The sequence below is a fragment of the Erwinia sp. L03-1 genome (assembly GCF_058686115.1).
The window spans coordinates 2,643,283-2,700,953 of the sequence record NZ_CM178762.1 but is presented as its reverse complement, the minus strand read 5'-3'; the positions used below and the strand labels follow the sequence as shown (position 1 = coordinate 2,700,953).

46 protein-coding genes and 2 pseudogenes (2 of these 48 only partly in view) are annotated in these 57,671 nt (G+C 49.7%); 34 read left to right on the top strand and 14 right to left on the bottom strand.

The window, feature by feature from the left end:
* On the bottom strand, nucleotides 1-694 hold the 5' portion of the coding sequence (ldcA, locus tag AC4PCC_RS12420) for a muramoyltetrapeptide carboxypeptidase (protein ID WP_492124725.1). 227 nt of this gene lie to the left of the window's left edge; 694 of the gene's 921 nt are visible here — the first part of the coding sequence; its start codon is at nucleotides 692-694; its stop codon lies beyond the left edge, outside the window.
* Nucleotides 695-975: 281 nt separating this feature from the next.
* Between ldcA and emtA the strand changes: the two genes are divergently transcribed.
* Nucleotides 976-1,608 carry a membrane-bound lytic murein transglycosylase EmtA gene (gene emtA, locus AC4PCC_RS12415; RefSeq protein ID WP_492124724.1) on the top strand — a complete coding sequence of 211 codons (633 nt, stop codon included), beginning with the start codon at nucleotides 976-978 and terminating at the stop codon, nucleotides 1,606-1,608.
* Nucleotides 1,609-1,670: 62 nt separating this feature from the next.
* Here emtA and AC4PCC_RS12410 read toward each other — a convergent pair whose 3' ends face one another.
* A complete protein-coding gene (locus tag AC4PCC_RS12410; RefSeq protein WP_492124723.1) occupies nucleotides 1,671-2,408 on the bottom strand; it encodes a flagellar brake protein in 738 nt (245 codons plus the stop codon).
* Between the two features lie 183 nt (nucleotides 2,409-2,591).
* On the opposite strand from AC4PCC_RS12410, the gene AC4PCC_RS12405 reads away from it, so the two are divergent.
* Nucleotides 2,592-2,843: a GlsB/YeaQ/YmgE family stress response membrane protein gene (locus tag AC4PCC_RS12405; RefSeq protein WP_067703340.1), complete on the top strand. Its 252-nt coding sequence runs from the start codon at nucleotides 2,592-2,594 to the stop codon at nucleotides 2,841-2,843.
* Nucleotides 2,844-2,909: 66 nt separating this feature from the next.
* Here AC4PCC_RS12405 and AC4PCC_RS12400 read toward each other — a convergent pair whose 3' ends face one another.
* Nucleotides 2,910-4,187, bottom strand: a complete 1,278-nt coding sequence (locus AC4PCC_RS12400) for an MFS transporter (RefSeq protein ID WP_492124722.1) — start codon at nucleotides 4,185-4,187, stop codon at nucleotides 2,910-2,912.
* Between the two features lie 110 nt (nucleotides 4,188-4,297).
* Nucleotides 4,298-5,959 (bottom strand): alpha,alpha-trehalase TreA, encoded by a 1,662-nt coding sequence (treA, locus tag AC4PCC_RS12395; RefSeq protein ID WP_492124721.1) that lies wholly within the window; start codon nucleotides 5,957-5,959, stop codon nucleotides 4,298-4,300.
* A gap of 243 nt (nucleotides 5,960-6,202) precedes the next feature.
* Here treA and AC4PCC_RS12390 point away from each other — a divergent pair, with 243 nt between their 5' ends.
* The 6 genes and pseudogenes from AC4PCC_RS12390 (at nucleotide 6,203) to AC4PCC_RS12365 (ending at nucleotide 15,773) form a co-directional block, all read left to right on the top strand.
* A complete protein-coding gene (locus tag AC4PCC_RS12390) occupies nucleotides 6,203-7,393 on the top strand; it encodes a serine hydrolase domain-containing protein (RefSeq protein ID WP_492124720.1) in 1,191 nt (396 codons plus the stop codon).
* A 541-nt stretch (nucleotides 7,394-7,934) separates the two neighbouring features.
* Nucleotides 7,935-8,212 (top strand): annotated as a pseudogene (locus tag AC4PCC_RS12385) (Arm DNA-binding domain-containing protein); the annotation flags it as partial.
* Nucleotides 8,213-8,763: 551 nt separating this feature from the next.
* Complete coding sequence (locus tag AC4PCC_RS12380; protein ID WP_492124719.1) at nucleotides 8,764-11,073, top strand: TerB N-terminal domain-containing protein; 2,310 nt, start codon at nucleotides 8,764-8,766, stop codon at nucleotides 11,071-11,073.
* A gap of 3 nt (nucleotides 11,074-11,076) precedes the next feature.
* Nucleotides 11,077-12,393, top strand: a complete 1,317-nt coding sequence (locus AC4PCC_RS12375; protein ID WP_492124718.1) for an ATP-binding protein — start codon at nucleotides 11,077-11,079, stop codon at nucleotides 12,391-12,393.
* Nucleotides 12,390-14,588, top strand: coding sequence for a DEAD/DEAH box helicase (locus AC4PCC_RS12370; protein ID WP_492124717.1), 2,199 nt, complete (start codon nucleotides 12,390-12,392; stop codon nucleotides 14,586-14,588). The genes AC4PCC_RS12375 and AC4PCC_RS12370 overlap by 4 nt, the downstream gene beginning before the upstream one ends.
* 273 nt (nucleotides 14,589-14,861) lie before the next feature.
* Entirely contained in the window at nucleotides 14,862-15,773 is a 912-nt protein-coding gene (locus AC4PCC_RS12365; protein ID WP_492124716.1) for a restriction endonuclease, read from the top strand.
* A gap of 198 nt (nucleotides 15,774-15,971) precedes the next feature.
* Here the strand turns inward: AC4PCC_RS12365 and AC4PCC_RS12360 are convergent, their stop codons facing one another.
* Both AC4PCC_RS12360 and AC4PCC_RS12355 read right to left on the bottom strand, forming a co-directional pair.
* Entirely contained in the window at nucleotides 15,972-17,039 is a 1,068-nt protein-coding gene (locus AC4PCC_RS12360; protein WP_492124715.1) for a topoisomerase, read from the bottom strand.
* A 305-nt stretch (nucleotides 17,040-17,344) separates the two neighbouring features.
* Entirely contained in the window at nucleotides 17,345-20,974 is a 3,630-nt protein-coding gene (locus tag AC4PCC_RS12355) for a DEAD/DEAH box helicase (protein WP_492124714.1), read from the bottom strand.
* 432 nt (nucleotides 20,975-21,406) lie between these two features.
* On the opposite strand from AC4PCC_RS12355, the gene AC4PCC_RS12350 reads away from it, so the two are divergent.
* The 3 genes and pseudogenes from AC4PCC_RS12350 to AC4PCC_RS12340 all read left to right on the top strand — a co-directional run bounded on the left by AC4PCC_RS12350 (nucleotide 21,407) and on the right by AC4PCC_RS12340 (nucleotide 23,986).
* Nucleotides 21,407-22,036 carry a hypothetical protein gene (locus tag AC4PCC_RS12350; RefSeq protein WP_492124713.1) on the top strand — a complete coding sequence of 210 codons (630 nt, stop codon included), beginning with the start codon at nucleotides 21,407-21,409 and terminating at the stop codon, nucleotides 22,034-22,036.
* Nucleotides 22,037-22,602: 566 nt separating this feature from the next.
* Nucleotides 22,603-23,013: pseudogene (locus AC4PCC_RS12345) on the top strand (tyrosine-type recombinase/integrase); the annotation flags it as partial.
* Nucleotides 22,991-23,986 (top strand): DUF4238 domain-containing protein, encoded by a 996-nt coding sequence (locus AC4PCC_RS12340; protein ID WP_492124712.1) that lies wholly within the window; start codon nucleotides 22,991-22,993, stop codon nucleotides 23,984-23,986. The pseudogene AC4PCC_RS12345 and the gene AC4PCC_RS12340, both read left to right, overlap by 23 nt.
* A gap of 219 nt (nucleotides 23,987-24,205) precedes the next feature.
* On the opposite strand, the gene AC4PCC_RS12335 is transcribed toward AC4PCC_RS12340, so the two are convergent.
* From AC4PCC_RS12335 to AC4PCC_RS12325, 3 genes are read right to left on the bottom strand one after another with little or no spacing between them, the layout of a single operon-like run.
* The gene (locus AC4PCC_RS12335) at nucleotides 24,206-24,541 is read right to left on the bottom strand and encodes a hypothetical protein (RefSeq protein WP_492124711.1); all 336 of its coding nucleotides are present in this window, start codon (nucleotides 24,539-24,541) and stop codon (nucleotides 24,206-24,208) included.
* A 30-nt stretch (nucleotides 24,542-24,571) separates the two neighbouring features.
* The gene (locus tag AC4PCC_RS12330; RefSeq protein ID WP_492124710.1) at nucleotides 24,572-24,931 is read right to left on the bottom strand and encodes an acyl-CoA dehydrogenase; all 360 of its coding nucleotides are present in this window, start codon (nucleotides 24,929-24,931) and stop codon (nucleotides 24,572-24,574) included.
* A 14-nt stretch (nucleotides 24,932-24,945) separates the two neighbouring features.
* Nucleotides 24,946-25,473: a hypothetical protein gene (locus AC4PCC_RS12325; protein ID WP_492124709.1), complete on the bottom strand. Its 528-nt coding sequence runs from the start codon at nucleotides 25,471-25,473 to the stop codon at nucleotides 24,946-24,948.
* Between the two features lie 190 nt (nucleotides 25,474-25,663).
* Between AC4PCC_RS12325 and AC4PCC_RS12320 the strand changes: the two genes are divergently transcribed.
* The 5 genes from AC4PCC_RS12320 (at nucleotide 25,664) to AC4PCC_RS12300 (ending at nucleotide 28,712) form a co-directional block, all read left to right on the top strand.
* Complete coding sequence (locus AC4PCC_RS12320; RefSeq protein WP_022645563.1) at nucleotides 25,664-26,038, top strand: helix-turn-helix domain-containing protein; 375 nt, start codon at nucleotides 25,664-25,666, stop codon at nucleotides 26,036-26,038.
* Between the two features lie 269 nt (nucleotides 26,039-26,307).
* Nucleotides 26,308-26,700, top strand: coding sequence for a DUF2787 family protein (locus AC4PCC_RS12315; RefSeq protein WP_492127509.1), 393 nt, complete (start codon nucleotides 26,308-26,310; stop codon nucleotides 26,698-26,700).
* A gap of 120 nt (nucleotides 26,701-26,820) precedes the next feature.
* Nucleotides 26,821-27,282: a hypothetical protein gene (locus AC4PCC_RS12310; protein ID WP_492127508.1), complete on the top strand. Its 462-nt coding sequence runs from the start codon at nucleotides 26,821-26,823 to the stop codon at nucleotides 27,280-27,282.
* A 1-nt stretch (nucleotide 27,283) separates the two neighbouring features.
* Nucleotides 27,284-27,736 (top strand): RadC family protein, encoded by a 453-nt coding sequence (gene radC, locus AC4PCC_RS12305; RefSeq protein ID WP_492124708.1) that lies wholly within the window; start codon nucleotides 27,284-27,286, stop codon nucleotides 27,734-27,736.
* A 46-nt stretch (nucleotides 27,737-27,782) separates the two neighbouring features.
* Entirely contained in the window at nucleotides 27,783-28,712 is a 930-nt protein-coding gene (locus tag AC4PCC_RS12300) for a tyrosine-type recombinase/integrase (RefSeq protein WP_492124707.1), read from the top strand.
* A gap of 16 nt (nucleotides 28,713-28,728) precedes the next feature.
* On the opposite strand, the gene AC4PCC_RS12295 is transcribed toward AC4PCC_RS12300, so the two are convergent.
* On the bottom strand, nucleotides 28,729-29,304 hold the full coding sequence (locus AC4PCC_RS12295; protein WP_492124706.1) for a hypothetical protein: 576 nt from the start codon (nucleotides 29,302-29,304) through the stop codon (nucleotides 28,729-28,731).
* Nucleotides 29,305-29,527: 223 nt separating this feature from the next.
* Here AC4PCC_RS12295 and AC4PCC_RS12290 point away from each other — a divergent pair, with 223 nt between their 5' ends.
* From AC4PCC_RS12290 to AC4PCC_RS12280, 3 genes are all read left to right on the top strand, one after another.
* Complete coding sequence (locus AC4PCC_RS12290) at nucleotides 29,528-29,719, top strand: helix-turn-helix transcriptional regulator (protein ID WP_492124705.1); 192 nt, start codon at nucleotides 29,528-29,530, stop codon at nucleotides 29,717-29,719.
* Between the two features lie 8 nt (nucleotides 29,720-29,727).
* Nucleotides 29,728-30,555, top strand: coding sequence for a hypothetical protein (locus tag AC4PCC_RS12285; RefSeq protein WP_492124704.1), 828 nt, complete (start codon nucleotides 29,728-29,730; stop codon nucleotides 30,553-30,555).
* A gap of 165 nt (nucleotides 30,556-30,720) precedes the next feature.
* A complete protein-coding gene (locus AC4PCC_RS12280) occupies nucleotides 30,721-32,409 on the top strand; it encodes a DUF927 domain-containing protein (RefSeq protein WP_492124703.1) in 1,689 nt (562 codons plus the stop codon).
* Between the two features lie 55 nt (nucleotides 32,410-32,464).
* Here AC4PCC_RS12280 and AC4PCC_RS12275 read toward each other — a convergent pair whose 3' ends face one another.
* The 3 genes from AC4PCC_RS12275 to AC4PCC_RS12265 all read right to left on the bottom strand — a co-directional run bounded on the left by AC4PCC_RS12275 (nucleotide 32,465) and on the right by AC4PCC_RS12265 (nucleotide 35,277).
* Complete coding sequence (locus tag AC4PCC_RS12275; protein WP_492124702.1) at nucleotides 32,465-33,187, bottom strand: hypothetical protein; 723 nt, start codon at nucleotides 33,185-33,187, stop codon at nucleotides 32,465-32,467.
* Between the two features lie 45 nt (nucleotides 33,188-33,232).
* A complete protein-coding gene (locus AC4PCC_RS12270) occupies nucleotides 33,233-33,685 on the bottom strand; it encodes a hypothetical protein (protein ID WP_492124701.1) in 453 nt (150 codons plus the stop codon).
* Between the two features lie 623 nt (nucleotides 33,686-34,308).
* Entirely contained in the window at nucleotides 34,309-35,277 is a 969-nt protein-coding gene (locus AC4PCC_RS12265) for an IS5 family transposase (RefSeq protein ID WP_492124700.1), read from the bottom strand.
* Nucleotides 35,278-35,477: 200 nt separating this feature from the next.
* Here AC4PCC_RS12265 and tssL point away from each other — a divergent pair, with 200 nt between their 5' ends.
* From tssL to AC4PCC_RS12205, 12 genes are all read left to right on the top strand, one after another.
* Complete coding sequence (gene tssL, locus AC4PCC_RS12260; RefSeq protein ID WP_492124699.1) at nucleotides 35,478-36,245, top strand: type VI secretion system protein TssL, short form; 768 nt, start codon at nucleotides 35,478-35,480, stop codon at nucleotides 36,243-36,245.
* 27 nt (nucleotides 36,246-36,272) lie between these two features.
* Nucleotides 36,273-38,657: a type VI secretion system Vgr family protein gene (locus tag AC4PCC_RS12255; protein ID WP_492124698.1), complete on the top strand. Its 2,385-nt coding sequence runs from the start codon at nucleotides 36,273-36,275 to the stop codon at nucleotides 38,655-38,657.
* A gap of 9 nt (nucleotides 38,658-38,666) precedes the next feature.
* On the top strand, nucleotides 38,667-39,425 hold the full coding sequence (gene tla1, locus AC4PCC_RS12250) for a toxin Tle1 chaperone Tla1 (protein ID WP_492124697.1): 759 nt from the start codon (nucleotides 38,667-38,669) through the stop codon (nucleotides 39,423-39,425).
* 4 nt (nucleotides 39,426-39,429) lie between these two features.
* Nucleotides 39,430-39,957 (top strand): Tli1a family immunity protein, encoded by a 528-nt coding sequence (gene tli1a / locus AC4PCC_RS12245; RefSeq protein WP_492124696.1) that lies wholly within the window; start codon nucleotides 39,430-39,432, stop codon nucleotides 39,955-39,957.
* Nucleotides 39,942-42,236 (top strand): T6SS phospholipase effector Tle1-like catalytic domain-containing protein, encoded by a 2,295-nt coding sequence (locus AC4PCC_RS12240; protein WP_492124695.1) that lies wholly within the window; start codon nucleotides 39,942-39,944, stop codon nucleotides 42,234-42,236. The genes tli1a and AC4PCC_RS12240 overlap by 16 nt, the downstream gene beginning before the upstream one ends.
* Nucleotides 42,237-42,238: 2 nt before the next feature.
* Entirely contained in the window at nucleotides 42,239-42,496 is a 258-nt protein-coding gene (locus tag AC4PCC_RS12235) for a PAAR domain-containing protein (protein ID WP_492127507.1), read from the top strand.
* Complete coding sequence (locus AC4PCC_RS12230) at nucleotides 42,493-43,638, top strand: hypothetical protein (RefSeq protein ID WP_492124694.1); 1,146 nt, start codon at nucleotides 42,493-42,495, stop codon at nucleotides 43,636-43,638. Before AC4PCC_RS12235 ends, AC4PCC_RS12230 begins: the two co-directional genes overlap by 4 nt.
* Entirely contained in the window at nucleotides 43,619-46,972 is a 3,354-nt protein-coding gene (locus AC4PCC_RS12225; protein ID WP_492124693.1) for an ImcF-related family protein, read from the top strand. Before AC4PCC_RS12230 ends, AC4PCC_RS12225 begins: the two co-directional genes overlap by 20 nt.
* A complete protein-coding gene (gene tssJ / locus AC4PCC_RS12220) occupies nucleotides 46,969-47,493 on the top strand; it encodes a type VI secretion system lipoprotein TssJ (protein ID WP_492124692.1) in 525 nt (174 codons plus the stop codon). The genes AC4PCC_RS12225 and tssJ overlap by 4 nt, the downstream gene beginning before the upstream one ends.
* Entirely contained in the window at nucleotides 47,490-49,274 is a 1,785-nt protein-coding gene (tssF, locus tag AC4PCC_RS12215) for a type VI secretion system baseplate subunit TssF (RefSeq protein WP_492124691.1), read from the top strand. Before tssJ ends, tssF begins: the two co-directional genes overlap by 4 nt.
* Nucleotides 49,271-50,302 carry a type VI secretion system baseplate subunit TssG gene (gene tssG / locus AC4PCC_RS12210; RefSeq protein WP_492124690.1) on the top strand — a complete coding sequence of 344 codons (1,032 nt, stop codon included), beginning with the start codon at nucleotides 49,271-49,273 and terminating at the stop codon, nucleotides 50,300-50,302. Before tssF ends, tssG begins: the two co-directional genes overlap by 4 nt.
* A gap of 1,033 nt (nucleotides 50,303-51,335) precedes the next feature.
* The gene (locus tag AC4PCC_RS12205; protein WP_492124689.1) at nucleotides 51,336-52,274 is read left to right on the top strand and encodes a MucR family transcriptional regulator; all 939 of its coding nucleotides are present in this window, start codon (nucleotides 51,336-51,338) and stop codon (nucleotides 52,272-52,274) included.
* A 42-nt stretch (nucleotides 52,275-52,316) separates the two neighbouring features.
* Here AC4PCC_RS12205 and AC4PCC_RS12200 read toward each other — a convergent pair whose 3' ends face one another.
* Nucleotides 52,317-53,624, bottom strand: a complete 1,308-nt coding sequence (locus tag AC4PCC_RS12200) for a tyrosine-type recombinase/integrase (protein WP_492124688.1) — start codon at nucleotides 53,622-53,624, stop codon at nucleotides 52,317-52,319.
* 33 nt (nucleotides 53,625-53,657) lie between these two features.
* Here AC4PCC_RS12200 and AC4PCC_RS12195 point away from each other — a divergent pair, with 33 nt between their 5' ends.
* The 3 genes from AC4PCC_RS12195 to AC4PCC_RS12185 form a co-directional block, all read left to right on the top strand.
* Nucleotides 53,658-54,581: a hypothetical protein gene (locus tag AC4PCC_RS12195; RefSeq protein ID WP_492124687.1), complete on the top strand. Its 924-nt coding sequence runs from the start codon at nucleotides 53,658-53,660 to the stop codon at nucleotides 54,579-54,581.
* Nucleotides 54,582-55,227: 646 nt separating this feature from the next.
* Nucleotides 55,228-56,700: a hypothetical protein gene (locus AC4PCC_RS12190; RefSeq protein WP_492124686.1), complete on the top strand. Its 1,473-nt coding sequence runs from the start codon at nucleotides 55,228-55,230 to the stop codon at nucleotides 56,698-56,700.
* A 417-nt stretch (nucleotides 56,701-57,117) separates the two neighbouring features.
* On the top strand, nucleotides 57,118-57,671 hold the 5' portion of the coding sequence (locus tag AC4PCC_RS12185) for a hypothetical protein (protein WP_261423217.1). The gene runs 154 nt beyond the window's last position; the window shows 554 of its 708 coding nt (coding positions 1-554); it begins with the start codon at nucleotides 57,118-57,120; the stop codon falls past the right edge of the window.

Below are 57,671 nucleotides of genomic sequence, written 5' to 3'. Positions count from 1 at the left end.
CTATGGCTTTCTGTCGGGCCAGAATGCCGCTCTGGGCCAGCTGTAGCAGCATGCGCTCAATCTTGTAGGGATGCTCATTCACATCTTCAATGACCAGGATGCCGTCAGAGAGGGCAGGTAGCCAGGGGGTACCCACGAGGGAGGTCATCATCGCCAGATTTCCTCCCCATACCGTCCCGCTAACGTCAACATCCTGCGGTGGCGTTTGCCAGCTGAGGGTGAATTCCGGCGAGGTCAGCGCCCGCCAGAAGTGGTCGACGGTGAAATCAGAGAGCACCTCCGCACCAAAATTACCCGCCAGCAGCGGGCCGCTAAAACTCTTTACGCCGTGGGTCAGCAGGGCCAGCTGGATCGCGGTGAAATCGCTGTGGCCGCAGAGCGCTACGGGCTGCTCCCGAAGACGTGCGGCCAGACCCTGATAATCAAGGTGGGGCAGAAGCCGTGACGCGCCATAGCCACCGCGTACCGCCAGCACAATATCCGGCAGCGTCGCCAGCGCGGCCAGAGCGTTCACATCCTGCAGGCGCTCTTCGTCAGTCCCGGCAAAACGGCGATCGCGTCGGGGAATAATCGCCGTCTGGCTCACCTGATGCCCCTGGGCACGCAGCCGATCGACGGCCAGATGGGCGGCAGCCTGATTAAGGCAATAGCCGGAAGGGGCAATCAGATGAAAAGAACGCGGAGTAACGGACATAATCTTCACTTTAATCCTCTAACGGGTGGAATAAATGGCGCATTTCAGTGTGCTACGCTTACCGCTGGCGGTCGGGTTGAGCCTTGCGCGGCATAATGTTTGCTTTTTATACCGACTCCAGTGAATTTTTTTGGCAGACCGGGGGTCCAATAACCCGATAATGACTAAAAGCCTGTCCTAAGTCACCCTCTGACCCGGCAAATTCAGAGTTACGGTAATTTTCCACAGGTCAGTGGCGGGTATGATAGGGCGCAGGCTAAGGCGCAAAGGATAATGAAAACGTGAGAAGCGTTAACTACGTTGCAATCGCAGGGGTGCTCCTGCTGGCAGGCTGTGCCAGCAAACCCCATAAACAGACCGTCACCGTACAGCAAACACCATTAACCAAGGCCCCACCGCAAAAGGTGGCGCAGGCGTGGTCGATCTTTACGGAGAATGCGGCCCACAGCTACGGAATCGATCAGAAGCTGGTGGATGCCATTATTTCAGTGGAATCGGGCGGCAATCCAACGGTAGTCAGTAAGTCGAATGCCATTGGATTGATGCAGATTAAAGCCTCTACGGCCGGCCGTGAAGTCTATCGCGTACAGGGGCGTCGCGGTCAGCCAAGCAGTTCGGAGCTGCGCGATCCGGTGAAAAATATTGATATCGGTACCGCCTATCTGAAAATTTTGCAGGATCAGTCGCTGGCGGGCATTCGCGACCCTGAAACGCTGCGTTACGCGACGATCGTTTCCTATGCCAACGGGGCCGGCGCGCTGCTGCGTACCTTCTCTCCCGATCGCGGCCGGGCAATAGCCATGATCAACGCGATGACGCCGGAAGCGTTCTATCATCACGTTCAGAGCAAGCATCCCGCTGCGCAGGCACCGCGCTATTTGTGGAAAGTCACCACCGCCTACCGGACTATTTGAACCCTGAGTTGACCGGCGAGAAGGGGAATCTCGCCGGTTTAACCCTCACAGATTGATAACAGCTACTGAAAGCGGGTCGCTTTATCGCGCGCCAGGCGCTCAAGTGAGAAAATGACCTGCTGGAGCTGACGCTCCTGGTCGGCGCTAAGTTTCTGGAAGCGAAAGCTTAAACGTGGCGTGATAACGGTTTGATTTTTGCTGCCGACCACGCTGCGCTGTCCGATGTTCACTAATCTGGCATTCACCTCGAAACGACCATATTCCCCCATCTCCAGCCGCATGTTCTTAAACAGCTCACCTTCTGCCAGACCTGGCGGCAGCGGGCATTCTGCCAGTACGCTAATGCCCCCCAGCGAGATGTCCTGCAGGCGCAGGCGTCCCAGTCCGCTACCGTCGGGCCAGCCCACGTAACAGGTGAACAGCGGCGAGAGCGGCGCGGTTACGCGAAAAAACTCTCTGCGCTGAATCATCATCAGGTCATCAGGCAGGCCGGAGGTAAAGGCGGGCAGGCCGGTATGGCTGGTGATACTCAGTTGAGAAACGGCAAATTCAACTTTCGCCCCGGCGGTTTCCGCCGTCATATTCAGCAGCCGGGCCTCAGCGGCGAGCTGATTGTCATAATCATTACTGCCATAATCGACAATAAACCTTTCGCGATCCGCACACAGCAGCCGGGTAATAAACTGGCCGCGTTGATGAGTCACCATTACCGGGGTCTGATTTTTGACCAGATCTTTCAGAACGCCCAGCACGGCCAGCGGGCCGCGTTTGAGGTACTGCTCGTTATCTTCCTCTTTCACATCCCTCTCCTGATGAATGTTGAAACCAGATTTGAATAGTGCTGCGGCAATTTATCGGCAGATTCTGATGACTTCTTAGCACCTGTTATAAAAAAGTTGGAAAAAACTTTAGATTTAAATCACAAGGTTAGAATCTTAGCCTATACTTACGCGGTCTAAATGTCGCAAGGGAAGGAGTAGGAAATGGGTATTATATCGTGGATCATTTTTGGTCTGATCGCAGGTATCATTGCTAAATGGATTATGCCGGGTAAAGACGGCGGTGGTTTCATCATGACCGTTATCCTGGGCATCGTGGGTGCAGTGGTCGGCGGCTGGATCAGCACCACGCTGTTCCATATGGGCAAGGTTGACGGTTTCAACTTTGGTAGCTTTGCCGTGGCGGTGGTAGGCGCAATTGTCGTGCTGTGGATCTACCGCAAAGTCAAAAGCTGACGCATACGCAATTGAATGAAAAAGGGAGACGGAAACGTCTCCCTTTTTTTGTCTGTCTGCGAAGGATCAGGTTTCCAGTGGCTTCAAATGATCGTCTGCGCGCAGGGTCATAATGGCGATGGCGCTGATAATACAGGTCAGCGTCACGTACCAGGCGGGGATAAACACATTGCCCGTCCGGGCTATCAGACCGGTAATAATCAGCCCGGCACAGCCGGAAAACACCGCGTTAGAGAGCGAATAAGCCAGCCCCAGTCCGGTATAGCGTACCCGGCCAGGAAACATCTCTGCGAGCATGGCAGGGCCAGGCCCGGCGATGATACCGACCACCCCGCCCGCCATCATCACTGCCAGGGCTTTCAGCCAGACTGACGTGGTGGGCTGCTGGAGCAGCGCCAGCAGCGGAAAGCTGAATATAATCACCGTTACCATCGCCAGCAGCATTATGCGGCGCCGACCAAAGCGATCGCTCAGCCGTCCGGCGGGCAGGATAGTGAGGGCAAAGCCCACATTACCCAGCACGGTCGCAGCCAGCGCCTGCTGAAAGCTGGCGTGTAATGACGTCTGCAGCCACGAGGGCATAATCACCAGGAAGGTATAGCCCGCCGCCGACCAGCCCATCATTCTGCCAATGCCCAGCACGATGGCTTTCACCACCACCGGTAAGGGCGCAGGCACCGTATGCTGCGCGGCAGCAAAGGCCGGCGGTTCCTCCAGCTGAGTGCGCAGCCAGAGCGCCACCACGCCAAGCGGCAGGGCAAGCAGAAACGGCACCCGCCAGCCCCAGCGCGTGAGCTGATCGCCGGTAAGCACGGCGGCCAGAACCGCCACCGTCGCCGCGCCCGCCAGCAGACCCAGCGCCACGGTAAAGGACTGCCATGCGCCGTAGCGCCCACGCTTGCCCGGTGGGGCGAGCTCGGTCATCAGCGCCACCGCGCCGCCAAATTCACCTCCGGCGAACAGGCCCTGAAGCATTCTCAACAGGGTAAGCAGCAGCGGGGCGGCAACGCCTGCAACGGCGTAGGTGGGCATCAGGCCAATCAGGAAGGTGGCAGAGGTCATCAACAGCAGCACGGCAATCAGCGTGGGCTTTCGACCAATGCGATCGCCAATACGACCAAAAATCATGGCGCCGATGGGCCGACAGAAAAAGGCCAGCGCAAAGGCGGCATAGGTCAGGATCAGGCCGGTCAGTTCACTTTCTCCCTCAAGCTGGAAAAAGTTTTTGGCAATAATGGTCGCCAGAAAGCCATAAACAGCAAATTCATACCACTCAATAAAGTTGCCCGTTGAGGCGGCAATCAACATTTTCTTATCTGGAACGGGCGCAGTTGCGTTATGCATGATTAATGCCTGGGAAGGTGAAAAGAGAAAGAGTGACAGAAAAAAACGCTGTTGGGTAACAGGAAGCCGTTATGACGGCAGCGCCTGAGGTCCGCGCTGCCGAAGCCGGCTTATTGGATATCACCCACGTTATTGCAGGTGATGCCTTTTGGACAGTAGAGATCCATCAGTTTCAGCGTGACGCCGTTGGTCCAGCCGAAGCCGTCCTGCAGCGGATATTCACCGCCGCCCCCGCCGCCGAGGCCTTTTCCTTCCACCACGTATTTCTCAACCAGCTTGTGCTCTTTGTCATAGGTGGTCTGAACATTTTTCAGGAAGCGAATGCCGATATCCTTCGCCAGCGCCTGCTGACCATAGTTGTTCAACCCCTCTACGGCCGCCCACTGAAGCGGTGCCCAGCCGTTCGGCGCATCCCACTGCTGGCCGTTGTTAATGGTGGTCGTGACCAGTCCACCCTCTTTCAGCAGCCGACTCTTCACCACGGCTGCCGTGCGGCTGGCCTGCTTATCGGTCGCGACCTGAAGGTAGAGAGGGAAGAGCGTCGCGGCGGTTAACTGCGGACGTACGGCGCTTTTCTGCCAGTCGTAGTCCGCGTAAAAGCCCTGTTTCTCATCCCACAGATAGCGATTGATCGCCTGCTGACGTTTTTTCGCCAGCGCGTCGTAATGCCTGCTGGCGCCAGGCAGTTTCGCGACCTGATTTGCTTTCGCCAGGGTCTTTTCGAGATGGAACATCAGGGCATTCAGGTCGACTGGCACAATGCGCGTGGTCTGAATGGTGGAGATATCGTTCTGGGTGCCGAACCAGCGGGAGCTGAAATCCCAGCCGGAGGCCGCGCCCGCGCGCAAATCGCGATAAAGGCCTGCTTTCTCACGATGGTTAGCTTTCTCCGCCGTGTTGACGTCATCCAGCCAGGATTCGGTGCGCGGTACGTCGCGGGCATCCCAGTAGCGGTTAAGCAGCGTGCCGTCCTTCAGCTTCACCACGTTTTTACTCGCGTCTCCTGCCTTAAGGTTGTCCGCGCCCGCCATCCAGTAGTCGTACTCTTTCTGTAGCTGCGGCAGGTATTGAGTGTAAACGCCGTCGCCCTGATGCTGCGCCAGCAGATCGACCATCAGGCTGAAGAAGGGCGGCTGTGAGCGGCTGAGATAGTAGCTGCGGTTACCATTAGGGATATGACCATATTTATCCAGCAGGGAGGCGAAGTTATTCACCATATCCTCGACCCGATCCCAGTGTCCGCTCTCTGCCAGGCCCAGCATGGTGAAATAGCTGTCCCAGTAATAGATCTCGCGGAAGCGGCCGCCGGGCACCACGTAGGGTTTTGGCAGCGGCAGCAGGGAATCCCAGCGCGCGGGCTGGCTGGCGGAGCGGGTCAGTACCGGCCACAGGCCATTAATATGTTCGCGCAGGCTCTGCCCGGCGGGCGGGACATATTTATCGCCGTCGACGGGAAGGGTGAAGTTGGTGTCAACAAAATGGCGTAAATCGAAATTACGCTGCTTTTTCTGCATCTGCCAGTCGGCAAGAATGGTCGAGGGATCGCTCTTCGGGATCGCATCCGCAAAAGTTTTCTGATCGGAAAAAAGCTTCGCCGACTGCACGGCCTGAAACAGCGGGCCCAGGCGGATATCCGGCGGCTGGGGGGACTGACTCAGCATAGATTGCTGCGCGTCGCTTTGCTTTGCAAAAGCGGTATCGGCCAGCGTGGAAGAGAGAAGCAGTGGCAGTACCAGCATGGCCCGCCATTGACGTTTTTCGACTCGTTGCATTGGTTGTTCTCCATGTCCAGACCAAATCCAGTCTGTAAGTAGTTGACCCTGAAAAGAACTTTAGTCGATATTTCGCATTCCTTCCGCCACGAAGCCGGGAAGTGTGAAGCCGTACGGCTTTTCGTCAGGTGCAGTACCAGCAGGTCATACGGTCAGCGGGCAGATGGACTATCCCGGGCGCTATTTTTTCTTTAATCTGAAACCATTCATCAGCATATTACCGAAAATAATGAGGGTTCTGTCATGACGAATTCCGCCTTTCCCCTGACGACGGGTGTTCCCCCGGCAAACCTGGTTGACCGCGTTCGCGGCGTCGTGCAGCAGGCGCTGGACGAGCGACGGCTGGTTGGCGCGGTGGTGCTGGTCGCCCACAATGGCGAGCTGATCCACCAACAGGCCGCGGGCCTTGCCGATCGCGAAAGCGCGCGACCCATGACCCTGGAGACGGTATTTCGGCTGGCGTCAGTCAGTAAGCCGATTGTCTCTACCGCGGCAATGGTGCTGGTGGCGCAGGCGCGTCTGGATCTGGACGCCGGCATTGAACGCTGGCTCCCTGAATTCCAGCCACGTCTGGCCGATGGCGCACCGGCCTCCATCACTCTGCGACAGCTGCTGTGCCATATGGCCGGGCTAAGCTACCGCTTTTCCGAGCCTGATAACCAGGGCCCCTGCGCGCGCGCAGGGGTGTCCGACGGCCTGGATGCCTCCGGCATTAGCCTTGATGAGAACCTCCGCCGGCTGGCCAGCGTACCGCTGCTGTTCAGGCCGGGTACGGACTGGCGTTACTCACTGGCGACCGACGTACTGGGTGCGCTGATCGCCCGCGTTCAGGGTACGACGCTGGATGTGGCGGTACGGGATCTGGTGACGGGTCCACTGGGTATGACCGATAGCGGATTTGTGATGCACGACACCCAATCTGTCGCCACCCCCTACGTAAACGATACGCCGCAGCCGCACCGGCTGGCAGAGGGGGAAACCGTTCCTTTTGACGATGAAACTCTCGGCGTACACTTTAGCCCGGGGCGGATCTTCGATCCGTCCGCTTTCCCCTCGGGTGGAGCGGGTATGGCGGGCACCGCAGGCGATGTTATGCGCCTGCTGGAAACGCTGCGCCAGCAGGGCGGAGAGCTATTGCCCGCCGATCTGGTTGCAGAAATGGGCCGCGATCAGACCGGCGGCATAAACCTCCCCGACAATCCGGGCTTCGGCTTCGGCCTGGGGTTTGCCGTTCTGCGTGATCCTCAGCAGGCCGCCTCGCCGCAGTCAGCCGGTACCTGGCGCTGGGGAGGCGTTTATGGTCATTCGTGGTTTGTGGATAAGGAGCAGGGCTTAAGCGTGGTGGCATTAACCAATACGCTGTACGAAGGGATGTCCGGCAGTTTTGTCACCGAGCTACGGGATGCCGTTTATGCCGGGTTGGAGCTGGGGTAAGGCTGGGGTAAGGCTGGGGTAAGGCTGGGGTTGTGGAGGGCTGGGGTTGGCGTTTGGCGGGAAGTGGGGGGAACGGCGTGGGTGTGAGGGAGCGGGTGGATGGGGCGAAGGGAGGGGCGATTCGGGGGAAATAAACCTTACTAAAAATCCACGCATGTGCGTGGATTTTGAAGGTTTTTTTGATGTACATGAGGTGCAGTGAAACCCCATAAGACCGCAAACGCGATAGACGTTGAACCGTGATTTTAATTATATTTTATTGATATTTATGTTTTATTTAAAAATTAGTCTTCAGAATACTCATTCTTGTACTCATTTTGGAGTTGGCTTGCTTTCGTAAGGCGAAGGTCGTAGGTTCTACTCCTATTATCGCACCAATCAAGTATCTCTCAAAGTCTACTCCAGTTCACTGAAAACCCTTATAATCAGCATGTTCCAGCTCTCGCTTGTATTCTGACGTCTACTGACCCCCCCCAAAATCTACATGCATATGGGGGTACATTTGGGGTATGTGCTGTTCGGTCTTATGGATATACCCCCAGTGAAACTTAACGCCCGTCAGGTTGATACCGCAAAGCCAAAAGATGAACTTTACAAACTCTCTGATGGTGGGGGACTTTACCTTTTGATTATTGGCGGCTTAAGTACCGTGTTGCTGGCAAGGAGAAGTTGCTTGCTCTTGGGGTTTATCCCGACGTGACTTTGGCTGAAGCTCGTAGTAAACGTGAAGAGGCTAAAAGGGGCATTGCTGTTGGGATTGCCCCCAATGTAGCGAAGAGAGAAGAGAGAAGAGAGAAGAGAGAAGAGAGAAGAGAAACTAGCCCGATGCCCTCATTGCCGAATCAGCCTACCGAGAATTTATGCAGAGAAATCCGACGCTGCTAACCAATCAGAGACAAAAGGAACAGGAGGAAATCCGCGCTCAAGAAATTGAACGTCACCAGCGTAGGAATTTTATACAGAAACTTGCTGTGTGGTTTGTTCGTGTTACTGGAGCATGAAATGCATTCTGCACGGTTCGCCGTCGGTGAGCTCATTTCCCCTTAGCAGGGTCAGTTCTGACAGCAAATAGATAAAGATAATTGCCGCCAGTTCTGCATCCATGTAACAGCTACTCGTATGTTTATGCAGAACCAATTCAACTTCATTCTGATACGAATGACCCACAAGCATTCGCATGCCTTCAAAATTTCTGCTTGAAAAGCATGCTTAATCAATAATTATTTTCCTTTAAATCAATAAATTAATTTTGATTGCATTTTGGTTTGAACCCTTGTGATTTAGACGTATTATTTTGAGATTAATCTACTTGCCCAACCTTCATTGCTGCTTGTGAGTGTGCGTGAAGAATGATTTTAAGGTTATATATCATGGAGTTATTGAAGTTTCTGGCGGCGATTTTAGTCATTTACTTGTTGTTTTTTAGAAAGAAAAAACGTAAATCTCCAAAGTCTTATGCTTCAAGCCCCGTGAAAGCACCGCCAAAAGAATGGCTCGCTGACATCAAGAAAAAAGAGGCGGTTGTGCGAAACGATGATAGTGAAGACGATAACCTTGCAACTTTTACATTGAGCGGTGGCCGGGGTGTTGAACTTCGGGTGACAACCAATCATTACCGGAACACCTCAAAGTCAGCAGGTGCACTAGCTCGATGGGTACTTCCGGGTGAGATGATAACTGTAGCTGGTGTAGCAATTAGCGGTGGCCACATTTACGTGGGGCAACGTATGAAGCCCTCCGGTCAGGAATCCGGCGGCTATTATGACGATGGAAGTGAGGCATCATTAATTGATGACACATGTAAGATAAAACCCACTTCTTATCTTTACGAGGACGGTTCATTAGGATACTGGCCCAGTTTTTCCTCTCTTTCCCCAGAAGCACGCGGTGCGTATGTCAGTTGGCTCGCCAGCGATAGGTCTGATCCATCGTGTCCTATCGGCTATGTTTTTATCTACCTCTACGGCCTGGAAAGAAAAGCGCTCGTAGATTCCACTGACCCAAAATTCCCTGATGCTGAGTTCCGTAATCTGTTCAATGAAGTCGCTCGGTTAAGATCGGTTTTCATTGAAAACCGCTCATTCCGTGGATATTCGGCCCAATTACTCGAAGCCATGTCTATTCTGCGCCCGAACATGGGCTTAGCCACTGAGCTCGATAGCGATTCAGGTTTCAGCAACAGCATGCAATTTAAGCTGGCTCTGGCAAAAACTGTACATGAAGGAGTTCCTGTATCAGCTGAACTGGCGTTGAACTGGGTAATAAACCATACCGAGTATTCGCTGCGTACCCCGGCTCGCCGCTGTGCTAAAGAGTTTGCTGCGCTTTTCAAACGGCGTTACACCCTCAAATATGGTGAAGGGATGGTCGTTAAGGCGAATAAAACGCGCTTACGTTTAGATTACACACCTGCAAGTCCTAGTTTACGAGGCGTCCGACTTCCAGTTCCCGACCTGCCTGATCCAATTGCATTGAAGGGACCTGTCCAGAAAATTATTACTATTGCCGACATATGTACGGATGAACTTGATGCTTACAGTCGCTACCTTGGTAGGAGAGGTACGTCAGTAAATGATACTGCTGCAATTATGTTGCTGCCTTCAGAGATCGTTAATGAAAGCGCAGAAAAAATATTAAGCTCATTCAAACATTGGGCTGATGAAGCGATCCTCAATAAGGGTGGCTTCGCCTCGGTTGCTGACTATTGGTCACATATGAATTCCAACTGTCCGGCGAAGATCAATAAAAAAGAGGCCGACTTGATGCAGGCCTTTGCACAGAAGATGGGCTACAGTCTGGCACCTGACCCGTATTATCACCATGTTAAGGCGGATGTAGATGGGACACTTGTGCTATTCCCTGCCGCCGAAGGTGGACGCTTCTCACCTTCTCCTGAATTTATCTCAGCTGTAATGACGCTTAGATTAGGGGCGATGGTCGCCTTGATTGACGATTCTCTTGATCAAGCTGAACAGAAAGTGCTTGAGAATGCCATCAACAACAATACTGGCTTCACCGATGATGAAAAACGCTCTCTACATGCGTATTTAAAGTGGCAACTTCATACCCCAGCCAATATGACAGGAATGAAAAGCAGGATTGAGTTGATGGGGGCCGCGGAAAAAGCTGCTGTGGGTAAAGTTATCGTTAGTGTTGCCTGTTCGGATGGAACAATAGCGCCTGCCGAAATCAAACAGCTTGAGAAGATTTATTCAAGTTTGGGATTGGATCCCTCATCTGTCTCGAGCAATATCCATCAGCATTCCGCAACTGAACATGATCTCGTCTCGTCTGTACCAACTGATCAGCCAGCAGCAGGGTTCACACTGGATGCTAATGTACTTGCCCGCCACGAATCTGCCACGGATGATGTTCGTAAATTGCTGAACACAATTTTCACCGAAGAAGAACCGGAAGAGCCAGAAAGCGCTCCCGCCTCATTAACGGAGGCAGGGGGGCTTGACTCCGCACATAGCCAGCTTTATCGCAGTTTGCTGGAGAAAGAACAGTGGTCCCGAAAAGAGGCGACAGAATTGTGCGGAAATTTGAATTTGATGCTCGGCGGTGCGCTTGAGGTGATCAATGACTGGTCCTATGCGGTGGTTGATGCTCCAGTACTGGACGATGCCGATGATGATATCTGGGTTGACCTGGAAATTGCCAAAGAATTAGAGGGATAGTGAATGTCTGTAACACGTATAAGAGTGAAAGAACGTGACGCTATTATTCAGTCACTTAAGTCAGGTGTAACGCCAAGGATAGGCATTCAGCATATCCAGGTTGGCCGCGTGAATGAGATCACCGCTCTCCACCAGGATATTGAGAGGATTGCTGACGGTGGTGCAAGCTTCAGACTTATCATCGGTGAATATGGTTCTGGTAAAACGTTCTTTCTGAGTGTTGTGCGCTCTATTGCGCTAGAGAAGAAGCTGGTGTCAGTCAGTGCAGACCTTTCTCCTGACAGACGCATTCACTCATCGGGAGGTCAGGCTCGTAATCTCTATTCTGAGCTTATGAAAAACATGTCCACCAGAAACAAGCCGGATGGTAATGCGTTACTTAGCGTTGTTGAAAGATTCGTTACGGAGGCAAGAAAGGAAGCGGACACGGACGGCTCCGAGGTTTCATCAGTAATTCATAAACGCCTAGCAGCTCTGTCAGATATGGTGGGTGGATATGACTTTGCGAAGGTCATTGATGCATTCTGGCGCGGGCATGAGCAGGATAACGAAACGCTAAAATCCAATGCTATTCGCTGGTTGCGGGGAGAGTACACCACCAAAACTGATGCCCGTAACGATCTCGACGTTCGGACTATTATCTCAGACGCTTCATTCTATGATTCTTTGAAGCTGATGAGCCTTTTTGTCCGCCAGGCAGGCTATGCCGGTCTTTTGGTCAGCCTCGACGAAATGGTGAACCTCTTTAAGCTGAATAATACGCAAGCAAGAACAGCGAACTACGAACAGATTTTGCGGATCCTAAATGACTGCCTGCAAGGCTCAGCCGAGAACATTGGTTTTATCCTCGGGGGGACGCCAGAGTTTCTTTTCGATCCGCGTAAAGGTCTTTACAGCTATGAGGCGCTCCAGTCGCGTCTGGCGGAAAACCGGTTCGCGCAAAAAGCAGGAGTGATTGACTACTCATCCCCCACTTTGCATCTTGCCAGCCTCACCCCTGAGGAACTGTATATTTTGCTGAGAAATCTTCGTCATGTTTATGCGGGTGGAGATCCAGAGAATTATCTGGTGCCAGATGAGGCACTGACTGGATTCCTGCATCACTGTAGTAAAACCATTGGAGACGCTTACTTCCGTACCCCCCGTAATACCATAAAAGGTTTCCTGGACATGCTGGCCGTGCTGGAACAAAACAGAACGATGAACTGGCAAACACTAATCGGGGGTGTGGCGATTGAAGAGGACAGGCCCAGCGATATGGATGACGCCACTATGGAGGAAAGCGATGACGACGACGGACTGGCGAACTTCAAACTATGAGCAGTGCCTATGATAGTCTCGATCCCCGCGTCCGTAAGTGGGTTTACAAGCAGGGGTGGTCTACATTAAGGCCCTTGCAGGAGAGTTCTATCCCGGCAATTTTAGCCCGTGATCGAGACGTGCTAATCAGTGCAGGTACAGCAGCGGGTAAAACAGAGGCTTTCTTTCTTCCTGCCTGTTCGGCAGTTGCAGATCTCACTAATGGATTTGGCATCGTCTATATCAGTCCGTTGAAGGCATTGATTAACGATCAGTACCGTCGTCTTGAGAGCCTTGGAGATGCATTGGAAATGCCAGTGACTCCCTGGCACGGGGATGTACCACAAAGCAAAAAGAAGAAGGCTCGGACGAACCCTGCTGGCATTTTACTGATTACACCTGAGTCACTTGAGTCTTTGCTCATAAATTCAATGGGCTGGCTCAAACAGGCGTTTTCTTCAGTCGCATACATCGTTATTGATGAGTTTCATGCTTTTATTGGCTCAGAGCGTGGTGTACAGCTGCTTTCTCTGCTCAATAGAATTGACCATGTGCTAGGACGCCAGGTAAATCCAATTCCCCGCGTTGCGTTGAGTGCCACGCTGGGGGAACTGGAGAAAGTGCCAGAACTATTGCGCCCGGACAAACGACTCCCCTGCGTAACTGTTACAGATAGTAATAGCACGGCCACTCTTCAGGTACAGGTCAAAGGGTACCTGGAGCGAGTGATCCAAAAAGAGGAAGAACTTCGGAGTTCAGCTGAACATGACGTTTGCGCTGACATTTTTAGGCTGTGCCGTGGCGATTCTCATTTGGTCTTTGCAAACAGCCGAAAGCGCACTGAAAGTATTGCGGCAACTTTGAGCGACATGTGTGAGGAACATATTGTTCCGAATGAATTCTTTCCCCACCACGGTTCCCTTGCCAAGGAATTACGTGAGGCGCTTGAAGCTCGTCTTCAGAAAGGAAATTTGCCCACAACAGCTGTTTGTACAATGACGCTCGAGTTGGGCATTGATATCGGTAAGGTTAAGTCGGTTATACAAGTTACGCCTCCGCATTCTGTTTCCAGTCTGCGTCAGCGTATGGGACGTTCTGGGCGACGTGACTCCCCATCAGTTCTAAGAATGCTAATTACAGAAAATGAGCTTACTGTAACTAGCAGTATCGTTGACCACCTACGGCTGCAATTGGTCCAGTCGATGGCAATGATCAGATTGATGATCTCTAAACAATGGTTTGAACCAGCTGATGCTCAACAGATGCATTACTCCACGCTGCTACACCAGATTCTTGCTATTACGGCGCAATGGGGGGGAGTTCGTCCTGATCAGCTCTGGTCACAACTATGCCAGACAGGGCCGTTTAAAAATGTAGATTTAAATGATTTCAAAAGTCTGCTTAAACACATGGGAACCTGTGGCCTGCTCACTCAACTTGCTAGCGGCGAAATGGTTGTTGGGGCAGAGGGGGAGAAACTGACTAACCATTACACTTTTTATGCCGTGTTCAATACACCGGAAGAGTTTCGTATTGTCACCGGAAACAGAACCCTTGGAACAATACCTGTGGACTCCCCACTGCTACCAGACCAACACATCATCTTTGGTGGGCGGCGCTGGAAAGTGACAGAGATCGAGACAGAGAAAAAAGTTATTTATGTTGAGGCGACCAAAGGCGGTCAGCCACCACAATTTAGTGGTGGAGGAATGTCTGTTCATGATGCCGTTCGTCAGGAAATGCTCGTTATCTATAGGGAAAGTGATTACCGCATAGCGATAGGTAGCAAGAGAGTAGATTATGGCGATGCTGCCGCCAGAAACCTATTTACGGAAGGCTGTAGTAACTTTCAGCGTTATAACCTGCGAAATGAGTGTTTTATTACGAGTGGGCAACACTGTTACGTAATTCCCTGGATGGGGGATAAAGTTGTGAATACGATTACAGCCTTGCTCATACGTTGTGGTTTTAAAGCTAATTCTTTGGCAGGTGTTATCGAGATTGATAATGCAAGTGTAGCAACTGTCCAACAGGCGCTTAAAAAAATGCTGTTGTCAGGCTTACCATCTGCATTTGATCTTGCTGAAGATGTTCCAGAAAAGTACTTGGATAAATATGACGAATATTTACCTGAGTCCCTGCTTGCTAAGGGATTTGGGCAAAAAGCGTATGACATTGAAGGTACTCGTATTTGGTTGAAGCAGCACCTTCAGTAAACTGGTTACGTAAAAAGGGGGAGATGCCCCCTTAGATTGAGGCCGATTGATTATATTAATGTTCGCTCTTGGCTCGGATCTGCCAGAAATCGAGGTCATAAGGTCTGCTTTGAGCGAGAAGAGGACATTTCGATATCATTAACTTGTGAAGTCTGTTTAGCCTTATTCACTCAGAAAATCGTAAACGGATATAGACAAATATGCTAGTGTCATGAAATAAAAATCAAATAGTTCATATGCAATGATTGGGAGACAATGATGGCAAGAGATATAATGATGGATTATCCGCTGCCCGCCTACTGGCAGGACTTTGAAAGACTGACATGCGAATTGTGCCGTGCGCTATGGGATGATCCAGGCACGCAGCGGCACGGAAGAGCTGGGCAGGCTCAGGGAGGAATTGATATATCTGGTCGTGATAATAATCATAATGGTCAGAGAGTTGTGGTTCAGTGTAAAAAAAGGGTGTGGAAAACTGTAGCTTCAAAGGAAACACCAGCTAGCTCTCTTACAATTCAAGAAATTAATGATGAAATAAAAGAATTCATTAATTCAGGGAAAATAGCTGATCGTTATGTTATTGCAATTACTGGGTTGCGGGATAAATCACTTCAGAATCATGTTGACTCCATAAATGACTCTAAAGTTAATACTTTTGAAGTAAATATCTGGTTCTGGGATGAATATTGCGAATGGCTAAGTGAAAACCCTAAAATAGAAGCAAAATATTATCACGATATTGTTAAGTTCCGCAGTGAATATAGCTCTGAAGAATTGTTCTGTGAAATGCTCCATTCTGCTTTTGATCGACCTGCCTTTCATACTGAATTCTATTGTGAAAACAATATAGACAACTTTTTGCAGGCACTTGAGAGTATTCAACAAGCATTAACTACAGGAAATCTTGTGAACCGAGAGGGGCATGTACAAAATCAGGTTCGCATACCCGATAAAAAAACATTACCTCTTGAATATCAACAACTAAAGAAAAAAATTCAAAATCTAAGGGATTATACTGCGCAGGAGGTACGTGCAGGCGCTATCATGCAACAGAATGAATGGTTAATCATTAGTAATAGTGTCATTATAGAAAAGATGAATGAATTTAGAATAGAAATCATACATCTACTAAACAATATTCTAGACCATTATGGGGTTGAATTTTTTTCATTAGAAGCATATTAATTTGTGGCTGGTTTTTAGATTCTTTGGGGCAGCAATGTCAGCAATGTCCGCTTCTTGCACGACGTGGACGATTGTGTAGAGCCTGATGGTCCGTTTTGAGCGATGAGCGGACCTTAAGCTTCAACTATTACAGACCTGAAACCCGAACTACAACATCAATTATTATTTCCTTATGTCCGCAACCCCTATATTATACGGTCAAAAGAACTCTTCCATTATCATAAATGATAACTGAGTGCCTAGTCTTTCAGGTTTTAAATGTGGGGCTATATGATTATCAAATAATTTTTTGCAATCTGCTAATTCGTTATCTGGGTAAATTAATGTATAAACACCATGCTTATTAAAATACTCTCTATGTTTAGACATTTCCTTTGAAAAATTATCAGCGGCCATTTCATTGATTTCTTTTTGTGTTAGGCCTTTTATCTTATGAAGATAACCGTGTGAAGACCATGGGGATAACTCAAACCCTACACGACTTAGTGTATAAGGGTTAGTAATCATGAAGTCTAAACGATATTTATGTTGTTTCTCCCGCCCACGATACCTGAACTCTGGAATCATCAAAGGAACAGATAATTGATCATCTGAGTTTCTAACAAAGTCATTATAATAGCCGGAAATCTCATACTCATATTTAGATCCAGAATTGCGAACTAATACATTACGGAAAAATGTTAGGTATTCTTCAACACTATCGAATTCGATCTTTTCGTTTTGACCGGGGATAACTAACCCAGTGGTTAATACATGACCTATCGTCCAGTAACCCTGATTAAAAGCTCTGATCTCACTCCGATCATTTTCCCACTCCCCATTCCTGAATCGTGGCGTAACCAATAGGCCATAATTTGCATTTTGCTGACCAATCCATATTTCTGAATCATCTTCATGTGGACGATTCTTTGATAACTCATCAAAATGTTTTAAGAAGCTTCTTTTAAGAAATAGTAATAAGTAATTTTTAAAATTAACACTACTTTTGGATTGTTCATCAATCCATTCATAAGCAGGCCCTGCACCATCTTCAATTGCTTGTTTTAATCCGCTTAGCCACTTAATAGTAAACTCATTGTCAGAGTGAATTATTTCCGTTTTTAAATCAAAAAAATCATCTGTTTTACTGCCTATTTTGGCATTTAGTGAAGCCTCATTTTCTACACCTGTATCATTCAAAACAGATGGAAGTAAAACTCTTAGCTCATTCTTGATTTTTAGAATTATTCTATTGCGCGCAGACTTGTTTGGATCTCTTCTAGCCATTGATGCTACATTCCTTTTTCAATGATATAGATTGATGAACTGAACTCTCCATTCTTTCGTGTTGGGAAGGGCGGTCATCACTTTTTACATTCCTTTAAATTATCGGATTTATATAATTTTATCAATAGATTATACAATTAACGAGAGAAGAAAAATCCCAGATAGTTATGAATTCACAATAAAAACCATTAGTAACCTAGTTCGGCTAATGTCTGCATGTGGCACATACCGGCCAGCCCATTACTGAAGTAAGCCAAAAATGAGTCGCGATGCGCCCTCAACAGTGAGGGCCACCTTGGAGATTGTCAGGCTGATTGCGCCAATTGCCGATGCAGGACCTGCAGACTAGTTCCCGCCCCAGCCCATGCAGTAGCCGAGCCGACCACATACAGGTTTTGCTTGGCGCGTGAGACGGCTACATTGATTATGTTTGGCGGGCTGGCCGCCCACTGACGCGCCCTTTGCTGACTCGCTTTCGGAGCACCCAGTAGTAGGATGACCGTGTCCGCTTCTCGGCCCTGGAACGTGTGGATCGTGCCTACACGATCACGGCACCACTCATCCAATTTTGCGCCGAACGCCCGCAGTAGATCGGTCTCTCTGTCGAGACGCCGACGCATGTTCTGCTCTACGATCTTGAATGGTGTAATGATAAATACGTCCGGATTTGTAATGCCCGATGCTGCCAGCTCTTTGAGCATTCGTACAACCGCTTCGCCCTCGTCGGGGCACCATTTCGTTTCAGCATCGCCATTGATATCCACCCAGCGAGATCTCCCCAAAGCCGAGCCGATCGATCCTGGGCTTTTAGGCCCGACAGCATGGACCATCTGCCCGGCATAGGCGATGGAGTTAGAAACATCGAACATTGGGTTCTGGCAACGCCTGTGAACGAGGAGTGGCAGCCCGACTTCTCGATCGCCTACGTCCATGACGAAGGTGGATTTGAAGCGCGATGCCTGATCAGCAAGGGTCTGCGTAGATGCTGCGGGGGCAGACCATTCGATTTGGTCAATGTCAAAGAACTTGCAGATTTCGGCGTTCAGCTTTTCAGGAAGTGAAACTACAGGTGGGATTTGCAACGGGTCACCTACCACGATGGAGCGCTTTGCTCGCATGATAGCTCCAACTGCTGCCTGAGGAACGGCCTGGCCCGCTTCATCTACCAGAAGCCAGCCAAGGCTCTCTGGTGGCAGATCCCCGAACATCCCCCGAACAGAGGCGAATGTCGTGGACACGGTCGGCACGACCATGAAAAGGCTCGACCAAAGGTCGGGGAGAAGTTCACGGTGAGCGGAAGACTGGAAGGTACCAGCCACCATGCCCGACATCAATAGCCCAAGATTGTGTTGCAAGCGGCTGGCCGAAGCATCGATGAACGTTTTATGCACAGTCAGGGCAGCAGCGAAAAGATCCTCCCGCAGGCGATGAACCTCATCGGGAAGCCATGGCGCAGTCAGGTGGATAGCCTCGTGCTCGCGCTCGAAGAATCTCTCATCAACGACCCTGTCTCCCATGCGGTTTCGTGCCTGTTCCTCGGTCGTCTTCAATTTCGAAACAGCCTGATATTTGCTGGAAATTTCCTGGTCGAGTTGCTGTAACTGGGACTCAGTATTGCTCCATTTAGTCCTTGCAAGCTCCAGGGCACCGTCTGTCTCCTGCGCCTTTAAGACTGATTGCTGCAAGGTCGCTGAGAGCTTCTGAAGTGTCGATCTCCACGACTTCCAGGCCGCAGTCGCGAACAAGCGGGAAAAGAAACCTGGACGGCCAGCAAGATGGCTATCAAGCAAGATCTTGTCCTGCTCGATCTGCGACTTTGCCTTCTCATGCTCCTGTTGGCAGGATTCAGCAATCTGGTGTGCCTCTTCGGCGGCTTCATTCAGACTCGGACGACGCTGTTCCACCCTTTGAAGTTCGTTGGTCGCTCCCTTGAGCGCCTGAATATCCCGTCGCATCTCTTCGATGCTGGTGATTTCGGCGTCTACCGTCTCCTTGAGTTTAAGAAATGCGGTTCGCGCTTTCAGCCAGGCCGCAGCAGCATCCGCTTCGTTGGTGCTGGGCCGCTCCTTGACAACCACGCTGGGCATCACGCGATCGATGATTTCGCCAGTTTTTTCGTCCTTGATCTCACGCATGACGTTTATGCCGCGAGCTGCTTTCAGGTAGGTAAGGAAACCGCCGTCCTCATTCCACCAGAAACCTTGCTGGAACGCGCCTCGGTTGCTGCTCTTGCCGAGTGCTGCGGCAATCAGTCCCCAAGTTTCGACAGGGTCGGAGGGGATGTCCCCCTCGGCCTCGGCTTCGAAATAGCCAGCGCGTTTGGGGTTCGCAATCAGGTCGCTGATGGACCGGAAGTAGGCGATCTGTTCATGGCGACCATTGGCTTCCTTGAGAGGAAGCTCTTTACTAACGTTTTCGACCGCTTTGTTATTGGAGGAGGCTACGACGATCTCATGGCCCCTCAAGGATGCATGTAACTTGTAGAAGTGCAGGAATGCATTGGAACCGAATGCCAGCTTCTCGCCTGTTGTGGAAAAGGCATCCTGCGGTTTGTTGAAGCCGCACATCGCCGTGGCCCGATCAAGAATGCACCCAACGACAATATCTCGCAGAAGAGTGGTCTTTCCAGTACCCGGTGGCCCATTGACACCGATGATACCTGGAGCATCATTCAGCTCAGCACGCGCCGCATTCACGGCAGCCTGTTGAAGCAGTACCAATGGATGGCCGCCTTTCGAAGGCCAACGAGCCTGCGGTATGAGCGACGGTGCGACGAAAGGCTCAACTGCGGAAATGGGCGATAGCACGTCGATTTTTGGGTCAGGCCTGCCAATTCCCATATAGCGGCGCAAACCGGTTCCGGCTTTGCCCGCCTCGAGCAATTTGGTTACTTCACCGAGATCTTCAAGATAGAAGGAATTCAGTAACGAAGGTTCTGGCGGCGCCTTGGCCTTGAAATGATGAAACACCTTAATCGCGAATGTGGGTGGCTCAACCAAATGTTCGGGTACACCGAACTGAGATGCAAGCCATTTATAAGCGTTAAGAACGACATCCAAATCGATCGGTATTGGTTCTCCATCCTCGTTGTGGCGGCGAACTATTCGATCCAGATGCTCGATAATGCGAGGCTCAACATTCGGCCAATTCCCTAAGCTCCCAAGCTTCAGATCGAGAGCCGGCTTGAGTGCCCAGGCAAAACTGGAAACGGCAACGCCTTTGTCCTCAAGCACATAGCCTTCTTTGTCGATCAGGATCGAGCCGATGGCCGCTTTCTTACCGTCCGGGCGTGAACGCTCCTCATCCTCGCCAAAAACCTTGACCAGCTCGTCCGTCGCCTTGTCGAGAGCGATGGAGCCGAGGACGACCTCGAAATAAAGCTTATAACTGGGCTTGCTGCGGGCATTTGGTCCCCATGGAACACCACGCTCCAATAGAGCAACCCTGGAGCGGTCGCCGGTTGCCATATCCTCTGGGCGTTTATAACCTTGAGGCGACAGTGCTTCGAGGGCTGTCCATGCTGCCAGTATTGCTCGCGCATCATTCGCCTTATCTGACGGAGAGAAAGACGGGAGTGGGCCTAGATCGATTTGGTCTTTGTCGAATTGCTGTCGCATGGCAGTGTCTGGGATAGCCTTCGGTTGCAGTTGCTCTACAGCTGCAGGTGCATTGTGGGGCACAGCTTGAGAAAATTGTATGGACGCCGAATCGGGATTACATGTTGATGGGCTGGAAGCCGACATGGCGACCTCGCTGCGGTCGCTGAGTGCAGTTAGAGATTGCTCGATTTTAGACGTCAGCGTCCGCGCCCTGGCAGTGTTGCGAAAGGTCAGCTCGCTCAACAGCTGTTCAAGTTCACTAACACTGTTGCGGGACTGTTCGAAGATTGCTTCCAGATCGAAGATAGATTTTTGCGCATACTGCCGTGTCTTCATTTATTTCTGCGGCTCCATATCCCTTCAGTTAAGAGATATTATGCTAATTAGCTTGATTTCTAAAACTATTAACTTGCGCTAATGACGTAGATCCCGATCTCGGTGGGATGCTTAACTGGCTGCTTACGTGCGAAGACGCATTCTGTGCAAATCTATATAATGCAGGTTCGTTGGTATGACTTGATGGTTGAGGGATAGCCAAAGGTTATTACCTGTGAGCTTGAGGTACAGTAATAAGTTTTCGACATCTAGATAGATTTTCATTCTCGTGTCTATGAGCACATTGACTTCGTCCCTGCACATTAATGATATGCGACATATTGCCCTGGCCCTCTATACTCTTTGGCCTCTTGTTAGTAAGTAGATTTCCTTTTTCCCATTAGCTAAACTGTGCGGCTGGATTCCTCCCAGCGACCACGCGCAGAGCGAACCATGATCTACAGAAACAAACCATTTAATACTCTTTCCCGCCGTCGGCGTCGTTCCCGGACACAACACGTCAAGAATCTGATCCACTGCGAGCGTCACCGCTGCGGAGGACTGCATTATGATGATTGCGATTCTGAAAATGCAGAGGCCATTGCTGCGGGTTGGGTGTGGACCTGGAGCGATGTTATATTCTTGGGTAATTCGCCAGATGTGTACTGGAACGCGGAGATCATTACCATTGACGTAGCGCGTGCGGATATTGTGGAAAATCTGGTGTTTGAAGAAGCTCATGCCATGTTGAGCCAAAACCAGCAGGAAGATGAAGCCCGCATGGATACAACACCAAACTACAATGCGAAAGGGAAGGTGGTTAGCCATACGGTGGTAGAACGTACCCGCGTTTCTTATCCTCAATTCGGTGGATTAACCTATTTCGACTACATTGATAAACGCTTGGCCGAAGTCATGCGCGACAATCCGCCTGTAGTTACTCCTGGCTATCGCATTCAATCTGGCTATCGTAGCGGCATTGGTTTGCAAGTCATCGTGGAAGACTCGGTGCTCACTCGCGAGATAATCGACAGTGCGATCCGCTCATTTTTGGCTGGGGATATGCCCCTGGCCCCTAAGTAAACAAGATGATGAAGCAAACTCTTTGTATAGCAACTCAGCAATAAACGCTGGAATGCACCCGATGAAATCTATGGCGGCCGCATGAACGTGTGAACGTGAATTCGACCCAGTAGTAGCCCCGGATGCCACAGGAATGATTCCAGATATCAAGGCTGATACCTGATACTTTTGAATGCCACTAAAAAAAAGAACTGTGCGGCATACTGACATCTGGGGGTACTTATTGGGGTATGTTAAAAGATCGAATAAAACAAAACTATTAAAAATCAAGGTCTTTGTCCAGGTTGTTTTATTCCCATTGTCACCATTAAATTAATAATTTATAGTTTTTCATCTGCATATAATCCTGCTGCTTTCTCTCCCGCGTACTTACTGGAGTACTTATTTAGCATGACATAACTAGTACTATGTACCCGCTCTCATACAAATTCAAACCTTACAGACGTTCATTCCGTCCAGAGGGATGGGTAAGGTTCGGTTGCTGTTTTAGGTACTATAGGCAAACGTATTGCGTCTGTTCCTCTGAACGGGGGCCTTCGATTTTGAAAAAGGCATCATTCATTTACCATCTGCGAGAAACCAAAACAGGGATAGAGCGCTACGTACAGTTATCTGATCAGGCAATCGACTTTCTCAAAGTACTACGGCTTACCTCCGACAAATATCTGTTTCCTTCGCAAGCCACTAAGAAGCCAATCCAGCAGAAGTATCTAACTGAAAACTCATGGCGTTTACGTGAAAGCGGTCAAATGCTTGATATACCTCATTGGACGCCGCACGATCTGCGTCGTACAGTACGAACGGGGTTGTCTCGTTTGTAGTGTCCCAATGAGATTGCTGAGGCCGTATTGGGGCATACACGTGGCAGCGTTGAAGGGATTTATAATTATGATGCTGAGTGCCGAGAGTGGTTGCAGGTGTGGGTTGATTATTTTGATTTAGGAGATAGAATTCGTGTCAGTGCAAAGACAAAGTAAAAATCATCATTACATTCCAAAATGTTATTTAAGATCTTTCTCTCCGGATAGCTCTGAAAGTGTGTTCTATATCGACTTGATTGGTAAGGAGAAAAAGGACCCAAACATTCCAAAATATATTCCGCCCAAAGCTTGTACCTTAAGAAATGTTGAGAAATTTGGTTTTGAGGTGCATAGAAATACTGTTTTAGACTTGGAGACAGAAAGGAACGACACACGACTGATTGAGGATTTATTTGGTAAGGTTGAAGAGATTTACCCTGAAATTATGGAGTGCATTCATGATGTTACAATTGATGATTCATCCATAAATGAAGTTGATGATGATGATTTGATTCGAATGATAAATATCCTCTGCTCAATAATGTTATCTAGATTGCCTACTGTGGATGCTAGATTTTTGAATTTAAATAATGAACTACATGAATGCATGGATTATTTAAATGAACATGGTGAAAAACTCTATCATTACATGGGTGATTCGGAGAGTTTCTCTCCCCTTTTAGTTGATGAGAATTTCTTAGAACTGGCAGAATTCCTTTCTGCTGATGCTGATGCTGATGCTGATGCTGATGCTGATGCTGATGCCATTCGGAATCTTATAAGTAAGTCAGTAGTGAAGCTAGTTAAAAGGGCTGCTAGTTTTATGCCTATATTAAATGAAATGGAAATGGATGGGTTTAAGACGTATATATTAAAGTCAGATTCATCATTGCCATTCATTACCGGTGATTTTCCATTTGTGATTAATGGCGATAAAAATGCTTTATCGAATGGTTTTATCTTTGTCTTATCACCTTCATTAGCTTTGTGTCGTTCAATTAATCCCCTTGAAGATTTTAACTCTTTGAGTTTTGCAAGATATGTTAATGATGAGATTAGATCGTCAGCTAAACGGTTTTTGATATCAAATAATAAAGATGTTCTTGATGAAGTTATCGTGGAATGGCATTTGGATAATCCATTATCCTAACTGACAAAAAAGCGAGTTCAGGGATGGCGTTCTTATTAAGAGAGCGTCATGAAAAATTTATGTCAACTAAGTTAATATTTTTTGAACTTGGACCTGTAATGATGATATTAGCATTATGTCATGGCAGCCATGAAAGGGGTAGTTAGTTTCTTAGAAAGGATTTCCTTTTGGAATAAAGCATGAGTTACTTCACCCAAAAGGAACCTTCAGCTAAGGTGATTATAAGCCAGATACGTTTATATAGAACTGACCTTTCCCCTCATCAGTTTTTTGAATTTGGTAAGTTATTGGTAAAGAGTTTTGCAGACCCGGCTTTGTGAACGTTAAATCAGCAGCGCACTGATAAACATCCAGACCTGATTCATGGCTTATTGTTCTGATGTTTTCAACAGAAATACGTACATCCTTATCCAGTGTCATACCTTTCTCGATTGTCTTTCTGGTAATATCTATGACCAGATTTTTAGCATCATCACTACTGCATTTTGGCGTTTTCTCGCCACAGCCAGCCAGTAAACCAGCCGCTATTAATACCAGAAGCATTGTTCTTTTCATCTGTAGTTCCTTCGTTAATTAACTATACTTTTATTTCTTATTAAACAGACCATCCATTGCACCTGTTGCAGGGGCTCCGCAGTAAACTTCGCAACCACGTGTTATAACGCTGGTCTTGCCGTTATTCAGTTCACTGATTATTGCGACACACTGGCTGGCATTGTCATTCCAGACCCAACGATGCTTCTGTTTTTCTCCGGAAGCTATTTTCTGTGCTGTCCCATCCATATTGCATACGCCCGAACCATCCCCTGTTGAGGCATTAATGTTGAATTCAGCATTGCCTTTACCCTGATTCAGGGTTAGTACTGCTCCGGGTTTTACGTACTGCGCTGCCGCGGCAGGAAGAATTATAGCTGCCATCAATAAGGCCATCAGTTTTCTGTTCATTATTTAAATCCCTGTTAAGTAATACGGATGTTTTTGGTGATTTTTCCCAGTGCCAGCGGCCTGCGTTTTTCCACAAAGAAATAGACCACATTGAAAGCTGATTTACGGTGATTCCCTCGACCGAGAGAGGGCCAGTTACGGAAGGATTCAATCTGTTTTTCTGAATAGGGCGTGTCAGAGAAGTCAAACAGCACAAGCAAGGCTTTGCCATTGTGCTGCATCAATTTCTTTACTTCTGTACTGTTAACGGTCGCAGAGACATTGGAACGTGTAGCAGTTGGTTTACGTACTGCAAATTCAACGGCTACATCATCAATGACAAAATCAATGTAACCGTGCCCGGATACAGTTTCTGGCAGCTTGCTTATGACTTCCGGTGAGACATTATCTGCAAACCAACCCAGCAAATAGCAACGTACCAGAGGCAGTAATTCCCGCTCGCTACATTCGTTCAGACGCAGGGTTTTGACAAATTCTCGCCGGTAAAGAGAGCTGAAAAAGTGCTCAAAGCAATCCGTTAGCTCAGTAATGGTGGTTCCCACAATGTTCTCCTTTTTGCCCACCTTTGCTCTGCTGCTCAACTGAGTGGGCTTCCAATCCAGCTTAGTTGATCGGTCGCAGCTATTCTTGTCTATAAATGACGTAATAGTTAATTTTATGTCCATTAGTGATGTTCATGCAAGAGTAAAAAAGCCCCAAAATTCCTCTTATGGACGTTCTGGAGATAAAATGATGGTTAAACTGATGGCAGATTCAGCTGATAAGCTGGTAGGGCAGCGTATTCAGACCAGACGTAAAGAAGCAGGGCTAACTGCTGCCGATCTTGCAGAGACTATCGATATCTCTCAACAACAACTTTCCCGCTATGAACGCGGAACGAATAAGATCAATATTGCTCATTTAGTCAAAATTGCTGTTGCTTTAAAAACTCCAATAAGCTGGTTCTTTATTGATTGTATGGAGGATTTAAATGTTTCTGATATCCCGATTAACTATGCCACTGGGCTTGATGTTGAATTAAAACAACGTCTCGAGCAAGTCTGGAATAAGTTAGATAACCCTAAGAGGAAAAGCTTAATTATGTTTTTAGATGAGTTTATAAAATGACAACCAAAATGGTTTCTGGGTGAAATTATTTGCTTAAAAAGCATGTCCCTGGTAAAATAACATTGCTGGATAGTGTCATATTGTCCAGTAGCTGATACAAACTGATTGCCAACTTAGCATTTAATTTTATTATCCCATCGTGATGGGAGGACTTCTATCGTCTAAACAGTCAGTATGGGCAATGGTCAATTATTGGTTTTTATCATCAATTCAAATGCATATTTACCGGAATAAAAACGATGAGTGTTATCCGTCAGGAAGGGCTAGCTATGCCCGTCGATCAGGAATTAATCAATATCATATTAAATGAAGCGGGAAATCCACCGACGCATAAAGCCAAAATTATAGCCCTCAGTCTGTTATTTAAAGACCTAAGTTACAGCGCTGAAAAGGGCGGTTACCATCCTATCGAAATACGTCTTATTTCACGCAATGATGAATGGTATTTCGATTACATCACCGACTTCAGTTATATGGGGACAGTATACCCCGAACTGGAAAAGGAAATTGATATCAGCTGGAGTCAGCAATATGTCTTTCTTGCTCATGTTGGTGATCTGCCTGTTAACGCCGGAAGGGAGTTGTTTGAACTCTGGCAATCCAACTTTATTCAGTATCACGCCATGAACATCTACAACATTACCGTTCTCTGGGAAAGTTAATCCCTCCGTATTAATCATCACTACTGACATGGAGAATTATCTGTGACTGTTAACAGAGGGATACGTGCGTCTCAGCAGGGCGAACTGGACTGTCTTTGCGGTGCTTATTGCATTGTTAATATGCTGAGCTGGCTGTATGACGGCAGGGTGAAACGACGCCCGCTAATGAACCGGCTTATTCAGGCTTACCAGCAGCGCTGGCCTTTGCATGAATGGCTGACTGAAGGGATTGAAGAAGACCGTTTAGACTGGCTGATGGCGCAGGTGTTGCAGAAAGGGCATTACAGCCGCCAGTTCCCGGTTCAAATCACCAGACCCTTTGCCGGGAAGCGGGGATTAACAGATGGTCGGCTTTTCGGGGAAATGCAGCGGTTTCTTGACGTCACTGACCATTCCCGCCTGATTATGCTCAGCGACCAGTTTCACTGGTCCCTTCTGGTCAAAATAGATGAAGAAACGCTTTGTTTTTTCGACAGCAACGGGCGAACCACCATGCCCCGTAAAGCTTTCTCCCTGCGTACTGGCGTAACCCGCCGCCAGCTGTTTCCCGACGCCATTTACTTCATTGAACGGGAGTTCTGACATGACCATGTTTACTCAGCGTGAAACCCGTATCCTCGACCAAGCACGTGACATCATCTGTAGATACTACCAGCGTGGGGTTCAGCTCTGTTCCCCTGATGATGTCCGGCGGTGCGTAATGGTTGAGCTGGCACCGCTTGAACATGAAGAGTTTGGCATCATCCTGCTCGATAATCAGAATCAGCTGCTGCACCGCGAAATCCTGTTCAGGGGGACGTTAAACTCGGTCAGCGTTCACCCCCGAGAAGTTATCAAACGTGTGCTGAAACATAACGCCGCCGCAGCCATCCTTGTCCACAACCACCCCAGCGGCGAGCCTGAACCCAGCCGTTGCGATATCAAGTTGACTAAAAAGCTTCAGGAACTGCTCGAAATGCTGGATGTACGGTTGCTTGATCACTTTATCGTGGCAGGGGCTGAAACGGTGTCGATGGGTGAGCGAGGGCTGGTGTGATGCTGAAAGTTACCTGGTTTAATGTACGTTATCACGGGTTACGCGCATGAGCAGGAGTGCGTTACGTCAGGTCGTGCCGGTGGTGCAAACCACCGTCCTGGATGCGTATATTGGCGGTCTGGCTCCATCGGGGCGGCGGGGCATTACCAGCCTGTTAAACCGCAGCGCTGGCATACTTAAGCGCGGTGTGGATGCAGCAGGTTATCCATGGGAACAACTTAACTACGCCGCTGTTGCCAAAGTACGTGCGGCACTGCTGGATGACGGTTACGCCGTGTCGTCGGTGAACATGGCGCTGTCAGCACTGCGGGGCGTGGCGCAGACGGCCTTTAACCTTAACTGCATGGATGCCGAAACGCTGGCACGTATCCGATCAGTGAAGCGCGTGAGCGGCGATATCCAGCGTAAAGGAAGGGCGTTAGACAAGTCGGAAATCCGGGGGCTGATTCAGGCTGCAAAACAGCATCCGCAACCGGTACGGCGCTGTCGTGATGTCGCTATTGTGCTGACGCTTTGTGGAACGGGGCTGCGGGCAGGGGAAATGGTCAAACTTGAGCGCCGGGACTATGACAATGGCATCCTGATGGTGCGTCAGGGAAAGGGACGTAAATACCGTCAAATCCATGTGGCGGATGCAGTGGATAAGGCCATCCGCAAATGGCTGAAAGCCAGCGCAAACGAAGCTGAAAACGCACTGTTCAGCCGTATTCAGCGCAACGGGAAGACCGCCACCCAACCTCTGACAACAACCGGGTTAACGGGCATCCTAGAGCAGTTACAGCATACGTCAGGCATAGCTCGTTTTACCCCACATGATATGCGGCGCACCTTCATCACCCGCTTACTGGAGCAGGGCGTGGATATAAATACCGTACGTCAGCTGGCAGGCCACAGCGACATATCCACGACGACGCGCTATGACTACCGTGGTGATAGCATGAAAATCAGTGCCAGCAAACGGCTTGAGTGCTGGTAATTCATAATAGTCGATATCAGCGCTTCTGAAGGTCATCAATATCTTGATTGAGGATTTCTAAATCCAGCAAGTCTCTTACCTGCTGCTCCGTCCAGACCGATAAACGACTCCCCGAACCATTCAGCGTGAATGTATTAGGGGCAGGATACCCGTCAGCATGCATTTTCATTCTGATTTTAGCGATGCTTAGCCCCTTACTTTGCATGAAGCTCACAGCCTGGTAGAGATCGTATAGTTCCTGGCTTTTTGCGTTTAAAGCGGGAGTAACATCAGCTAACTGACCACCTTTCTTTTTGATATGCACTTCTTTGTAAACCTTATTGATGCAGTAGCTGACAACCCGGCTAAGTGAATCAATGTCTTTACGCCCCCCAATGTTGAGTACACCTCCCCGCTGGTCTTCGAATATTGCGGCAAGTTTTTCATAAGTGTCCTTACCTAAGTATATCTTTGTTCTTGAAAATCCCGCGTCTGTATATTTTTTCTCTTTCCTGGCTTTGTTAGCGGCATCCCTTTGGCGTTTGATGTCATAAATGTCCACGTGAACAGCATCGTATGCTGTAGTCTCGGTTTTGTTGCTGTCATTTGCCATCAATGGCCTCTCAGTACATGAATTTCTTACGAAATATTGACTATTAATTGAGCTTTTTAGAGTCGAGGACTCCTCAATGATGAGAAGCGGCTCTTAGGATTCAACTATCAGGGTTTTAGCCGGGAAAATCCAAGGATTTGTTCATTTTTAAGAGCCGCTTCTCCTGTAAACCTGATATTTCGAGTTTGATAGAATGGCGCCATCAGCTAACGGGGAGGCAAACATGAAAGAGAGCAAGTTAATTAAGATTCAAGAGGTATTAAAGCGCTGTGCCATTAGCCGGGCAACGTTATATCGCCTGATGGCCAATAAAAACTTTCCAAATCAGGTTTCGGTAACTGGAAATCGTTCCGTTGCCTGGCGAGATGAGGATATCCAGCGTTGGATTGAAGAGCGCCCAACCATAAATCAATAAGGAGAGTAATGAAAATACCACTGGCAAGGTTAAGTGATAAGAATGAAGCATTAGCCGAAGTATTACCGAAATTTGAAACAGTGGAGAAGGCCCGGGCGGAAAAGTGTCTCAGGGAAAAATCATTGCAGAAATACCAGGAGGAAATTTACAAGGATCTCTTTACAAAACTTAAAGAGTGCCATCAACTTTATCCTTGCGGGAGTGCTGCATGTCCTGAATGCTTCAGGAAACACCGACTGGAAATGATTGGAGAAGTACTAAAAATATGTAAGAAAAGCAAAAAATGGCGAAGCATCACCTTAATATTCTATCAGGATGCATTTTATGACAATGAACTGCTTCACTGGCGGCCAGATACATTAATAGCACGGCTTCGTCGCTGGTTAAATGAATGTGGCTTCTCTGGAATGGTGATCGGTGGGTTTGAAATGGATTACCACATAGATATTAAAAAGTGGATGCCCCATTTTCATCTTATCATTCCCAATGACAAGAAGGCTATAAAAAGGCTACGTATCAAGATGAAGAACAAGAACAATATGAATACGCGGGGAAATGTAATAAATCGCCCCATGCTAGTAAGTAAGTTAAAAGCCCCATTACGACAGATAAGTTATCGGTTTAAAGCTATTTGGGGGCGAATTGAGTCAGTTCAGTATGCTGAAGGTTATTTACAGGGGAGCAACGAAATAAAAAGGAAGCGATGGACTAAAAAATATCGTCTACTGAGTAAGCAATATGCTGATTCTCTGGTTAAGTTAGATTCTATTGGGGCAGCAGGATTAACATTTATGTATAAGGTAAGGAAGTATGGTGACCATTTGATATTAAAATAATGTCATGATCTATTAGCAATATGTACCAGCTGTAAACTGTTTCTGCAATTTTAAATAAAATAATAGTGTTGTGTGAGAAATCATACAGGGGAACTCTCACGCCTTAATTCTGATGTTCATTACTGCAACTATTATGTGATCTTTAAATACGATAAGGAACTATAAATGAAAGAATATAAAGAGATGTTAAATAATAAAAAAGAAAAATTACTTGTTACATTGTTGGCTCGTACAAAAATTTCAGAATTGTGTCCAGTTGCATACCGACTTATTAAAATCACTGATTTCCAAGAGATGGAGTCGACCCGTGTGCTTGTACCAGCCAAGGCACTTTTCAGTGTATTAGAGTTAAAAAAAACGTTATTAACGTTCGGGCATAATCCCAATGTGACTAAAGAATACTGGATTCAAGCTCATCAAGAAGTAATTAAGGAAACCGATAAGATAATCACACTGTGCTATAAGCCAGGTTTTTATGGTGATGTTTATTTGCGTGTTAACGATATAGTTATTGGCAAAGTTAAAGGTGATAAGCCTGTACTGCATCCTGGTGCTAAAAATCATTTACCAGTCGAGGATAAACAGGAGACATTAAAATTATGGAAAATGAATGTCGCTCCATATGCACTATATAGCTCGCGTATTATGTTGGCTCTGTGCTGCGGATTTTCAGGTTTTCTCCTTAAGCTTTCAGGTATGGAAGGGGGCGGGTTTCATTTGTGGGGGATGAGTAGTATAGGAAAAACGTCCAGTGCCTACATGCTGGCATCATTAGCAGGTTCACCGAAAGATGTTGTCGTACTGTGGAACAATACGGATAAGGGGCTTGAGGAGATTGCCGTGGCCCATAACGACAGCTACCTTGTTCTTGATGAGTCGAAGCTGTTAGATAAAGACGTACTGGCAGCTGCTAAGATTATGCAAAACCGTGTGTATACGCTTTCAGGAGGGAAAGGGAAAACACGCTCTGCAATGTATGAGAACAAAGTTGCTGAATGGCAGGTAAGTATTTTCAGCACGGGTGAGTGCAGCCTTCAACAATTAGCTGCTTCCGGAAAGGTTGAGCGCCTTGAAGGCGAAAATGTACGTGTAATCGACGTTAATGCAGATGCTGGTGCTGAAATGGGGATCTTCGAATCACTGCCAGATGATATTAATTCCAGCAATGAACTTGTGCATGCGATAAAGGATGCAACTCACCGCTATTACGGCAGTGCCAAACCTGCATTTCTCAAGCGCCTGGTAGCGGATATTCAGGATGACCGTGAGAGTGTGAAACGGAAGCTCGAAAAAGGCATTGAGTTCTTCCTCAACAAGCATCAGGTCGATCGTAACTCCGGCATTCAGGTACGTATCGCCAAACGTTTTGCCATCACTTATGTAGCAGGTTCCATGGCTGTGAAATATGGTGTTTTACCCTTTACAAAGCAGGATGTTATGAAGGGGATCTCAACCTGCTACCTGGACTCCCTTGAGGTGGTTTTATCTGAACCTGAGGTAATGAAGTCACCATTAGGCCGTCCGTTTGATGCAATTATTGATTTTTTCAAAAAGGATGATCTTTTAAATCTGATTGGAAATGATCGCGTAACCCAAACGGCGATTAAAAAGGCACCGGTCATTATCCACAAAATTAAAGGACGTACGGTATATGCAGTTGATAAGGATCTGGTACATAACTGCTTGCCGAAATCTCAGCGCAAAGGCATCCTGATGCTATTAACAAAGCAAGGGGTATTATTATCCGATGCGAATAAGGAGTACAGTACTATTCAGATTGTCTATAAGCGTAAGCAAGTTGGTCGTCGCTACTGTTTTATCTGCAAAAAACTTGATAAGCTTATTGAAGAATGATTTTACAATATGGTAAGGGCTTAATGGAGTGGCTTATAACCACTCCTTTATTACCTCAAAGCATTTCTTCGCCATCACGCAATGCCACGATCCCAAGATACAGGCAAATTGGCACAGTTTTGCGATAAGCCGGGCCTTGAAGATCATAGGCAATCCATGCTCCAGATATAGCCCATAGAATGGGTCCTAAGCTATTAATCCAGGGGTTACGCTTGAGTAATTCTTTTACGAGTTGTTTCGCTGCCTCCCTTCCAATCATCTGAGCGATAAGGCTGACTATAATTGTTTCTACTATTCCCAGCGCAATTTTAGGGCCAAGTATTTGAAATACAATAGGCAAAATTGCCACTTTACCATTCTTTTTGATATGGGAGATTATCTCCTCTCTGTCAATATCACCAACCCCCATTTCCTTGAATGATTTTGACAATTCTTCAGGTGTCTTACTTAATAATTCTTTCTCAACAACTGAGAGTACTAGTTTTTCCAGTTTCAATTCTATTGAACCACCTACTTTAATATTGACTTTTAGTTTTTTACATACGTCGTCAATGATCTCTGTGGCTGGAATGGAACCCTCTCCTTTAATTAAATTTCTCTTCAGATAAGCCAAATCGGAAGAACCGAAGTATTTTATTTGTGTGTCAATAAGTGATATTAATTCAGCATGCAATGCTGGGTTGTTTTGATATGCAGATAATAGTGTTTTTCTGCGCTTATCGTTTGTGAAAGATACATAGCTATTCAGAGTGGCTGATATGTAGTTAAAGTCTTCCACAGTACATTTCTCTAAAACTCCCTTCATATTTGCTCGCTTTTTAAGTTAAAAATCTTTGAGGTTGATATCGAAATAGGGCGTTAATATCAGTTCTTCAAATAAATTATATTCGTGGTGCGGAACCTTAACAAAGGTAGAGTTGTGATTAGGTGTCCACCATTTCTCGACGCCATAATACGCCTCTCTGGCATTAGCTTTGTGGATCAGCCGGAATGGTCTGTCCATCCAGCCATCACTGTGTTTTGTGAAGTAGTTAACCGGGCCAGTGAACTGACCAAGCAGGTATACACCCTGATTACCGTGAGTCAGGTAGAAATAATCACCAATCGGAGCGTTTACAAACTCCTTTGCCTGGCTAACAGAAGACTGCCCTTTACCAGCGGTCGTGCGGTGAACGTAGACGAGCTTTTCATCAATACATTCGACCATATCTAGGAATGAGAACTCCTTCCAGCCATGTGACAGCTTCCAGAAATTGGGCATCAAATTGGTATTCATAAGCCTCTTAACCTTACGTTGTAAGTGATCGCAATCTGTTGATATACGAGTTGATCATGATGACCATTCTGGAGCTGAATGCCCATGATCGCAACAAGGTTTGTCGATGAGCTTTTCGCTGAAATCGTTCAAAGAGTGTATCGGGAGGGTATGTAGATGCGTTAACTCGCATAGTTGCTGAAAATGGGCGATCAACACTACTCAGCACTGGCAGGCCAACCATGGTGAAAACATTTGGCGCTTTGGAAAAAGTAATTGAGTGATTTAGTGATTGTAGTTCTATGGGCAGGCCCGGTTTCTGGCTGTGCAACTCTGCATTCAGCGCAGGGGCGGGTTGATGTTTTTCACCAGCAATTCGTCCATAAGCAAGGGGACTGTCTGCTTCGTCATCAGCCTGTTGTATGGCAACCAGTCCGGCAGATTCACAGGCTAGTTACTTCACTGATTGGGTGGCTAACAGGCAGAACTCAAATGAGTGATCTGCAAAAAATACCATTTCAGACCGCCCATTGTTGCCGGATTTTTGCGTGACAGACCGGCTAACGACCGGTGCGGTTTAGCCTCAGATCGGCTTTGTTGAATAAATCAGATTTCGGGTGAGTATCCCGTAGCTGGTTGTGTTTTCAGGCAATACGCATACTTTCAGGCATACATGCTTTCGTCATTTTGTTCAGCGCTCGCACCATGGCCATAGCCTCCGCAACCTGACCATCGTAGTCACGCAGCGTCAGTGAACCTCTGAACAACTGTTTTACCCGGTACATCGCCGTTTCCGCTATCGAACGACGGTTATAATCTGTTATCCATTTCCACCGCGCATTACTCCCGCTCAGCCGCTGATTAGCCACTGCACGGTTACGTTCTGCGTATTCACCGGGCCAGTAACCCGCGCTTTTTCGGGGAGGAATATGCGCGCTGATTTTCTTACGCCGCAGTTCATCGTGACAGAGTCGGGTGTCGTAAGCCCCGTCTGCCGCTGCTGCCCTGATTTTTCTGTGAGTCTGTCGGATAAGACCCGGGAAGGCTTCTGAGTCCGTGACGTTGTTCAGCGACAGGTCTGCACAGACAATTTCATGTGTGTTGCCATCAACAGCCAGATGCAGCTTACGCCATATGCGGCGGCGCTCTTTGCCGTGCTTTCTGACTTTCCATTCGCCTTCCCCAAAGACCTTCAGCCCGGTGGAATCTATCACCAGGTGTGTGATTTCACCCCGGGTGGGTGCTTTGAAACTGACATTAACCGATTTTGCCCGCTTACTGACACTGCTGTAATCCGGGCAGCGCAACGGAACGTTCATCAGGGAAAAAATGGAATCAATAAAACCTTGCGCAGCCCGCAGGGTCAGCCGGAATACGCGTTTAATCACCAGAACGGTGGTGATGGCGAGCTCAGAATAGCGCTGAGGTCTTCCCCGTGATGAAGGCGTTGCCAACTCATACCAGGCCTGAATTGCCTCATCGTCAAGCCAGAAAGTTATGGAGCCACGGTTGATGAGGGCTTTATTGTAGGTGGGCCAGTTGGTGATTTTGAACTTTTGCTTTGCCACGGAACGGTCTGCGTTGTCAGGAGGATGCGTGATCTGATCCTTCAATGCAGTAAAAGTTCGATTTATTCAACAAAGCCGTCCATCAGGCTCGACAAAGCAATTTCAATAGACTATTTCCATTCGGAATAGTGAATTTGTAATGACTGATATTTCTTTAGATAATTTTAAGATTTTCCTGGCCCTGCTTGTGGCAAGGAGTTGCAGTGTTCTAAATTATTAATTTACATTTTGTAACATCCGTGCGATTGCCCATTGGAGTGTGCGGTAATACTCTTCTTTATAATAAGCCTTATTTTAATCATGGATATGATATTGTGGCTTCAGAGTTTTCCGGGACGGATGATCAAGTAAAACCCATCACCTCTTTATTCATTGACGCGCTATTTCAGGATACCTGGCTGCTTGCCTTGGCTATCCGCAACACGTCTGGCGTCGTTGTTGATAAAGCCCTTTATCAGCATTGCCTGGATATGATCGAGACCGTACAGGTCAAACTCCGTAGCGCAGGCGCATCCGATATTCTTTCCGATGAAATTAAGTTTGCACACTGCGTTTTTTTGGATGAAGCAGTGATGACTCAGCCTGATACTGATGTGTCTGTCTGGTATTCAGAGACTCCATTACAGGGCCGTTTCCTGGATAGTCTTCATGGCGGTGAACATTTCTATGAGCACATTAAGAAGCTGCTGAGAGAGCCTGCACCATCTGAGGCTGTGCTTACCTGCTATCACCGCATGCTGACGCTGGGCTATCAGGGCAAATTTTACCGGGATGGTGGCGAACAGAACGAAGAACGGCAATCGCTACTTAAACAGCTGAGTGAGCTGTTACCCGCAGCCAAAGGCAAAATAAACACGCCGATCTTTATTCGCAACCATCGCCCGGACATTCGTTTCTGGCGGCGTTCACCGTGGGTAATGCGCATTCTGGGATTGCTGCTGATTGTTGCTGCGTCCTGCGCGATGAGTGTTCATCTGCACTATTTGCTCGGACAGTGGTTCACGCTGAGCTGATAACAACTGACCAGGGAGAAGCAGGTCATGAGCGAAAATACGTTTACCCTTCAGGGGAGCAAAGTTCCGGTCTACAACCACTACCAGCTGAAAGTACCGGAGCTGCAAAAACAACGCCCGGACATTCAACTGTCGGTTCTGCGTTTCAGCGGTGAAGAAGTCCTGAATACCCCGTGGCGCTACTCGATTGAGCTGACCAGTGCGACTCCCGATATTCCCGCCGATGTGCTGATCAACACCACGGCACAGCTTCTGTTTTACCCGGACGGTAAACCCTGGCAGGCCGTCAGCCCTCGCGTCATGCGGGGTGTGATCACGTCTTTCCAGCAGTGTGAGCGTTCTGCCGATACCACGCGTTATGTGGTGGTGCTGGAAGCCAGCCTGGCATTGCTGCGCAATAGCCTGACCTATGCGGTGTACCAGAATAAAAGCGTCATTGGGGCTGTCGAAGATATCCTGAAGCGCTGGGAGTTCTCCAGCCTCGACTACCGTTATCAGCTGAACACGCAGTACCCGGTGCGGGATTTCTTTATCTCCTATGCCGAGAGTGATCTGGCCTTTATTCAGCGTCATCTGGCCCGTGTTGGCGTGTTCTACTATTTTGCATGGGATGATGAAAATCATCGTGATGTTCTGGTGCTGGGTGATTCCGGTTACGCCTTCACGGATGGCCCTAAAATTGCCTTCCGTCATCCTTCAGGCCTGTTTGATGGTGGTCTGGAATCGCTGTGGGATGTGACAGTCAACCGCCATTCGGTTGCCGGGCAGACGCGGGTGAACGATGAATATTACCGCGAAGCCCAGAGTGATATGCAGGCGCAGCTGGAAACCGATCTGGATAAGCCAGCACTCACCGGCGAAGAATACCGCTATGGCGAGAATTACAAAGAGCAGGGCAGGCAGGCCGCAGAACAGCCGGAGCTGGGCCGCTGGTTCGTTAAGCGTCGTCGTGAACGCCTGGTAGCCGAACAGGTTGTCTTTGACGGTAAATCGAACGGCATGGATATCCGACCGGGGATGATTATCCATCCCCAGGGTAAGAGCTGGGAAGATGCCCCGAACGGGTTGTTAGTGGTATCGACCTCATCCCAGCGCGTTTCCCGCGATACGGCCTACATCATCAGCTTTACTGCCGTTCCCAATCGCCAACACCTCTCGTATCGTCCTCCGTTGCTGGCCCGGCCACACATCGCCGGTACGCTGCTCGCCAGGGTGACAAGCCCGGTTGAAAATGCGCAGTATGCCGAGCTGGATGAAACCGGGCGCTATCGGGTGCGATTCCAGTTTGACCTCAACACCACCTGGCAGGCCGGTTTTGAAAGCCTCCCGGTGCGCCTGGCAAAACCCTACGCCGGTAACGTTTACGGCTGGCATTTCCCGCTGATTGCCGGAACAGAGGTGATGATAGCCTTCACCAACGGCGATCCTGACAGGCCGTATATCCTCTGCGCCATGCATGATTCCCGGCATGAAGACCACGTTAATCTCTATAACTATCAACGTAATGTGTTGAGAACTCCTGCTAACAACAAACTGAGATTTGAGGATCGGCGCGGGGCTGAGCACGTCAAAATTTCGACGGAGTATGGCGGCAAAAGCCAGCTGTCACTCGGCCATATCGTTGATAGTTCACGTAATAAACGCGGCGAAGGTTTTGAGCTGCGCACCGACAGTACCGGTACACTCCGCGCCGGTAAAGGGCTGTTCCTTACCGCTGATGCGCAGGCCACGGCCACCGGTCAGGTGCTGGAAATGTCTCCGGCGATAAGCCTGGTCAAAGGGGCTATCAGCCAGATGGCCGACTGGCACACTATCACGCAGTCACACCACAACCTTCAGCCAGATGCCACGCACCTGAAAGCCTATCTGGCTGCTGCCGATCAACTGAAGTCTCCGGCCATGCTGCTGAGCGCCCCGCAGGGTATTGGCGTGGTCAGCCCGGAAACCGTTCTGGTTAACAGCGGCCAGACACTGCACCTGCAAAGCCAGGGCGAGGCCAATATTGCCAGCGGGGAGCGACTCTCCCTGAACGCCAGCCAGACCATTTCACTGCTCGCGCAGCAGGAAGGCATGCGCATGGTGTCCGGCAAGGGGCCGCTGACCATCGAATCGCATGGCGACCTGATGGGCTTAACGGCCCTGAAGGATGTCACCGTGCAGTCCACGCAGGGCGAACTTCATTTCGCGGCGAAGAACGGCATTGTGCTGGGCTGTGGCGGCGGCTCGATTCGTATCACCCCGCAGGGCGCGATTGAAATCCATACCCCAGGGAAACTGAGCCTGAAAGGCCATCACGTCTGGGATGCGCCAGCGAGCGTTGAAACACAGCTGCCGGAACTGCCGAAATCGGTGTGTAAGGACTGCCTGAAGAAAGCGCAGGAAGCCGCTGCCGCCTTCGCGGCGCGTGGATAAGGACAGGTAATGACAACGACACCGCCGGTAACGCTCAAAAAGCACATGCTCTGGATGCAACAGGCTGAATCCCTCTGTTCCGCAGCCGGGCAGGACTATATCGATGTTCTGGTAGATCAGGCCGGAACTGACCAGCCGCTACAAAATGCTCTGCGCCAGTTATCGCCAGAGGCGCTCTGGTTTGAGCTGTTCGAGGGAACCCCGGAAGGGGGAACGCTGGAGTATTCTCCGATCGTCATGCGTCTGCATTTTGCTGTGACGAGCCACCGGATGTGGCTGGAACAGCTGCTGGAATACTTTTCGGACTCGCCGCGCCTGACGCTGGTGATCTCCCCCCTGGCCTTTGATCTGCTGTGCCGCCACTTGCAAGCCTTGTCGCAGGTGCAGTGGGAGGAACAAACCGGCCTGCTGCGGTTTTACGATAACCGCGTATTCCCCTCGTTGCTTGCTCACGTTCTCACCCCTGAGCAACAGGCCGCGTTTACTGATATCGCGCTGTTCTGGGGCTGGAGAGACAGAGACGGCGAGATCGTCTGGAAGTCAGGCAGTTTCTTACCGACGCGCTCGCTGGCAGATGACCCGGAACTGAGCCGGGTTGATGATGCTCAGGTTGGCCTGATGGGTTGCATCGGTGATGCCGAAACGCTGATGAAAGAAAAAAGCGTCAGCAATATCAGCCTGGAATATCACTTTGCCGACTGTCTGGATATTGCTTTACGCGCGAATAGTGCAGGGTACTTCGGTGTTTTGCGGGATTTTGAGGGATAAGGATATGAACATGAAGAACGTGATGGCCGGGTTTACTGTATTGGTTTTATTGATGATATCAGGATGCTCACAAGCAAAAGGGGATGATGATTATACCTCTGGTGACATTAGCGGAATAAACCATACAGCGGCAGCGATCAATTACGTGAAGGTCAACGGGTACGGTGGGCCTAACATAAGCCCATTTGGGGATGGTGGGGGGTACTGCTGCGTCATGCTGCCGACGCACTGGTATGCAGGGTTAAAAGCGAAGATTGAGTGGGAGGTTGATCCTGAACCTTACGCAATTCTCCCTCCTCTGGGTACGGACGAGTACAGAAAAGCTTATGCGAAGCATGAAGCTAACTATCAAAAGCACACAATGACTATCAGTGTTCCTCAATATGGCGCTAAACGCTGTGGTCTGACGGTTCACTTCCTGCCCTGCAATCAAATCAAAGTGACAACTGTCTGTGATGGTTACGGCACGCCAAATTATCCCATCAAAGAACCAATTCATATGAAGGAACCTGCATCATGTCCAGTGAAATGAGTCTGGCACTGCCATGCTGGGCACCACCTGAATTTCCTGATAGTGGTCGCTTAACGCTTTCTGAAGCTCAGGTGAACGCCAATTATAATAAGCAGATGAAAGAAGCTGAGGAATTTAAAGCGCAGCTTAGCGCCCAGGTCGGCGTAAAGCTGGGGTTTGTGTGCAGCCAAAGCCTCCATATCAGTTTGTTTTTTGATGGAACAGGGAATAACGAATTCAACGATACACAGAAGTCACATCCGACCAATATCGCAAAGTTATTTCATGCCAGTATCGAAGGTCATGGCGCAGGATATTTCCGTTACTACATCCCTGGCGTTGGAACCCCGTTCCCGAAAATTGGTGAGATGGATTACAGCGATGATGGCCTCGCTTTTGCCACCGGAGGGGAAGACAGGATCAATTGGGGGTTGTTGCGTCTGGTTGATGCCCTGAGCTATGCCATAGACCCAACTCATCAACGGCTTGATGACGGTGTTGCAAAGGGGCTGATTCCGGGTATGCGTGCTCACTGGCCGATTACCGGTGAAGTGAACCGCCGTAATGCGATTAACCCTTACCTTAAAAAACTACAGGGGCAGCTTGAACAGGCTAAACCCCACCTTCTGAACGTAAAACTGTTTATCTACGGTTTTTCCCGTGGTGCAGCGGAAGCACGAACGTTTGTGAATTGGCTGACACAACTGCCAGATCCAAAAGAGCAAAGTAAAGGTCAACAGATCACGCTGGCCGGATTGCCTGTGAGCATAGAGTTTTTGGGATTACTGGACACTGTTGCCTCAGTGGGCGCTGCACATGTTCTGCCTGGCGCTGCCGGGCATATGGGATGGGCTGATGGCACCCAGCAATTGCCCGACGAAGGGAAGTTTCCGGGTCTGGTTAAATGCTGTCGTCATTTTGTTGCTGCGCATGAGCAGAGACTGTGCTTTCCGCTGGACTCGATTCGTCGCCCAGATGGCAGTTACCCATCAAATACTCAGGAGGTAATTTATCCAGGCATGCACTCTGACGTGGGTGGTGGCTACCCGTCTGGTGATCAGGGGAAATCTTGTGAAGGAACAGGTGAGATTCTCTCCCAGATGGTTTTGCATGATACTTACCTGGCAGCTTTCGACGCGGGAGCACCATTATCTGTTCAGCCTTCTAGCGTAACAACGCTAATTAAAGATAAATCTCCCTCTAGGCTGATGGTCGCCGGTACACAAAACGAATTTGATTTTAGCAAAGAGCTGATCAAACGCTTTAACATTTGGCGAAAAACCCTTCTGAATACCACGTTGCAGGGTAATGAAGCCGATGCTGAAAGTCAGGAAGGATACCGTGCCTATCAACTTTCTCAGACCCTTGAAAGTGCCATCATCGACCAGATTGGTTGGATTACGGCCTGGCGCATTGGTCGTTATGCTCACGGAAGCATGCTAGCGCAGCAATTTTTTCAAAGCGCACCTGAATTCAAAACCCCAGAGGATTTAGATCAGCAAAAAAGTAAACATGACGCCGAGGTAATGAAGATTGCCAAGCGCCGTGCTGAAGCGAAAAAAGCCCGAAAACCAATGGATGAAAGTTTGCAGGGGCCGCCGGACTTCGACCCTTCTGATGCAAAGGTTCAATTACGTGAGGCAGCCAGAGAGTTTCAGCATGATTACAAGGAATGGGCGCGCGATATTAATGGCAACTGGTGGGATCAAACAAAACAGATTGCGCTCGATGTCATTCCTAAACACGCGGTATTCCTGATTAATGGTGATGATGATGCTGCGGAATATCAGGAGATGAAAGCCGATGGCAACCGGTTATACCCGCAATTGTTCATCGATTCGCTGGGAACCGGAATCCGCACCCAGCCCCGCGCCGAATTATTGGCCCTCTACGACGATCAAATTCACGACTCTCGCGCCTGGTTTATGCAGACGGCTTTAGGTGGCCGCGAACCCTGGGGTGGCTACTTCCGCTATCGCATGATCTACTGCGGCAATAAGGCCAATAAGAAACTGCAACTGATCTCCGTGGAGGGAAAAGTTGTTGGCGCACAGCCAACTTCTAACCGGGTTGTGTATCTGGTTGAGCCGAAGTCGGCCTACAAAGGTGAAGTCCATAAGGTGACGGATCTGGCTACAGGTTCGACGCAGACTCTGAGCGCCGGTGCGCAGTCGGCAGCAGGGTATGAACCCGGCAACGTTGCGTCACAGACCCGCTCAGACACCATTAATGAACAGCACAAGGCGATGATGAATTCCTCCATCGATATGTTGAAAGCGTCGGGGGTAAAAGTCCTGTGAGCCTGAAAAAACTGATTCGCGTGGGAGATACCCTGAAGGAATATGGCGGTGAAGTGCTGAGCGGCAGCTATGAGGCGTTCGGTAAGCCGGTGGCCTGCGTGGGGGATAAAGCCCGTTGCAATAAGCACGGTATGACCACCATTGCCCAGGGCGCACCAGGCAGCACGGTTAACGGTAAGGCCGTTTCTCTCGACGGCCACAAATGCGCCTGCGGCTGTACGCTGGTCAGTTCACTCAGCACGATGGATGTTCACGGATGATCTTCCCACCGCGTTACCGGGAGTATGCCGAGCTTCATCCCGCCCGATGGCGGCGATGGGGGATTGCGCTGCCGGTGATTTTGTTTCTGGCCGCGATGGCAACGATGTTGCTGTGGCCGGAAGGTAAGCCCACCCGAACCCCTGACTTCTGGTTCTGGAGTCTGGTGTGTCCGTTGATCGTCTGGCTGGTCGCCGTGGCGTTGCGCTGGCTGGTCTGGCTTCAGTCCATCTCGAATCGTGAGACGTACCGGGAGGAAATTGCGTCCTCTGTCCGGGCCTGGTGGCGACACCGTTCGCGTTTGTTGCCCGTGGAAGCCGTGATGCTGGTTACGCCAGTGGGCGATAAAGAGGCTGACCATCAGGCGTTATTGTCGCCGCCGTTTCCTGTTGTTCCGGTCACGGTCGATGATCCGCAGGGCAATGTGCTGCTGCATTGCCCGAAGGTGCTGGGGCTGGGAGGCCGGGAAAGTCGGGCAGTGTTGCTGGCTCGCTATCTGGCCCGTCTGGTGTTGACCCGCTTGCGCGAATCCAGTGAAACCCGCCCGGTGCAGGTGTTTTGCTGGCTGGGCGATGAGCAGAGCCTGAGTGCGTTCAGCCTGGTGCTGGAATCCGATGGTATTCGCCTGCCGGAAGACGTGCTTCAGCTGCAAAGCGCTGCCGAACTGGACAGGGTGATTGATGCCATGCCCGACGATGAACAAACCCTGCTGCTGTGCGCGGGGTTTGGTGAGGCAAAACCCTCACCGGAATACACCGCTTCGGAAGCTGGTTTTGCCTGGCTGTGTGGACACCAGGCTGAAGCCCTGATGACGCGCAGTGAAATACTCCAGCCTGACGCGGGGGAAACCGCCACGCAGCTGACGGAGCAGCTTAGCCACTATGCCGGTCTGCGCGGCGTGCCAGAAGGCATGCTGGCCGCCAATTCATTCTCGATGGATGCACTTTTGCCGTCCGAGTGGTCAGCCGTCGATTACGTTCTGATGCCGTGGCTGGGTAACGCCGGGCCAATTACGCCTTTTGTCATGCAGTCTCTGGCCGCGCTGTCAGCCCTCCAGGGGCAGTCCTGCGGCTGGACAGCGACATTGATGGAATCTCAATTTATTACAGGAGTTTGCGTTCCCCGTGGAAACCTCCCGCACTGAACCCCGTCACTCATTATTCTGGCTGGTCACTGGCTACGTCATCGCGATCACCCTGCTGGTATTGCTCGGGGCGTTGCTCTATTACTTTGCGGGAAGCGGCTTTGACCTGCCGGAACTGTTACCGGGGCAGATAGCCTTCCGGGCTGCGATAGTCTGGCTGGTACTCATCTGGTTCTGTGCGCCGTTCATTCTGTGCTGGAAAGCGCTGGGTAAGCTCAAGGCGCGGGAGGCAACCGGTGCTACCGGCAATAAGAAACAGCGTCCACCTGAAAATCAGCTGGTGAAAGACATTACCACTCAGCTGCGCTTCCAGTACGGCAGACGCTGGCGCAGCAAGGTGCGGATCATGCTGGTTGTCGGGGAAGAAAACGAAGTGGAGCAGGCCATTCCGGGGCTGACGACGCAGCACTGGCTTGAAGGGCATGGGGCGCTGTTGCTGTGGCACGGTAGCCCGGTGGATGAACCGGATGCGGTACAGCTAAAAGCCCTGCGCAAGATCCGTCGCCGTCTTGCCGAGGCGTTTATCTGGGTTGTGAATGAACAGACCGTTCTTTCGCACGACACCCTCGATACCGTTGCCCGTCAGCTGCAAAAACAGTATCACCTGTTGGGCTGGGAAGTGCCGCTGTGGTTGTGGGAAACTCACGCGCCGGATTGGGAACAGCCAGGACTTCCGTTGCAGGGAACCGGCTTCCTGTCAGCGCCGGGCGATGAGGCCGAGGATTTTCGTCATTCCCTGAGCCAGCTTGAAGTAGCACTGGTACAACAGGGAATGCAGCAGACGCTCAATGACCGCAGGCATACGTTCCTGTTGCAGCTGGCCCACAGCCTTCGTGATGGCGGTACTGAACGCCTGACGCACACGCTTTCACAGCTATCAGAAGGCGCACGTTCTCTGCCGCTCGGCGGGATGGTCTTCAGCCCGGCCATCACTTCGGGTGCGGCCTCCTTACGGCATGCCTGGCAACCGGGTAAAGCCTGGCTGGATTTACTCGCGCAGCGCTGGCGAAAGCCGGTGGCAACCGGCGTGTCGTGGCGTAAGTCCTTACTGCTGGCCTGCACCTGCCTGCTGGCGTTCTGGCTGGTGGCAACGGTCTTTTCATGGGCAGCGAATCTGCGTCTGATGCAGGCCGATCGGCAGCTTGCACAGAATGCCACGGATACACGTCAGCCCCTGCCGAAACGGTTGCTGGCGCTTTACCAACTGCAACATGAAATTGAACGCCTGCAACACCGGCAGCTTTACGGTGCGCCGTGGTATATGCGCATGGGCCTCAGTCGCAACGATGACGTACTGGACGCGCTCTGGCCGTACTGGCAGCAGGCGGCGATGCCGTTACTGCGGGATGCGTCAGCGCAGCACCTGTCCTCGTTGATGAACAGCTGGCGCAATCTGCCGCCTGACGACCCGCAGCGAGCCACGCAGTCGAAAGTGATGTATGACCAGCTCAGGGCGTACCTGATGCTTTCCCGCCCGGATAAAGCTGACCCGGCTTTCTTCAGCACGACGACGATGCAGTTCTGGCCGCAGCGCGAGGGTGTGCAGGATGGCACATGGCGTATGGTCGGCAGCAGCATGCTGGCGTTCATGATGCAGAACCTTCCGGCCCATCTGGATTGGCGAACCGCACCGGACATGCGTCTGGTCAGCGGCATGCGCTCAGCCCTGCTTCGCCAGATAGGGGCCAGCAATGCAGAATCCACCCGCTATCAGAAGATGATTGAGCAGGTATCCCGTGATTACGCCGATATGACTCTGAGTGCGATGGTGAACGGTACGGACAGCAGCCAGCTGTTCAGTACTGATGTCACCGTACCCGGCGTATTTACGCGTAAGGCCTGGGAAGAAGAAATTCAACCAGCCATCGAGAAGCTGGCGAAATCACGGCGGGAAGAAATTGACTGGGTGCTCAGCGATGCCCAGCATTCCGGCGATGCCACCGGCACGGTTTCCCCTGACACACTGAAAGCCCGGCTGACGGCACGGTACTTCTCTGATTATTCCGGGGCGTGGCTTAAATTCCTCAACAGCCTGCAATGGCATCAGGCCGGAAGCCTGTCGGAGTCGATTGAACAGCTGACTTTGCTGGCTGATGTGCGGCAGTCGCCGCTGATTGCGCTGATAAACACCCTGAACGTGCAGGGCCGTGCCGGGCAGACCGGGGGCGACCTGACCGACTCGCTGGTGAGTTCAGCGAAAAACCTGATCCACAGCGACAAGGCGAAAGAGGCCATTCAGCAGGCCGGGAATGAGGCACACGGCCCACTTGATGCAACCTTTGGCCCGTTACTGTCGCTGACGGGCGGGAACGGCTCACAGAACAGCCTGAGCCTGCAAACGTTCCTGACCCGCATCACCCGTGTTCGCCTGCGGCTTCAGCAGGTGACGAATGCACCTGATCCGCAGGCGATGATGCAGTCACTGGCGCTTACCGTATTTCAGGGCAAGGCGGTCGATCTCACCGACACCCGCGACTACGGCAGTCTGATTGCTGCGAGTCTCGGTCAGGAGTGGAGCGGTTTCGGCCAGACTGTTTTTGTGCAGCCGATGATCCAGGCCTGGGAGCAGGTACTTTCCCCGACTTCGGAGAGCCTCAATAGCCAGTGGCAAAGCGATATCGTGACCCCGTGGAATACGTCGTTCGCAGACCGCTATCCGTTTACCGACCGCCAGAGTGAGGCTTCACTGCCGGAGCTGGCGCAGTTTATGCGTTCCGACACCGGTCGCATTGCGCAGTTTATCCAGACCCGCCTGGGGGGCCTGCTGCGGCTTAAGGGGGATAAGTGGGTGCCGGATGCGATGAACAGCCAGGGGCTGACCTTTAACCCGGCATTCCTGAATGCGCTCAATCGCCTGACCCGTGTGGCTAACGTGGCCTTTGCGCATGGCGACGTGGCGCTGCATTTCCAGCTGATGGCGAAGCCTTCCCGCGATGTGGTGGAATCCGACCTGACGCTGGACAGACAGAAACTCCAGTATTTCAACCAGGAAGAAAGCTGGCAGACCCTGACCTGGCCGGACAACCGCTGGCAACCCCGGACCACGCTGACCTGGCGCACCGTGAAAACCGGCGCCCTACTCTATTCCGATGAGCCGGGAAGCTGGGGCTTCATTCGCCTGCTGGATAAAGCGCTGGTGACAGATCTGGGCGACAACCTGTACCGCGTGGCCTGGATCACCCCGGACGGTGTGGCGCTGAATTACCAGCTGCGCACGGAGCTGGGGAAAGGGCCGCTGTCGCTGCTCGATCTGCGTGGGTTTGTGTTGCCATCACAGATTTTCTCGACCGGTGGCGCTGCCGCTGCGGGGATCCGCCCTGGAGGTGAACAATGAAAATCCGTCCATCCCGAAAGCTGCTGTTATGTCTGCCCCTGTTGCTGCTGAGCAGCTGTGGCCTGTACCAGAAGACAAAACAGGGTACGCAGAGCGTGGCGAAAGCGATTTTCTATCGCCAGGTGGAGACACTGCACCTAAGCTTCGCTGCCCGAAGCGCCATTAATGCCGATGACGCGCAGCAGGCGATGCCGCTGCGTATCCGTGTCCTGCAACTGAACGACCGCAAGACCTTTGATAATACGGATTACACCGACCTGCTGGCACAGCCGGATTTGGTGCTGAAGGAATCATTGCTGGCACAGCGCCAGCTGAGCGTTTATCCGGGTCAGACGATCAACCTTGATATCCCTATGGACGAAAAATCGCAGTTTGTGGCGGTGGTCGGGCTGTTCCGCAAGCCGGACAGAACCCGTGGCACCTGGAAGCAGGTGCTGAGCCGCGACTCACTTGACCCGGATGAGCCGCGCGTCATTGAAGTCCGTGATAACACGCTGCTGCTGAAACCGGTGAAAGAATGAATGACCATGATTTTCTGAAATATTTCGACGGCGAAATGCGCTGGCTGAAGGCGGCGGCGCGTGAGTTTGCTGAACAACACCCGGAGGCCGGTCGGCGGCTGGGCATCGACCGACAGTCTCATAAAGCTGATGATGCCGTAGAGCAGCTGTTCCAGGGCTTCTCGCTGATGATGGCACAACTCAGGCGCAAGCTGGATGACGATATCCCGGAGCTGACGGAGCCGCTGCTGGGCCATCTGCTGCCGATAGCCAACCGGACGCAGCCCTCGATGGCCGTGGTCGAGCTGACCCCGAAAATGGTTGCCCAGGTCAGGGATGTGGTGATCCCGGCAGGCACGACGCTGCTGACCCGGCCAATGGATGATACCGGACTGCGCTGCCCGTACCGCACGACCGATGAACTGGTACTGCACCCGCTGGAGCTGCACAACGTCCGACGACAGTTTCACACGGACGGTCATCAGGTGCTGACGCTGCGGTTTTCATTCAGCCAGTACGCTGACCCGTCTCAGACGGATTTAAGCCAGATCCCGCTCTATATCCACGGCGATCGGCCCTTACAGTCGATGCTGTATCTGGCGCTGACGCATCATGTCTCGCATATCACGGTGCGTCTGCCGCAGACCGGCAATCCCGACCCGCAGCCGTTTCACGGCAAACTGTCGTCGCGCTGGCAGCAAAACTGGTCATCCGTCTGGCCGGAGAGTGACAGTCCGGCGCTGTGCGGTGAAGTGCGCCCGTTACTGGAATACTTCAGCTTCCCGGCCCGGTTTGCGTTCTTTACCCTGACGGGCCTTGATACGCTGCCGCTCGGGGAAGACTGTCAGCATTTTGAGCTGGAACTTCATCTGAGCAAGCCACTGAGCCGGGATATTCCCGTGCCGGAAGATATTCTGCGTATCCACTGTGTCCCGCTGATCAATCTGTTCACCCTCAACGCTGAACCCCTGAAGGTGGAGCCCGCAAAGCTGGATTACCGGCTGCGGCCACACCGGCTTCGCGATCATCACACTGAAATTTACAGCGTGGATAAGGTGGCCGCGAGCGAGACGCTGGACAAACGCCAGTATGTGCCGTACCGGCAATTCCGGCACAAAGGCGGGATGTTGCAGCGTAAGGAGAGCTGGCCGGAACGGTACTTTCATACCCGTATCTGGCGCGGCGTAAGTGGTCTGCATGAGACGTTGCTGATGCTGGGCGGTACGTCCGGGGAGCAGGATCTTCACGAGGAAAATGCCACGCTGTTTATGAACATCACCTGCACCAACGGCAACTACCCGCGCATGGCGCTTGATGCTGCGGTCTTTGATGGCGTAACCACGACCGGCAATCAGACGTTGCGCAGCCAGACCCGGCATGCGCCTTCGATGCCGTGTTATCCGCCATTATCGCAGCTGCACCAGTGGCATATCATGGCGCAGCTGCATCCCCGCGCCCTGAGCCAGATGATAAGCGATGCCGAAAATCTTCGGGCGGTATTGCAGCTGTTTAACTGGACGGAAGATGAGAACAATCGTCGCCGGATTGAGGGTATCCGGGAGGTCAGCTATCAGCAGGCGTACAATTCTTCCCGCAGCTGGCACGGCGTACGCATTCGCGTCGGGCTGGATGAAACACAGTTCAGTGGTGTGGGTGATGCGCGGTTGTTCTGCGAAATACTGGAACAGTTCTTAACACAGTACGCCAGCGTTATCCGCTTTACGCAGCTGACGGTGGTGCTCACCGGGTCCGGCACGGAATGGGCGTGGCCGGAACGCCGGATTGACAGGGTGCTGATGTGAACAACGCTGATGACAAGAAAACGTTGCCGCCATTCTGGCTCGACAGCGACGGTAACGATCAGACTGCGCGGTTCAATTTTTACCGCTTCTGTCAGCTGCTGGAGAAGGCTGGCGGGAATTCGCTGGGTACAGGTTTTTATCCTGACAGTGACCCGGTGCGCTTCAGGCCCGATCCCCATTTAGGTTTTCCATCCAGCGAGCTGAAGCGGACTGAAATCGACCCGGATAACCCGGATGCCCCGCCGACCGTCAGAACAAAATTTCTGGGATTGTACGGCGTGGATTCTCCGCTGCCGACTGCCTACATTGACGATATCAACCAGGGGCGGGAAGGGGCTGATTCAATGGCCGCGTTCCTCGATATCTTCAATCATCGGCTGATGACGCAGTTTTACCGTGTCTGGAAAAAATACAGTTACCCCGCAACCTTTGAAGACGGCGGTACGGATAAGTTCTCCCGTAGCCTGATGGCGCTGACCGGCATTACCCACAGCCGGGAACTGCCTGCATCACGCCTGCTGGCAATTATTCAGCCGCTACTGCATCCAACCCACACGACTGAAGGTGTGGCCGCAGTGATCCGCAGCCAGGCGCCGAATACACAGGTGAAGGTTATCCCGCATCATCCGGTCTGGATGCCGGTGGCTGAACGTGCGCGAATGAAAATTCACGGGGGAATGACGCTGGGTGAACGCCCTATTCTGGGGGATGAAGTCGAAGATGCAAACTACTGCATGCGCATTGAAATGAGTACCGAGGATGCCGATGAGGCAAAAGGGTGGATGCCACGGGGCCAGCTGCGCAGGGATGTGTTTGCGCTGCTGAAGACGTACCTGGGATGTGATTACGATGTCAGCCTGCACCTGACTATCCCGGTTCGTCTGCTGCCTCGTCCGAGGCTTGGCGACCCGGCTCTCTTTTCGGGGTACAACATCATGCTCGGGCTTCGGGATGACAATGAAGATCAGATGCCGCAGACGATGCGGATGAGGATAGGGAAATTGCGGGGGAAGGATTTCGATGATTAAAAAATGCATAGGGTACAAGTATTTCTTGTCGATACTTATTATGTTGTTATGTGGCTCTGCTTTTGTAAATAATTGCACTGCGGCGGTAGGAGTAACTCCAAATAGTGAGATAAAAAAATGGTATTATATAGGTGGTTATAGCAAACAGATGGTAAAGCAACTTGATCTAAGTAGCATCAAGGAAAAACATCAAAAAATAAGTTATTCTCTCAGGGTTTTAACAAAAAAATATTACACGTATGAAAATTGAAAAAATTCAATAGCTTAGTTAAAGAGTATACGGTCAATTGTAATGGAGGGTATCATTTAGATTCATTTAGATTCATTTAAATTAAAGGATGGCGATACTTCTATTTATGAAAAAGTTGTTGATGAAAATGATTCTCCTGTAGGTGACGAAAGAGTGGCTGATATTTTGTGCAAAGGAGTGCCGAACTGGCAATTTTCTCAAGGGTTTTTGATGTCAGATAAAGACACTGCTCGTGAGTTGGGAGACTAACGTTATGGAAAGGCTTGTTGTTTTAATTGTCTGTTTTATAACGGGATGCGCTGGTATTTCCAGTGACTTGACATTAGTAGAAGCAGAGTCTCGTCCTTCATTCGGGCATGTAACCCTAATATCATCAGAGTCACCTTTAAATCAAGTTGATCTGGTATATTACAATTCTGACGCCAAAAGGAATGTAATAAAACTTGATTTTCCATCAACATCAAAGTTATCTATTCCACTTCTGAGGGTTGAAGGTTATGATTTATATTCGGTATATTTATATACAGAAACGGACGCGGTGTTTTTGAAAGTTAGTCAACAATGCAAGTCAGTCAATGGTCTACCGATGTATTTACAATTACAGGGCGCTGGCTATGACATTCCAAATTTAATTGTTCCTCATTTGTCTGATAACAAATTCTGCTTTAGCATACATTCATTTCCCGGACATACATACTAAGGATGCGCATCACAAATAGTGAATTAGGCTAAATAATTTCTATTGGAAATAGAGCTGCGGAGAGCGGATACATGGTAAGGACTTTGACGACTGATAGCTGGCGGGAAAACATTCCGGGCACTCTGCATACGGAGGCAAAAGCTTTTCTCGGATACTTGCGCCTTATACCCGCGATGAAACCTGTTTGTTGCCCGTGGTGTACCGCAAAAAACTTCGTTTTGCGCAATCCTCGTCTGTATGAATGCCGCGACTGTAAAAAACGCTTCACGCCCTGGACGAGAACGCCTTTTGCGAACTGTCGTCACCAGGATTCGTGGGCGGCTTATGCCGCACTGCGGCTGGCCGGACTCCTGCCTGGAAAAGCCGGGGAAACTGCCGGATTGAGTCATGGTGCTCAGGTATATCGTGAAGAAGTGCTGGAGGATCTTATTGCCAGTCGATGGCCTCTGTTACTGGAATGCTGGCGAGGATTTGTTGGCAATCAGAAGCCCGTACCACTGCGAACCACGCCATTCTCCAGCAAGGAAGAAGCGGAAGCGCACCATAACCATGAGTATGTGCAGTGTCTTGAGTGCGGCAAGCTCTTTTCGTCTGTGGGAACGCATGTTCGGCTCGCCCATGATATGACCGCGATGGAATATCGTGAAAAATGGCAGATTATGAAGAAAATCCCTATATCGGGCTTTGCTAAACGGCGGCAACATTCGGAATTTATACGCCAGAAAATCGCAAGCGGTGAAGTAGATCCAATGGCGCTGGCGAGAGCCATGCAAGAAGCCAATGCCTTAAATGGTCGCCAAAAACCCTTCGGCACAGCATATATTGCGGAAATGCATACCAAACGACTGCAATCGCAACGTCTCTGGGAGCAGTCACCAGCGATAAAGATAGTCGATATGAGCACAAGGCTGGCGGCGGTTGCCAGAATGCAGGCACGGAAGGAAACAGGTGAGAAGGTGAAAGATATCGCCCTTGAGTTAGGTGTAGCCTGCCAAACACTGTACAGCTGGTTGCAGAAATAAGCTTAGTTCTCAGTCTATTGCGTTCTTCGCATTAAAATTCAATCATGATAATTCATTCTTAAAGAATACAGCCTTTTCAAACCACTTAAACCAAACAGGCCATGCAGCATTCACACCTTCTTGAAAAGCTTTCGGCTGATATGTGGCCAGAATCTTAGATGTAACAACCTTCACGCTATGCCCCAGGAGCAAATCGACAATCATTGGGTCAATTCCCGCCTCCCCACTCATCAAAGAAGCGGCGCTACGACGAATATCATGCGTAGTGAATTCATTTCCTACTACGGAACGTAACCTTTCAGCGGCATGTGCCATTGTTGATCTTCCAATGTAACTCCAGACAAGACCATCTGGTTTTTGCTGCGTCCACGACCATTCTTGCAACAATTCGATCAGCATATCAGGAAGCGGATAAATTCGCTCCTGTCGAGTTTTTGTCCTGTGGGCTGGCAGTGTCCACGTTTTAGCTTCGAGATCCAGCTCCGCCCATACCATTTCCGTTACCTCGCTTTTTCTCGCCCCGGTAACCATCAAAAACCGCATTGCTGCATGCGAGGGGGAATCACCGAGGCTGTGCCAGAGAGTGTGGTACTGTTCCTTATTCAGGCAGTTTTCTCGTATTTTCCCTATCACCGCCGCCACAATTTTACGATCATGTACTTCAGATAATTTTTGAGGAACGTATACTGGCTGACCCGGTTGCCCCTCTATGCCATGGGCTTGGAATGCATAGAGCATCATTGCCCGAACAATCTGACATACTCGATGTGCAGCGTTAGTAGGACCAAGAGCGAGAAGTAACATATATACATTTTGATAGGTCAGCTTATCTGGGGCGAGGCTATGTAGTGATTTGCAGTGTTTGTTCCAGATAGATGTTCTGTTCGCTCTGGATGGCTCGGGGCATTTTATTTGCAGCCATTCCTTGAACAGCCCAGCCATGTTATCAGGCGTCTCTGAATCTATTTTATTGGGAGTCAGACCTCTTTTCACTTTTGTAACCTGCTGGTAGTGCCAATGCCTTGCATCTTCCAGACTGTGTGATGGGTATGTTCCTAAAGTGATATCATATCCGGCAGCGATGTATCGCCAGCTTTTAGTGATAACGCCAGATGGGTTACGGCGAGCTACAAAATACAGACCAGTTAGACCGTTGCTGAAGACGCTCTCTTTTTTCATGTTCTTGCCTTCAGGAATAGAGAAACGTAGAACGTCTGTCTTAGTTTTTAGCATTGGCATAATCCAGTTTTTAACGCGTACCCAAAATGTACCAAAAAACTCAGTGATATTGTAAGGCTTTTTATGAGACTGCATGAGATCATAAGTAACTGTATTTTTGTTTTTATTCATACATTCTGATACCTTTAGACATTCAGTGAGACAATGCTGAATAACTTGATAAAGGTTCGTCCTGCTGGCAAGGATGAGTGCGGTGGACACTATCGCTGGGTATTGGAAATACGGCTAAAAGATAAAAGTCGAAGACATCCTGTACTGCTGGTGATCCAGTTCGACCCTACCAACAGTCAACGTGGATTTATGCTAGTAGAGCTCAGCCCGCAGCACTATTCAGCGCAACAGATAACGGATTTGTTTGTATGGCTGGGACGAAGGGGGCGTATCGGTAAATATCTGTACCGGGGGTTACGTAATGCATGGATAACTACTATCCATTACGCGCTGGATGTTGTGGGAATGAAACTCCACGACTATTTTATTGGGTTGGCTTGTGTTCGTAAAGGTAAGTTCAACGACTTACATGGGAAAGAGGAAGGGTTACGGCTGGGCTCTACGACCGTTGTAGCATCCGTCTACGAAAAGGTTGATGCGCCGGAAATAAGTACTGAGAAAAGATATGAACAGGCGCTTCTTATGCTTGAGGAGAACCAATTCCGGCGGTTTCTGCGTTTGGAATTACGCTTGTCCCCCGGCAAGAAAAAGCTTCTGCTGAGTAACCTGCTCAGGTTGGATAATCTGGTATCTAAACTTGCATTTTATGATCGCAATGCGCTGACAGATCCTGAGCTTGAAACCGACTTTGCCCGCTTGTTACGTGAAAATGCCCCTTACCCGGTAGCCCGAGCGACTTATAAGCCATCCGCGATGCTTAACGGTAAACCTGTAAGTTCTACGAAAAAAGCTGCTGACAAACGTGTTGATAAAGTCATGAGCCAGCATCGTGTTGAACTGTTCGATTCAGAGGCTATATGGGCAATGTTACCGCTTGTCGTGGAGAAACTTGGAATTCTGGCACAACCGCAATACTGGCAACCTGACCTTCGCCAGAAATGGCTTCAACGCATATGAAGCAGGGGTAATGGTGGTGCGGCAAGGAGGCCGCTTGCTACAAGCATGAAAATGGCCGTTGTATAAAATTAAGGTGCTGAAAACGATGGTTCTAAACCGCCCAATGTTACCGGATTTTAGTGTGGCAGACCGACTAACTACCGGTATCGTTTTGGGTCAGATCCGCACCTCGTACAATGGTAGGGGGAAATCGCCGATGGTTTTCCCTGACTCTGACAATTGCAAGTATTGGCGGTTTTGAGCAAAGTTGAGGTATCAAAAGCCCGAAATCAGGAATATGTACATGTGTCTACAACCGCTATTGAATATCACCGGGAAGAAGTTGTACCGTTTTATAATCGGTAATGTTTTGTATATCTGCTAATCCCATTCTGGCTAAGCTGATATTTATTCGCTATTTGCTTCTACAAGGTATATAGCAGTGTCTATTATGCTCTATATACACTCTATCTCTATATTATTGCATATATGTCATTACATACTATAGCCATTATCCAGTATCAGCTATCATGAGGCACCAGCCTCCAATGTTATTATCATCTAATAACCATCTGAACCTTGTTGGGTTCACGTAAGGTTTGAGTAATTCAGTTGTAAATAAATGGGGTCAGAGCATGGTGCTTTGATCTCTATATACAGGTGAATTATGAAGCCATACATTACGCATAACAATATCCTTGTGACAGATTCAACGCTGGATTACTTCAAGACGATCGTTTTCAGTATTCCTTATAATGGTGTACCGAGTCTAAAACGGCCATTTTATCGTAATATAGCAGTATTTCTTCAGCATGTTATTTGTGTCGCTACCTGTAGTCGTAAGAACAGGAGAAAAGCAAAGATTAAGGCGAATAAGAAATGGTCCTATTCTGTGCCAGTACCATTTGAACTGGGAAGAGAGAAACTTCCCGGCGTATTTAAGAAAAGTGGGCCGACCCATGAGCGTGCAATGGAGGCTCTTGAAAAGGCGGGAATCATTAAACTAACCGGTTATTCCAATACTAACCATTTATGCAGGGAATATGCGGTTTCTCAACGTTTTTTGCGTAATTTGTTTGGCAATGACCGCGAGGCATACCTTAGCCGTAAGGATCGCTACGATTATCTGACTGACATTTTCACCAAGCGTAAAAGCTACTCATTTGATGATCTGATCGGCGTTGCGATCGACCGTGGGCAGCATGCTAAACATCAACAGTCTAAACGCGATATCCCTAACGCTGCCTTCAGGGAACGGGTAGTGAGTGTGTGGAACAACCTTGAGCCGCTTGGAATCAATCTGGATGCATTGCTGGATTACTATAACGAGAATCCCACGGAGAAGAACAAAATATTCATTTTCAACTTCCTGTCGCGACTAGCTGAAACAGGTGTGGATCTGGTGAAGGAGTCACCATTGACGGTCTCTTACAGGCAATCTTATAAGACTGCGTACATTGGCGGGAGATCCTTTGAGATTGGCACTGGCTTTCAAAGTCTGCCTTCTGGCATGAAGTGGGCGTGTCTGGCGCGTGGTGTGAACTATGACATCAAGGGATGCCAGCTTGAGATACTGCGACATGAGTTGTTGAATATTGGCATTTCGTCTAAGTCGTTGGAGGTGCTGGAAACTCAATATATCTGCCGGGTATTACGTGTTGCGGAGGAGGTGGTGAGGCAATTCCGGTTTTCGAGTGTATTCAATGCTGGGTTCGTTACGCTATCTCTTAAATCCAGCACAAGACGCTTGTTGAATCGTGAGTTAGGCAGGGTCGAGGCTGAGCGAGTACTGAAACGCTGGAAGCACCTTCTGAAACCCCTGAGGCGAGATCTGGCTTTACTGCTGGATCATTATGAAGGCACAGCATTGACCAATCGTTATGGCAAATGCGTTACCAACGCGGTAGGGCAACCATTCAACATTACCTATAAAGATGTGGCAGCGCGTAAACACAGGAAGTCAGATGTGATGCGCCGGAAGCTGCTTTCGCATATGTTACAGGGCCTGGAAAGTCAGGCCGTATACGATTACGTTGCCAGCCATAAGGGCGTTTGTGCGCTGGAACACGATGGGTTTGTTTCTTATGAAGAGATCACTGACTGGTCCCATCCATATCTGTTGATTGAGAAAAAGCATTAAGGGGAGCCACTCAGTCAATTACAGCTTATCCCGGTTGATAAACTAGACGGGACATTTAGCTCTTTCATGATGTGCATAGCCGGCAGGTGATCCTAGCCTGCTTTCAGCGAGGAACTGACATTTAATTTATGTTTTTTCAGGTGGTTACATTCAGTAATCCACCACATTTCCTCATTATCAGCGTCTCCGCAGCAAAATCGCCCACAGTTGCACCCTACAGAAATTGACACTATTGTTGGCCGAGAGGTACTGGCTGTGGGCTGGAAAGCGATAAGAGGGCGATGAACCACAAAATATTCCCCTTTTGTTACTTTGATACGATTGCTCAAAATGGGTGGCAACACTGAGATCGTTGAAATGACTGCATGTTACATTGTTACTTTTGTTACCGTTGAAAACATCAAGTTGGAGAGCTAAATGGATTGGCCAAAGGAGTACAGCAAGACGACTCAAGCGGTAAGAGATGCGGCGTATAAACACTACTATGTTGAAGCAATCACACGGTCGGTTCTGCTACCGGGACAGGAGAAAACCGCTTATCACGATGGACTACTAACGACGGATTATTACCTTTTCCTGTTCACCAGCAGGGAGAATCCGAAGCTTACAGGGTATTTTACCTGTGGCTTGTATGCTGCAAAGGGGTGGTTCGAGTTGAACGGACAGCGACCTGAGGAAATTCCATCATACAACCCCCTTACGGGCGAGTCCTCCGGTGGTAGTAAAAAGAGTGGCTGCGGGATTACTAAACCGCTGAAAGCTGAATCAGACCCAAGAATGAAACGTCTTATCAGGGTACTCCAGACGTTCATTTCTCTGACGGACGATGAGAAAAGGAAAATAAAAGGCGAGTCAACCACACTGGCTGTCCTACAGAAGCTCATAAAAGCGTCAAAAGAAGCCCCCAGCACGTCAAATATTAGATCAGTAAATACCACTCTGTACAAAGCGCTCAAGGATGGCCGTCATGG

What these genes read in the sequence shown, in the direction of transcription:
- AC4PCC_RS12405 (WP_067703340.1), top strand. Translation starts at nt 2,592, where the DNA reads ATGGGTATTATATCGTGGATCATTTTTGGTCTGATCGCAGGTATCATT.
- AC4PCC_RS12400 (WP_492124722.1), bottom strand. Translation starts at nt 4,187, where the DNA reads ATGCATAACGCAACTGCGCCCGTTCCAGATAAGAAAATGTTGATTGCC.
- treA (WP_492124721.1), bottom strand. Translation starts at nt 5,959, where the DNA reads ATGCAACGAGTCGAAAAACGTCAATGGCGGGCCATGCTGGTACTGCCA.
- AC4PCC_RS12390 (WP_492124720.1), top strand. Translation starts at nt 6,203, where the DNA reads ATGACGAATTCCGCCTTTCCCCTGACGACGGGTGTTCCCCCGGCAAAC.
- AC4PCC_RS12380 (WP_492124719.1), top strand. Translation starts at nt 8,764, where the DNA reads ATGGAGTTATTGAAGTTTCTGGCGGCGATTTTAGTCATTTACTTGTTG.
- AC4PCC_RS12375 (WP_492124718.1), top strand. Translation starts at nt 11,077, where the DNA reads ATGTCTGTAACACGTATAAGAGTGAAAGAACGTGACGCTATTATTCAG.
- AC4PCC_RS12370 (WP_492124717.1), top strand. Translation starts at nt 12,390, where the DNA reads ATGAGCAGTGCCTATGATAGTCTCGATCCCCGCGTCCGTAAGTGGGTT.
- AC4PCC_RS12365 (WP_492124716.1), top strand. Translation starts at nt 14,862, where the DNA reads ATGATGGATTATCCGCTGCCCGCCTACTGGCAGGACTTTGAAAGACTG.
- AC4PCC_RS12360 (WP_492124715.1), bottom strand. Translation starts at nt 17,039, where the DNA reads ATGGCTAGAAGAGATCCAAACAAGTCTGCGCGCAATAGAATAATTCTA.
- AC4PCC_RS12355 (WP_492124714.1), bottom strand. Translation starts at nt 20,974, where the DNA reads ATGAAGACACGGCAGTATGCGCAAAAATCTATCTTCGATCTGGAAGCA.
- AC4PCC_RS12350 (WP_492124713.1), top strand. Translation starts at nt 21,407, where the DNA reads ATGATCTACAGAAACAAACCATTTAATACTCTTTCCCGCCGTCGGCGT.
- AC4PCC_RS12335 (WP_492124711.1), bottom strand. Translation starts at nt 24,541, where the DNA reads ATGAAAAGAACAATGCTTCTGGTATTAATAGCGGCTGGTTTACTGGCT.
- AC4PCC_RS12330 (WP_492124710.1), bottom strand. Translation starts at nt 24,931, where the DNA reads ATGAACAGAAAACTGATGGCCTTATTGATGGCAGCTATAATTCTTCCT.
- AC4PCC_RS12320 (WP_022645563.1), top strand. Translation starts at nt 25,664, where the DNA reads ATGGTTAAACTGATGGCAGATTCAGCTGATAAGCTGGTAGGGCAGCGT.
- AC4PCC_RS12315 (WP_492127509.1), top strand. Translation starts at nt 26,308, where the DNA reads ATGCCCGTCGATCAGGAATTAATCAATATCATATTAAATGAAGCGGGA.
- AC4PCC_RS12310 (WP_492127508.1), top strand. Translation starts at nt 26,821, where the DNA reads ATGCTGAGCTGGCTGTATGACGGCAGGGTGAAACGACGCCCGCTAATG.
- radC (WP_492124708.1), top strand. Translation starts at nt 27,284, where the DNA reads ATGACCATGTTTACTCAGCGTGAAACCCGTATCCTCGACCAAGCACGT.
- AC4PCC_RS12300 (WP_492124707.1), top strand. Translation starts at nt 27,783, where the DNA reads ATGAGCAGGAGTGCGTTACGTCAGGTCGTGCCGGTGGTGCAAACCACC.
- AC4PCC_RS12295 (WP_492124706.1), bottom strand. Translation starts at nt 29,304, where the DNA reads ATGGCAAATGACAGCAACAAAACCGAGACTACAGCATACGATGCTGTT.
- AC4PCC_RS12290 (WP_492124705.1), top strand. Translation starts at nt 29,528, where the DNA reads ATGAAAGAGAGCAAGTTAATTAAGATTCAAGAGGTATTAAAGCGCTGT.
- AC4PCC_RS12285 (WP_492124704.1), top strand. Translation starts at nt 29,728, where the DNA reads ATGAAAATACCACTGGCAAGGTTAAGTGATAAGAATGAAGCATTAGCC.
- AC4PCC_RS12280 (WP_492124703.1), top strand. Translation starts at nt 30,721, where the DNA reads ATGAAAGAATATAAAGAGATGTTAAATAATAAAAAAGAAAAATTACTT.
- AC4PCC_RS12270 (WP_492124701.1), bottom strand. Translation starts at nt 33,685, where the DNA reads ATGAATACCAATTTGATGCCCAATTTCTGGAAGCTGTCACATGGCTGG.
- AC4PCC_RS12255 (WP_492124698.1), top strand. Translation starts at nt 36,273, where the DNA reads ATGAGCGAAAATACGTTTACCCTTCAGGGGAGCAAAGTTCCGGTCTAC.
- tla1 (WP_492124697.1), top strand. Translation starts at nt 38,667, where the DNA reads ATGACAACGACACCGCCGGTAACGCTCAAAAAGCACATGCTCTGGATG.
- tli1a (WP_492124696.1), top strand. Translation starts at nt 39,430, where the DNA reads ATGAACATGAAGAACGTGATGGCCGGGTTTACTGTATTGGTTTTATTG.
- AC4PCC_RS12240 (WP_492124695.1), top strand. Translation starts at nt 39,942, where the DNA reads ATGTCCAGTGAAATGAGTCTGGCACTGCCATGCTGGGCACCACCTGAA.
- AC4PCC_RS12230 (WP_492124694.1), top strand. Translation starts at nt 42,493, where the DNA reads ATGATCTTCCCACCGCGTTACCGGGAGTATGCCGAGCTTCATCCCGCC.
- tssJ (WP_492124692.1), top strand. Translation starts at nt 46,969, where the DNA reads ATGAAAATCCGTCCATCCCGAAAGCTGCTGTTATGTCTGCCCCTGTTG.
- tssF (WP_492124691.1), top strand. Translation starts at nt 47,490, where the DNA reads ATGAATGACCATGATTTTCTGAAATATTTCGACGGCGAAATGCGCTGG.
- AC4PCC_RS12200 (WP_492124688.1), bottom strand. Translation starts at nt 53,624, where the DNA reads ATGAATAAAAACAAAAATACAGTTACTTATGATCTCATGCAGTCTCAT.
- AC4PCC_RS12195 (WP_492124687.1), top strand. Translation starts at nt 53,658, where the DNA reads ATGCTGAATAACTTGATAAAGGTTCGTCCTGCTGGCAAGGATGAGTGC.
- AC4PCC_RS12190 (WP_492124686.1), top strand. Translation starts at nt 55,228, where the DNA reads ATGAAGCCATACATTACGCATAACAATATCCTTGTGACAGATTCAACG.